Consider the following 57,671-nt stretch of genomic DNA (forward strand, 5'->3'; position numbering starts at 1 on the left):
ACAAGAAGTAAAAAGGAAAGTATTAGAAATTAAGAGTAAACTTAATAATATAAAGAAATAAAGTTATTTACCAAGATGCAGCGAATCGCTCCAATGAACTCAAGAAACGGATACATATGACCTGACTTTTAAGGGTCCGAAAGCATTTCATACCTTATGTTAATAATAGGAGGAGATTGCAATTAGAACAAACGAGTTATTAGCGATTTATGACCTACACGATAGTGTAGTAGAAAATATTGAATATTTGTCCAATGAGAAAAAGGTTCTTATTTATATTGGAATTATGTCAATGGAGGCAAGTTGATTATAATGAATCCGAATCCGAAATGCAGAAAGGCATATTATCTTTCACTGATGTAGAGTCATTTGTAATTGAGCCACTTTCGTTTTTGATAAATAGTAATGAAATTCTTAAAGCGAAAATTCACGACCAACCTAGGAGTATCGAAATCATACTGCTGGGTGAACATTATAGCACAGGCTGTATATCGGGAAAGAGGTTAACCTCATATAAATATTTTTATTATAAGCACATATTAAGGATTAATTTTCTATTACTACAACAGTCATATCAACGAGAAGACATTATATTTAAAGGAGTGAAATAGCATTTGATCCAACCCGTATTGAAAGACCTTATTATCACAGGGAATCCTAATATTCATGGAAAGCTGCAATTCACAGAAACCGAAGATATTGGGGATGATTTTTTATTATCTGGAACAGCATGTATAGGAGTAGAAGAATTTGATGGTGAGTACAATTTCGATTTCACTATCATCACACCCAAAGCATTAGCCAAACAATTGGAAGATAGAAACGAAATTATTTTAGGTGCCAAAAATTTTATTGTAAATAAGTTAGACTTTGAATTGATTACAGAAACGATTAATCAGATCTTATCAAAGCATCAAGGTGAAACGTGGGAAGAAGTTGCTATATCGCTCAATCCTTATTTCTCTTGGGAATATACGGATTCTGTACGATTGACGACTGTTGAGGAATTATTTGAAATGATCAAAAAAGAATCAGAGAAAGATAATGAATAATATGAATTAAAATTTAGAGATAATTGCATTGAATATAGAAGGGGAATACCTACAGTTACAAAGTGACAGTTGTAGAAGCACCACACCATATAAGGGTCTATGGGAGAGTAGATGAGAAGGGTGCTATGATATTTGATTACATGAACAGTGGGAAATAGCAAATGGAGAGTGGTGAGAAGAATGGATTTGAAGTCAATAGAACATACTTTTAATCTCATTTATGACTTCGAAAAGTTGAAGGATTTTACCCAAGAAACACTGGAAGGACTTGTACATAAATGCTCGACCAATTTTCTAAAAGATGAGGAGAGAAGTTTGCCAAAAGGCTTAAGTTATTCAGATTTAAGAATACAATATAGATATGTAAGTATATTTGTAAATAGCTTTGATAGAGAGTTTCCTTATTTTAGAATTTGTTTTGACTTGGTTCATCCAAAGACGGGGATTCAACTTTTCTACTATCATGTTGATTATAATATTGATGGTGAGTTCTCAGATGAATACTTTGGCACATATTAAAGCATAGTCTGTCTGATATTGGAACTTAATTTACAGCACAAGAAAGATATTTGCTGGTGAGCAGTTGACATAAGCAGGGAAGAAACTATGGCTATGAATAAGGTTTTCGCCAAGGATAAGGAAACGGGAGAAAAGGCATATAAGGAAGTTACCGCCCTTCATCATAACGAGAAAGATACTACCTATAAGTTGTCAGTAGGCAATCAATTAGTACAAAGTAACGGAAATCATCTAAAGATTTACAACATCAAAATTGTACATCACGATGAAAAGGTCTTTTATAATAAAAAACCAAAACCTATATCACTCAAGATGTTGAAAGTGGCGATAATATTGGTCCCATAATAGTGGAGTTTGGAAGATGGCAAAATGGTTAGAAAAACTTAGAAGTAGAAATATAAGGATGGGTACTTATGATGCTGATTTAAACCGAATAGGAGATTAATATGTATAAATATCGAATATCTAAATATAATCCTTTGTTCAGGGCTACTAATGGAAGGTATCTAAAGGAAGATTGGATTTCAATAAGTGATATTGGCAAAACGTTTGATGGTACACAACTCATCATTGAGAGTTATAAAGCCATAGAAGATGGATATGTGAATGCGCTCCATTTAATAATCGGATATATGAATATTCCATTTTTATCAATAAAAAACTTTAGTAAAAACTCTTCTATTGATGTGTTACAAGATTTAATAAAGAAGTATCCGGGATTATATACTGAAAAAATACTAGATACTTATCATGATTCAAAGGAATTGGATAATCTCGAAAAAGATGTATTAGATTCTTATTCTAGGCTTTTACTTAGGGAGAATATTTGGTCAGAAGTATTTTATCAAGAGAAAGTCAAGGTATTCATAAAATATGACTATTTAATGGGTATTCATTCAAACCAATCATTAGAAAAAATAATTCCTGATATTGAGAAATTAGGACTGTTTGTAGAGAAATTTTAGGTGACTGAATTGTTTTTAATGCATATTGACCTTTATTGGCTTAAAGCCTTTCAAGTCTTCCTTTTTACAACTACCCAGTAGCAATTAAATCGGATGGCTAGGTCTAAATCAACTTAACGTTTATAATCTACCTATGATCTATTCTAAAAACTCCTGTATGCTCAAAATCGGATTAAAGTGCTTGAATTTATACTCTTTTTTAAATAGTGTTTTGCTACGTCTAATCTTTAAAATTATTAGATAAGACCTTGTCTAATCCAATTTTCATTATATTCAAAGATTATGAAATAGGATCAGATAGTAGTAAAGGTAAAAGCTTATCACTTCATACTCAAGCTAATCGTCAAATGAGAGACTCAGGATGTTATATTAAATAAAATAGGTGAACAAAGCAGGTGTTATTATGACAATACATTTTACATGGAGGATTACCAAGTATAATCCAAAATATCGTGATGAAAAAGGGATTTATCTCAGAGATGAATGGACATCGGTATCAGAAATAGGTAGCATCACGAATCAGGATGTGATCTTAACAATTCACGACTATATTTCTACAGAAAATAGATATGTAGAAGCAATATTGGATATGATGAGCTGTTTGAATATACAAAAGCTTTCTATTTCTGGTCTTGAAAAGAGGGAAAACACTCTGGATATTACTAATTTTCCCTCTTTGTATAGTGAAAAAATGAGAAGTCTATACGATCAAGCCACTAATGGATTATGGTTAGAAAAAGATCAAATAAGTGATATAAGTAGACTTATTCTTCGAGAAAAAATGTGGTGCAAATTAAAGTGCGACTCAAAAATGTATATTCACTTTGGATATGATTTTTATATGTTTATTGGTAGTGAGATGATGTGTGAAGATACTATTAATAATATTGAAAAATCAGGATTATATGTTGAAGATTTTATTTCACCAATTAAGGAAGAAGATTAGTGTATTAAAGATAAAGAAATAAATATGAAATCAAAGCTTTGAGTAAAAATCGAAATTCACCTTTCTTAAAATATTCATTAGAAAACTACAGTATAGATACAGATTTGTCTATGCAAAAAAATTTAATAAAATCATAGATGTTGATGCAACGAGAATAATTTGTATAAAGTTAGAGTGATTGCAGATAAGGGCGAAGATCTTGTAACTGCATTTCTATAAGCCGGTTGAAAATAATGATTTTGATTTTAAAGCTATTCTCAGGAGGGGCTATGGGACTAGACATTGTATTATTTGATGAAGAAAAAGTTGGAATCGGGCTAATAGAAATACCCAATAGTTTGCATGATGCTATATTTGCGGACATATCCAATTGGAGTAGTTGTATGTATTTAAGGAAAGTTAAAGATTATTACAAGACTAACGTCCGATTTAACGAATATGAACTCTCATGCTTTGTAGAAGATTTGAAACAAATACGTATATTTATTGATTCCGTAAATCATCCGTCTTTAGAGATCTTGATTCAAGCTCTAAGTGATGGAAGTATCAAAGCTATACATATTGCAGGAGATTAATAAACATTACAATAGTATCATCACATTAAAGGAGTGAAATAGCATTTGATCCAACCCGTATTGAAAGACCTTACTATCACAGGTAATCCTAATATTTATGGAAAGCTACAATTTACAGAAACCGAAGATATTGGAGACGATTTTTGTTTATTCGGGACGGCAGGTATAGGAGAAGAAGATTCGATAGGTGAAGATAATTTCGATTTTGTTATCATCACACCCAAAGCATTAGCCAAACAATTGGAAGATGGAAAACAAATTATTTTAGGTGCCAAATATTTTATTGTAAATAAATTAGACTTTGAATTGATTACAGAAACGATTAATCAAATCTTATCAAAGCATCAAGGCGAAACGTGGGAAGAAGTTGCTATATCGCTTAATCCTTATTTCTCTTGGGAATATACGGATTCTGTACGATTGACGACTGTTGAGGAATTATTTGAAATGATCAACAAAGAATCAGAGAAAAATAATGAATAATAGGACTAGGACGATAAAGATGAACACATTACATATATCGCTTCCTTACGATTATGTTGTAAGTCATGTTAGTCTAACTTGGAGTGACATTTTATTTGCTCTACAACATGATCTGATGGCTAAGAATGCTGCTGTAAAATATGCCTATGATGTTATTGAAAAAGAAGAAAAACCAACGCAGACCGTTCTTGCCTTGGCTTGGGTTAATAATGAAGAAGAGATCGATTTTTATTTAAATGAGTTAACGAATAAAATTGTAGAACAAGAAGATAATACTTCACAAGAGAAATTCTTATATCTGCTATTAAATTGGATTTTTGAACATAAAGAACAATGTTCAGATCCGTTTCAGATGGTGGAGATTATTTATGCTGACTTCGATTATCCTGAGGAGATTTCTAATTTTGTTCGTTATATGCCCTCATCCGAACATAGATTGAACTCAGTAGAAGAAAGTATAAAGAGAATCTTCAACAATTGGGCAATCTATTTGAAAGCAGCAGAAATAAACCTTTTGAAATAATTTTTTATTTATATAGAAATGAGCAAAAGTTGAGGTTTGAAATAAAATCATTTTTAATTCTGATAATGTATTCACTATTATGATATATCTGTATTATGATAGAGCACAATACCTAAGGGGGCGATACATAATGATCATTACAGATGTTCCATTCAACACGATCGACTGGAGTCAGGTGGCTTCAACAGAACATACAGGGATTGAAGGAATGGCTTACTGGCGGACGTTAGAGATTGGGAATATTCGTGTACGGATGGTGGAGTATACCGCAGGGTATGTTGCCGATCACTGGTGTCATCGAGGACATGTACTGTTGGTGCTTGAAGGAGAGTTAGATACTTTATTAGAAGATGGACGAACATTTAAATTAACAGCAGGTATGAGCTACCAAGTAGCAGATGAAGCAGAACCGCATCGTTCTTCTACTGTAACCGGAGCCAAACTATTTATAGTCGATTAAACATCTCAATCATCTCACATTATTTTTGATCTTCCTCCAAAACGGGTATGATAATACATAGCACCTCAAAAATAAATGAACCACAAGGAGAGCAGATCCATGACGAATCTTGTAAATAATGCGATTTTGAAAGCAAAGCCAGGGCATGAAGGGCAGTTGAAAGCAGAGTTGGTCAAAATGTTGGAGCCTTCTCGTAATGAAAGTGGTTGTATTCAATATACATTGCACGAATCGGTTGAACCGGGTGTGTTTGTATTTTATGAAATTTGGGAAGATGAAGAGGCGCTTGAATTTCATATGAATACGCCTCATTTCAAATCGTATCGCGAAAATATTGCGTCTCTCGTTGATTCTCGTGAAGCGTTCCGTTTGCACAAAGTAGAACAATAAAAGCAAATTCAACTGTAAAGTGATTTCTGCTCGTAGAGATCACTTTTTCGTTTGTCGATTTCAGCCAAATAAGATGCTAAACATACGCTGTCTAAGCACCAAATTTGATTATTCCCCTTTAAATTTTTTATAATTAGCTCATGCACCAGACGAATAGGAGTGAAACACAATGGATAAAGACCAACAACTTGCAATGGTGAAAAAAGTAAGAGAAGCATCGATGAATAATGTCAGTGGCTCTACATTACAACCAAGCTATACACCGCAGGTGAAGCAAGAACAGCGTAGTATCCCTACAACGTATGGCGATGCGTCTGTGGTTATGCATATCCCTGATCGCGAGCTGGCTGATCCATTACCTGTTTTCGTTAATTTTCATGGTGGTGGATTTGTAATGGGTGATCCCAAAATGGATGATCCGTGGTGCAGTGTGATTGCGGATCGGGCAGAATGTATTGTTATTAACGTCGATTATGTATTAGCCCCTGAACATAAATTTCCGGCTCCTGTCTACCAATCGTATGAAGTGGTGAAATGGATTGCGGAAAATGCAGAAGAACTTCATATTGATGCAGCGCGTATAGCAGTCGGTGGGCATAGCGCAGGTGGTAATCTAGCGGCGGCGATCTGTTTATTGAACAAAGAGCGTGGAGACGAATTGAGTATTGTGTATCAGGTGTTAGATTATGCACCACTTGATCTAGCTACTGATCCTGAGCAAAAACCACAATTTCCTGAAGCGATTCCTAATGATATTTCTCGCATCTTTAACGCTTGTTATTTGGAACATCCAGAAGATGCACGTAATCCGTTAGCTTCGCCGGTATTTGCTCCATCTGTAACAGGACTTCCGTCTGCACTGGTTATTACAGCAGAACGTGATTCATTGGCAGCAGAAACAGTAGGTTATGCCAAACAATTGGAAGCGGCAGGTGTGAAGGTTACCGAGAAGCAATATGCAGGAGCAGCACATGGATTTACCCATAATGGGGAATTAGCAGTAGCGGAAGATGCGTGGCATCTAATGAGCGATAAATTAAAAGAAGCTTTTACTGCACATTAATACATGTATAGAGTATGAGATAAAAAAGACGATCCTGATATATCTAAGGATCGTCTTTTTTTGGCAACGTTATGATACATAAGGTAAGCACTACAGACATAAATCTATAGAGAGCAAGAATATACATATTACAAGTAAATTATAGCCATATTACAAATCCAGTATAGAACAGTGACACACCTGAACTAGCTATCTAAAGCAGATTGATTTATAATATTTAAATGAAACATAGTTTTATTAGATGAAACTATAGGAGCGTGATGATCATGAATAGCAAAGAACGATTTTCAGATCGAGTAGACTCGTATGTCAAATACCGTCCTAGTTATCCAGTAGCCGCTATTGATTATTTGTATGATGTGATTGGTATTGAGCGAGAAAGTACAATTGCCGATATTGGTGCAGGTACAGGTATTTTTGCAGAGTTATTAGTAGAACGTGGTAATACTGTAATTGGCGTAGAACCGAATACGGAGATGCGCGAGGTCGCTGTAGCTACTTTAGCAGAAGAACCTAACTTTAAAGTCAGTGCAGGATCGGCAGAAGAGACCGGATTACCAGATCATTCGGTAGATTATATTACGTGTGCACAGGCTTTTCACTGGTTCGATCAGCAAGCGACTCAAACCGAGTTTAAGCGTATTTTGCGACCTGAAGGTAAAGTGATTTTGATCTGGAATTCCAGATTGACGACAGGTACACCATTTTTAGAACAGTATGAGCAATTATTGCGCGATTATGGGACAGATTATACAAAGGTTAACCATAAAAATGTGTCAGCCGAAAAGTTACAACCTTTTTTCAAAAAAGATACGATGGAACTGGCGAAGTTTGGTAATCGGCAGGTATTCGATTGGGAAGGATTAGCAGGACGCTTACACTCTTCTTCTTATGTTCCTACTTCTGATCATCCAAAGTATAACGATATGATCGAGCAATTAAAGCTTATTTTTGAGCAAAATCAGCAAGAAGGTGTGGTCTTTTTCGATTATGAGACTGAAGTGTTCTGGGGAGAAGTTTAACTGAATCATCTATATTATCAACAAAAAGCCTCCATCTTCAAAGATAGAGGCTTTTTATGATTGTATTCTTATAAAAAATTGCTAATTACATAAAGTCCATCACATAACGTACCACATGGAAAAAGACAGGAGCAGTATACGTTAAGCTATCGATACGGCTAAGATAACTTTGCTTTTCGTTGTCGACTTTCTGATCTTCACCGATTAACAAATCTCGCTTGAGTACAGAAACAGTTAGACTTCCAAAAAATCCACTTAGACTAATCAGCATACCCGTTATCAGACCAAAGTTAGCCCCAAGTGGTGTAAGTACAGGAGCTACAAAATAAGACGTAACAGCCGTCACCACAAAAGCGCAAGCAAATCCTTCCCATGTTAAACTGGCATTGGATGTGGGTACAATTTTGCGTTTACCAATATACATCGATGCCACATAATGCACCACATCATTAAGCTGTGTCAGTAATACTAGAAATAAAACCAATCTTCCGCCATATTGAGCCGTCGCGAAAGGAAAATAAGCCAGATGACTGAGTCCGAATACCATTAGCATTAATCCCCATTGGGTGGAACTCACACTCCGTAAAAATCCGCCAGTTCCTTTATTAATTAAGCGCGGGAGTGGAAGTAGTAAAAAGACATAAATCGGAATAAACACGATAAACATGCCATACCACCCGATATAAATCCAATAAAATTGAATCGGAATAGCTAAGTATGCCCATAAAAATAAGCGCCGATCGGCTTTACGTGAACGGATCATCGAAAAGTACTCTTTGAGTGCAAAAAAGGTCAGAACCATCAGTGAAAGAAGCGATACAATCGGATTAAATAACGTAGCCAGACAGAAAATAAAGAACATTCCCCACCATGTTTTGATCCGTAATCCAATCACACTATAATCTTGATTTTTTTGAATTTTGCTTACGATGATGTAAATAAAATGGATAACCAGTAAAGCGATAAAAATAAGGATTAACGTTATTATCGAACTATTCATAAATCAGCACCAACTTACCTTGAATTAGGATTCCATAAAAGGGATCATATGCTATTATGAAGGAATAAAGGTAAATTGATAAGGGGAAATGTTGTGATGGCGGCAGAGCGATCGGTTTTTATTTTATTGACCAATACAGGAACATTATTTACTAAAATGATACAAACGTATACGAAAGCACCGTACAATCATGCTTCGATATCATTTGATCGGGAATTATCGGAGTTGTATAGCTTTGGAAGGAAGCATCCTAGTAATCCACTGAATGGTGGTTTTGTGAAAGAAGATATTAAAACAGGTACATACAGCAAATATCCGAATACGACTTGTGTAATCTATGAACTTCAAGTGACCGAGCGTGAAGTAGAGAAAATGCAACGTGTATTGCAATTATTTATCCGTAAGCATCAGAAGTATTTGTACAATATTCTGGGTGTAATTAGTATTACGCTCAAAGAACCTGTTGAATTCAGTAATTCATATTTTTGCTCTCAATTTGTCGCAGAGATCTTGCAACGATCCGGTATCAAAATTTGGAATAAGCTTCCTGCCTTAGTTACTCCAGACGATTTTCGCCAAAGTGAACGATTGCAGTTGATCTATGAAGGCAAGTTAAGTGAGTATGAAGCTTAAAACAAATCATTATATTGAACACAAAAATCACCGATGACCTTGTACAGTCGTCGGTGATTTGTTGTTGATATATGTTACAACATGTATTGGATCATTTGCAGGTGATGTAGCTTTTAAGATCCTTCAGGAACAACAACACGGATATGACCGGGGATAATCCGTAGATCGACAGGTAAAGCAGGGCCTTCTTCGCCATCTACATTGGTTTTAACAGGATCGGTTGAACTGACTCTCACATGTTTAGCCGTAAAATAAATAACGTCTTTATGGTCTTTGAGATTACCAAGCAATAGCGATAATCCTGCGGTTAGTGTATTGAACATATTAAGATTGGTCATAATAAAGCAATGCAATAACCCGTCATCGACTTCAGCATCAGGAACCATACTTTCAAATCCGCCAACCGAATTGGTAAGTGCCGCTAGAAAAAGAGGAGCTTCCCCTTCCCACACTTCACCGTCATATTCAATTTTTAAAGGCGAAGCAGAATTGCTCATCAATTCTTTCATACCATCTCTAAAATAAGCAAATGCGCCTAATTTGGATTTATCTTCAGAGGGAACAGACGACAATGCTTCTGCCAAAGAACCCGCAGCGATCACATTAGCAAATAATTGATCATTTAATTTACCCATATCTACATTTTTGACCTGAGAAGAGCGTAATGTCTCTATCGCTTGATCGGGATTCAGTGGAATCTGAAGAGCGCGTGCAAAGTCATTGACTGTTCCAAGTGGAATCACTGCCAGCTTCGGACGATGATCTTGATCCATCAGTCCGTTAATCGTCTCATGCAGAGTACCGTCTCCACCAATCGATACCACTAGATCATGGCATTCTTTACAAGCGTCTGTACAGAACTGAGTCGCATCTAACTCTTTAGCCGTCTCACTAACTGTAACCTGATATCCTTGCTCGCTGAGAATATCTTCTGCTTTTTTAACATATTCTGAGGCTTGTTCTTTACCTGAAGATGGATTAATAATGATCGTTGCCTTCATGAGATGAATTCCCCTCTACAATTTATATAAGTGCATGTAAGCAGTTTTGAAAAGTTAGAAATGTATTCGACATCAATTACCATTACCCAAAATAGCAGTGATGATACAAGAATATGACCTTTTCACCTAAATTATTGAAAATATAATAAGAAAAGATCGTCTAATATCATTTGTTTGCTTACTTTAGAAGTGGTATCGTATAGGAGATTTAAAAGTATTGCTATACAGTCTGAACATTTTGTAACGGGGGTGTATTTATGAAAGCGCTATTTATTGGAGGTACAGGGATTATTAGTTCAGCAATCACACAGCAATTATTAACAACAGATTGCGAATTGTATCTGCTGAATCGAGGAAATCGTAATCAAGATTTACCTGCTAATGCACATTTGTTGCAAGCAGATATTAATAACGAACAACAAGTCGCAGAACTGATCGCTGATCTGGAATTTGATGTGGTCGCTGATTTTATAGCTTTTGAACCTTCTCAGTTGGAACGAGATTATCGACTGTTTGCAGGAAAAACAAAGCAATTTATGTTTATCAGTTCAGCTTCTGCTTATCAGTCCCCACCTGCGGATTATCGCATTAATGAAGGCACTCCTTTATCCAATCCATACTGGGAATATTCACGTAACAAAATCGCTTGTGAAGATTATTTGATGAAAATATATCGCGAACACAACTTCCCGATCACCATTATACGTCCAAGTCATACGTATGACGAACGTTCGATTCCAATGGGTGTACATGGTAGCGAAGGAAGCTGGCAAGTCGCTAAGCGGATGCTAGAGAATAAACCGGTCATTATTCATGGAGACGGTACATCATTATGGACGATGACTCATAATACTGATTTTGCTAAAGGATTTATCGGGTTAATGGGTAATATTCAAGCGATTGGAGAAGCGGTACAAATTACCTCGGATGAATCGTTAACCTGGAATCAGATTTATGGAGCGGTCGCAGATGCACTAGGTGTGAAGCTTAATGCCGTCTATGTCTCTTCTACATTTCTGGATGCTTGCAGTACCGAAGATTATCGCGGAAGTCTACTCGGAGACAAAGCCAATTCAGTTGTGTTCGATAATAGTAAGCTCAAGCGGTTAGTCCCTGACTTTGTAGCAACGACTCGCTTCGATCAAGGGGTGAAGCAAGTGATCAACCATATCCTGAGTCATCCTGAATTGCAAAAAGAAGATCCTGAATTTGATATATGGTGTGATAAAGTGATTGCAGCTTTGGAGAATGCTGTGCAAGCGGTTCGTACTTAACATTTTACTTCATTAAAGGGAAAGCATATCCACTGCTTTCTCTTTTTTTGTTATATCGTTATCTGGCATATCCTATTATTTCCTTATGTTTATAGCGAAAATCCAGAGATAAGTTGTTACACTTACAAATGTAAGCGCTTATCTCATATTTTGGTAAACTTCGATATCGAAGCATAAGCAGTCCATCTATTGATCCAGAGGAGGAAATAAGATGTCAAAATCAAGCCTATGGAAAGTGATTGGAACAGTCGCATTAACAGTGGTATTATGTACATCTACTTTTGCAGAGTATAGTTATGCCAGTCTAACCAGTGGAAGTAAGTTTCTAGGTAATATTATTGCAGGAAATGTACCCGCAAGTTATGGTAACTACTGGAATCAAGTGACACCGGAAAATTCGACCAAATGGGGAGCTGTCGAAGGCAATCGAAATTCGATGAACTGGGGACAAGCCGATCTAGCGTACAATTATGCGCAAAGTAAAGGCTATCCATTCAAATTCCATACTTTGGTATGGGGCAGTCAGGAACCTGCATGGGTAAGTGGTCTATCTGCGGCAGATCAGAAAGCTGAAGTGACTCAGTGGATTCAGTTGGCTGGTCAGAAATATTCAAAATCGGCTTTTGTTGATGTAGTCAATGAGCCATTTCATGCTAAGCCCTCTTACAGTAATGCAATCGGTGGAAGTGGAGCGACAGGCTGGGATTGGATTGTATGGTCTTTCCAACAAGCGAGGCAACAATTTCCAAATTCCAAATTGTTAATTAACGAATATGGAGTCATTAGTGATCCTAATCTAGCCGATCAATATGTGAAAATTATTAATATTCTCAAAAGTCGCGGGTTGATCGATGGAATCGGTATCCAATGTCACCATTTTAATATGAATAACGTTTCGACCAGTACGATGACGACGGTACTGAACAAGCTAGGTTCTACAGGCTTACCGATCTATGTATCTGAACTGGATATGACAGGTGACGATGCTACTCAACTAGCACGTTATAAAGAAAAATTCCCTGTACTTTGGAATCACCCTTCTGTCAAAGGAGTAACATTATGGGGATACATCGAAGGACAGACATGGGAGCCAAATACGCATTTACTGAATGCGAATGGTACAGAACGTCCTGCATTGAAATGGTTAAAACAATTTTTCGGCAAAGGCATTACAGATGGCCAGTCCATTATGCTTGAAAAAGATAACCTAGAGACTGCGGATGTACCTGCTCAATAAAAAGGTGTCTATTTTTTAAAAGTCCATATTCATGTTGATGCAGATTGATTGTAGCTACAAAGCTATATTTTAATCTAATACGTATATTATCTAATAGTTACAGAGTATCAAACCCTTCTCTATGAGAGGTGTTTGATACTCTTTTTTTATTTTGTACCAACGACTTAAAAAAAACACAACTTAACGATACATTACACTAGAGTCATCCAAGTGTATATAAAGAAAAGCTTGATACTTATTAAACGAGCTGGAGTGTGATTAGTATGAAAAAAATGCTGCCTAACCTGTTTACACTGGGTAATTTGCTATCAGGTTTTGTTGCTATCCTTTTAATATCTAAACAACAATTTGAAATATCGGTACTGCTTATCACAGTAGGTTTAGTCTGTGATTTTCTTGATGGATATTGTGCAAGAATACTTGATGCAACATCCGCATTAGGCAAAGAGTTAGATTCGTTAGCAGATCTAATCACGTTTGGTGTTGCTCCTGCTACTCTTGCCTATTTTGTATCACTACATGAGATACACATATTCGGCGTGGCTTGCTGTTTATTTTATGTATGTTGCAGTGCTATACGACTAGCACGCTTTAATGTAGAGCAAAGTCATATGACTGTTTTTGTAGGAATGCCAACGCCGATATCTGCTGTACTTTGTATACTGCTCGCTATTTATGTGTATCCTCTTGTGGCTATGGTTGGGATGATATTGATTGGCATACTGATGGTTAGTCCATTTTGTTTCCCCAGTCTTAAGAAAGTAAAATCTGAAGCAGTGGAGGACTTTTAATGACTACCATGCTTCAATTTTTGTCAGATTACGGTTATCTGGCGATATACGGTCTGCTGACACTTGGAATCGTAGGGCTACCTGTGCCGGATGAATTGCTGATGACTACTGTAGGTTATTTGACTACCATTGGAACGATGAAGCTCCCTTATGCTCTTTTCTTTAGTTTTGCAGGAGCGATGAGCGGGATGATAATCAGTTATTGGATTGGACAAAAAGCAGGGCGTCCTTTTCTCGATCGCTATGGGAAATGGGTCGGCTTGAAGCCGCATCGAATAGCCAAAGCAGAGCAATGGATGAACAAATACGGACCTTTGTCTATTATGCTCGGTTATTTTATTCCAGGTTTTAGACATGTGACTTGCTATTTGTGTGGGATTACCAGAATGCCATTTCGTAAATACAGTCTATTTGCTTCTCTGGGTGCTTTATTTTGGTGCTTGATTTTTATTCTAATAGGTAGAGTATTAGGATATGCAAATAATGGATAACGCGTGCTATACACTTTGAATAACTGGATCACAGATACCTATGAATCTCTTTTGAAGAAAGGAAGTACATTACATTGACCAAAAAGGTTTTAATCGTAGAGGATGAACATCGTATACGTGAATTAATATCGGATTATTTCAGCAATCAACAGTGGATCGTGTTGCAAGCAGAAAATGGAATAGAAGGATGGTATGTATTTGAAGAAGGAATGCCTGATTTAGTCATTCTTGATCTTATGATGCCGGAAATGAACGGTTGGGAATTATGTCGGAAAATTCGGCAGTGCTCCAATGTACCGATTATTATTCTAACCGCAGTATCTGGCGATGAAAGGCAAATTGAAGGTTACGAATTGGGAGCTGATGATTATGTCACCAAGCCATTTAGCCCTAAAGTGTTAGTCTCCAAAGCAGAAGTGCTGATGCGAAGAGTCGATGGACAACTTGTTTCCGCGCATACTCAAATCGGTTTTGACGTGGTGCTAAATACGTTAACCCATAGACTGGAACGCAAAGATGGAATCGTTGATTTAACACCTAAAGAATACGGAATTTTACAGCTATTACTGCGGAATAAAGGGATTGTGCTTCCCCGGGATACCATATTGAGATCAATTTGGGGAATGGAATACGAGGGAGACGAACGTGTCGTAGATACACATATCAAAAAGCTACGTAGTAAAATGGGCTCTGCTTCTGATTGTATACGTACCGTATTTGGAGTGGGCTATACATTTGAGGAATTAACATGAAAAGAACAGGGATTACCACCAAGCTATTTTTAGCTACAGCGTCGATCTTCGTTCTGTTTTACGTGATTGTGCTTGTTAGTCAAATTGTGGTGTTCCCAGAGTTTTATGAACATCAGAAAATGATTCAGTTAGAAAAGGATGCGGCTGAGCTCACTTCTATATATCAAAAAGATCCAACAGCACTTCGTCAGACAGGGTCTTCATCTCTGCTTCAATCGCATAAAAGAGAAATGAACTTTGCACTGACCGATTTTGATGGAAATATGACAGTCAATGATCCTTATCGTATGCGCTTGATTAAAAAAGACGGCACAGAACTGGATGTGTCCTTGTATTATATCGTCAGTGCATACGGGACAGAATTTAAAAAACTGAATCTTACGGTTGGAAAAGATCTCAAAATGTATGGCGACTTTGGAGAAAGTTCGAATAGTCGAACATTTTATCCTTACTATATTCAAAATAGTGATGGCAAAGATGTAGGTGTAAATGAGCAGAAAAGCTCAGAAGATATGGTACAGGGCAAGATTATTTCTATCAGCTTGCCCAGTGTAGTTAAAATAGAACAGCAATTAGGGCTTTTGTATGTCACTGTTGATGAATTTTTCCCACTGGAACAGACGTATATAGATCGATTGAAAAGAATGGAACAGGTAGAGGTCAAGTGGAAAAGTCCATTTAGTGGCAGCCGAAGTGGTATTTTAATTCAGCCATTGCGTGAAAAAAATGGCAACATCGAATTACTTTTTCTCGTGACTTCACTTCAGGAGATCAAAGAAACCAATAGTGCACTTCGATTATTTTATGCTTATTTGGGAGCGGGAGGTTTTATTCTAATTCTGCTACTTTCTGTACTGTATTCCCGTATGGTGACACGTCCTCTGCTTATGCTCAACAAACAGGCACACAAAATGAAAGATCTTGATTTTACAGGTGAGAAACCTTTACCACGTAAAGACGAATTAGGGAGTTTATCTGGAACTTTATTTGAATTATCAGGCAAATTAAATATTACGTTAGATGAACTCAACAAAGCCAATATTCAATTGAAAAAAGAAATTGTACAGAACAAACAGATGGAGCAATTACAGAAAGACTTTTTTGCTAATGCTTCACATGAATTGAAAACGCCGATCAGTATTGTACGCGGTTTTGCAGAAGGAATGCGAGATGGAATTAGTGCGGGTCGTCAGGATCATTATGTAGAAGTGATTCTAGAGGAAAGTGCCAAAATGGAACAGCTTGTTCAAGATATGCTTGACCTTTTGCGCTTAGAATCATCAGCAGTTAAGTTGTATAAGTTGCCCGTATTACTCAGTGAAATCACGCAAGACATGTTGGAGAAGCTAACTTATCAAATGGACGAAAAAGAACTTTCTGCACATCTCGTGTATCAACATGAAACAGAAATCAATGTCGATCCAGGCAAGATAGAGCAAGTGTTGTTGAACTTGATGACAAATGCGATCCGCCATGCCGAAAAAGGTAGCACAATAGAAATTAACATTTCGGGAACAGAACATACTTGTCTGTATTCTATTTATAACAAAGGGGATCAAATTCCAGATGATTATCTGGAGCGAATCTGGGAACGCTTTTTTCGTGTAGAAGCTTCCCGAGATCGAAAAAGTGGCGGTACAGGTCTGGGACTAGCGATCGTTAAACGAATTTTGGAATTACACGAGTGTAAGTATAATGTGAAAAACGCAAAAGACGGCGTTATTTTTGAGTTAACTTTTAAAAAAGGGCTCACGAAGTAGACCGTTTGCAGGAGGATATAGAACAATGGAAGCTCAGTTTGAAAAAGAATTGCCAGCAGGACCAATTAATAAGTCGATGCTTCGCTATTTGTACCAATTGTTAAGTACGACAGGTATGCCCAAAAAAGTACTGAGTATTGCTGCGTTACTCAGTATTGCATCTTCTATAATCGGTCTTATTTGGCCAGTGATGATAGGAAGATTTATTGACCAATTTAGTACAGGAGGAATTAGTGGAATATTAATTGCTCTGTTGGTTGTTGTATTCCTTATGGAAGCATTAACCACAGGCATATCCTATTATATGTTAGCTTATGCAGGCAATCGAACAGTAACGATGTTGCGTAAGCGATTATGGAGCAAAACGTTATCTTTGCCAGTCCACTTTTTTGACAATCACCGCTCAGCAGATGTAATGAGTCGAATCAGCCGAGATACAGATGAGATTCGTACTTTGATTACAGAACATCTGATTTCTTTTTTCTCGAATGTACTGACAGTTATTGGCGCACTGGTTATTCTGTTCTGGCTAGATTGGCGGTTGACGCTAGTTGTTCTGCTAGCCGCTCCACTTGGTGCAGCAGTTATTATGCCCATCGGGGGCAAAATGTACAAAATTTCGATGAATATGTACGAGCAGTTGGGCCAGTTTGCTTCTGTATTGACTCAGGTGATTGGAGAAATTCGATTAGTGAAGTATTCCAATGCCGAAAAGCGTGAAGAAAAAAATGGATTCGATAAAGTAGACAATTTATTTGAAGTGAGTATGAAAGAAGCAAAAGTATACGCTGTTCTTTCTCCGCTTATGTCGATGATTATGATTGTGCTACTAACGACTGTTGTTGCTTATGGTGGTATGCGTGTATCTTCGGGCGCTTTAAGTACAGGAGTGCTTGTATCTTTTGTGTTGCTTCTATTTCAAATTATGCTTCCGATTAATACATTCGCTACTTTTTATTCCAACTTGCAGAAAGTATCAGGAGCAGTAGAACGCTTAAAACCGATTCTAGAATCGGATGCTGAAGATAAACACAATGGAAAAGGTGCTATTATGCCTAATCATACACAAGATATCGTTTTTCACGATGTAGAGTTCGCTTACTCGTCTGAAGAACCTATTTTGAAAGGGATTAATGTATGTATGCATGCTGGACAAGTGACTGCATTAGTGGGCCCTAGTGGTAGTGGGAAAACGACTATATTTTCATTGATCGAACAATTTTATATGCCTGCCAAAGGGTTGATCACGTATGGTGACCGATCGATTGCTGATTTTGATATTGCTTCTTTTCGGAGTAAAATCGGTTATGTTTCTCAAGAAAGCCCATTAGTGGATGGAACGATTCGAGATAATATGATATATGGACGCATCGATACAGTAACAGAAGCGGAAATGATAGAAGCGAGCAAACAGGCATACGCCCACGACTTTATTAGCTCATTGTCTAAAGGGTATGATACTGAAGTTGGTGAAAGAGGAATCCGATTGTCAGGCGGTCAGAAGCAACGGATTGCGATTGCTCGTGCTTTACTGCGTAAGCCAGATATTTTACTACTAGATGAAGCAACAGCTAGTCTGGATAGTGATTCAGAACATGAAGTTCAACAAGCTTTAGAACATTTGATGAGCAGTTGTACAACGATCGTTATCGCTCATAGGTTGTCGACGATTACGAATGCAGATCAGATTGTCGTTGTAGAGTTTGGAAAGATTACAGGTACAGGAAAACATCAAGAATTACTAGCCACTCATTCTTCATACGCAGAATGGACAAATAAACAGTTTCGTTCAACTCGAAATGATGAGCCTCAACGTGTAATCGATTAATAAAAAAAGCGATCACTTTTGTAGTGATCGCTTTTGAGTGTAGATAATGTATAAGATGATTGTGGTGCAAATCTAGGTTGTTGATTAGACTGCACTGAATTGTAAATGAAAAGTGGTCGATTCCCCTATAGTACTGGTAGCGTATAACTTTCCTTCGTGCTGATCGATAATCGAACGAGCAATCGCAAGCCCTAATCCGTAACCGCCTTGCTTACGAGCACGCGACGTATCTGTGCGGTAAAAGCGGTCAAAAATACGAGTGAGATGTTCTGGCGCAATCCCTTCGCCTGTATTGGTAACATTCAATAAGACTTCCTGTTGTTGATGTGTAAGTGAGATCGTGATCGTGCCTTGAGGATTAGCGTATTTGATCGCATTATCCAGTACAATCATGATCACCTGATGAATTTGCTCCTGACTACCTTTGACACTAAGATTAGGCTCAATCTCATAATCTAGCGTTAATTCTTTTTCAAAAATAACAGCTTCCATCGTGAGTATAATCCGCTCGACCGTTTCACTCAGATCAAAAGGTGTATAGACCATCTGTGTACGAGAATCGTCCATTTCAGTAAGGTAAAGAAGATCGTTGGTTAAGCGAGCCATTCGCTCTGTTTCTAACTTGATATACTCTAGCCATCGTGCCTGACTTTCGATCGTTTCTTGGCGATTAGACAACAGCACATCGGCATTGGTATTAATGATCGCAAGCGGTGTTTTGAGTTCATGAGAAGCATCTGCAATAAATTGTTTTTGTTTATTAAATGCTTCTTTGACCGGATAAATGGAACGATTGGCAAAAAATCGGCTGGTAAAATACAAAGCGACTAACATAATTAATCCTACTGCGGCAAATGTATAAATCAAATTTTTCAAAATATCTTGTTGCGCTGTAACATCTAGAAAAATCAACTTATATCCTGTACCTACAGGTTGCTTGATAAACGCCCAATCACTATTATCGAGCTTAAATTGTCCATTGTCTTTGTTGATCGATTTCGCTTCTGTCAAAGCAGATTGGTACAATGTAGTATCCATATCAAAAGGAGAATGGGTTGCTGTCATTTTCCAGTTGCTATCGATCTCTATGGAAAAAGATAATGAACGCTCTGTAAATGTATCGTCTACAGGTTGACCGTTCCCATTCATGCCGCCAGGATTGTTCATTCCACCTCCACCCGGAGAATTCTGTCCATTATCGAAGTTCCGCGGAGCAATATTAGCAATACGGGATAGCTCATTACGGATATCATTTTGAGCATTGCGGTACGTAATCGTGTAGATCGAAGCAAATGCAATCAACATTAACACCGAAATTGTCACCAGATTAACAATCAGAAATCGATTACGAAGCTTGTTAAACATTAAGAAGTCACCTCTTCTAATACATAGCCGACTCCGCGAATCGTATTGATCTTGACTTGGGAATGTAGAAAGTTTAATTTTTTACGTAAAAAAGAAATATAGACTTCTACATTGTTGTACTCTACATCAGAGTCGAATCCCCATAACTTTTCAATAATTTGTTCTTTGGAAGTGACTCCTTGCTTGCGGGTAATAAGCAATTCTAGTAATTCATTTTCTTTCAAATTCAGCTTCATTTCTTTACCATTTACCGACAGCTTGAGATTGGCGGTATTTAATTGAATATCTCCGAATTTGAGCCCATCTTCTGGTAAGACTTCTCCTTTACGACGAAGAGCAGCTCGAATCCGGGCTAACAATTCTTCCGATGAAAAAGGCTTGGCGATATAATCGTCTGCGCCATAATCCAGTCCAATCACTTTATCGGTAATTTCACCTTTGGCAGTCAGCAAAATAACAGGTGTTGCGATCCCTTGCTGGCGTAATGTTTTGAGCACACTGATTCCATCCATTTCTGGCATCATAATATCCAGTAGTAGCAGATCATAGATACCAGTCTGAGCATAATCCAGTCCTGTGCGCCCATCGTGTACGGCATCGACAGAATAATGATTTTTTTTCAAAATTTGCGTTAACGCTTCTGCTAAATGCAGTTCATCTTCTACTATTAATATTCGCATAATTGCTATCACCCTTTATATATTGTTCTATGATACATTCATTATACTGGTCAAAGCTTTAGCCAATCTTAAACCTTATTATTGTATCGACCAGAGCGACATCAACTTTGAATACATAACAGAAAGTGGGCTTATATGAGTAAACCAACAATGCGTACTATCACCATAACGATGCTGATAGAATATGAGATTAGAGCGATGCCATTCATGTACGAGACGATGCAATTATTTGCGATTAAGAAATACGTAGATATGTCTCCAGACGATTTTGATTTTGATCTACATGCGGAAGATTTGTTTCTATATAAAGGAATTCTAAGTTGTGACTCCAAGTCAGGCGAAGTAAGTACATATTATTTTCCGCAATCTAAAGTAGCCACATTAAGTAGTAGTGCAAATACACATACCTTATTTTATTTAGCATATAGCGATGATTATCGTATGCTGTACTGTTATAAACGTGATCTTCAAGCAGAAGTCGATCAACTTGTATTTACCAAAGATATCAGGGGCACATATGAACCTTCGATCAACCACATCTGGTCTGTTCATCATTTCTATTCATTAAATGAGCGGTATGCTCTGATCTCTTATCTGTTGCCAGATCAACAACGAGGTTTTAACTATGCGCTGATTGATGCAGTAGAGCAGATGAGCGTTCCTTTTGTACCGGGTGATATGATTCGCAATATAGAAACGATAATGGGATTCAACTGTAACGGTATAGAATATCTGCTAATCAAAACAGGTGAACATATGGTACATGAACGAAAAATAGATTGGGAATATAACCGTCCAGAAGTCGAACAATTAATCGTGATTGCAGTCGATACATTTATTGCCAAAGTACAAGCTAACGATACAGATTTAAGTGACCATATTATATTTTCTTCTCAAAGTCATGAAGCATTTGCCGATCTGCTTATCATGGATCAGCAAGTGATTGTTTTGGTCGAGCGATTTGATACCGCAGATTCTCTAGTAATGATATACACTGTGGATAACCAAAATAAAGAATATATAAGTTATCCACATGTGTATAACAGATTATATGAGTTCAACCATATCTTTTATGCTACTCGCATATCTGATACATCGACTCGATTGTATAAGTTACACACAGGTGAACAGATTGCTGAGATTATGCAACCTCAAGGAGTCGTTACTATCATAGAAGAAGGAATTGTTACTATCGATCGACGTCTGGGGAGTGAAGATCGGCAATTGTATATCTATAATGATCAGGGATCTACATTATGGATAAAAGATTGTATGTGGATTGATTACAAACAGCGTTTTATATTGAATATCCTTCAATCTTAATTCACGATAGGTCAAATTATCATTCTATACATTATTGATTATTGCCATGTGCGCGCTATGCGTCATGGCTTTTTTGTGTTTTGTAAAAAATGTTTTCGCAATGTAAAACATTTAAGATTCACTAAAGGTTAGGGCTGTAAGATTCAAATATAAGCAAGTGAGACACACAAACAGACAACAACATGTACATCCCATACACAGACAACATACATGGTAACCACCAATCAGGCAACACCCAATACATGCTTACACGAAAGGAAATGATCGATATGGCAATCGAAGTATTCAACCGCTACGAAAGTAAATATTTAATGGACACTCAATCGTATTTCAAATTGTATAACGAGTTGCTGGAGTATATGGAAGTGGATGAATATTGCAAGCAACATGATTTCTACTCAATTAGCAATCTGTACTTTGATACACCGCATGATTCGTTAATTCGGATGAGTCTTTCCAAACCCAAGTACAAAGAAAAGCTTCGCTTACGAGCTTACGGTGTACCTGGAGAAAATGCCAAAGTCTATTTGGAAATCAAAAAGAAAGTGATGGGCTTGGTCAACAAACGTCGTACAGCATTGAAGCTAGACGAAGCTTATGAATTTGTTCGTACGGGTCTTGCGCCAGAGTATCAAGATTATATGAACCAGCAGGTACTGAACGAACTGACTTACTTTTTACAAATCTACGACCTAGAGCCCAAATTGTATCTCTCTTATGATCGCAAAGCATTGTTCAGCAAGCATAATCGTGATCTACGGATCACATTCGATAGCAATATCCGCACCAGACGTTATGATCTCAAATTAGAGCAAGGTGATTACGGCGACCAATTGATGGAAAAAGGGCAATGGCTGATGGAAGTCAAAGCTGAAAAAACAATTCCGTTATGGTTATCGCAAAAGTTATCCGAGCATGGCATGTACCGTACGAGCTTTTCCAAATACGGCAACGAATACAAACAACTATTGAAATCCAAAGTAAATCAACCTGTAGAAACCATTCCAACTGAAAAGGAGAGCATTCTTTATGCTTGATTCATTACTTACTGTGGCTACGACCACGACAGACCTAACTTTAACTACTTCGTTACTCACGATACTTGTCGCTATTGTTTTAGGCGGACTGATTAGCTTCACATATATGAAAACCAACCCGAGCGGGTACTCACAAAACTTTACATTAACAATGGTACTGCTTCCGGTGATCGTCGCTATCATTATTCTATTGATCGGTAGCAATATCGCACGAGCATTCAGTCTTGCCGGTGCGTTCTCAATTATTCGTTTTAGAAGTGCTCCGGGCGACCCGAAAGATATTGCTTATGTATTGTTCACAATGGCAGCAGGACTTGCTTGTGGTACAGGATACTTTGGTTACGCCGTACTGTTCACAATTATCTTATGTGTGATGATGTTTGTACTCAACCGCTTCAAATTTGGCGTTAGCAAAAAATTGCAAAAAACACTTAAAGTCACCATTCCTGAAAATCTAGCTTATGACGAAGCATTTGCAGAAGTATTCAAACAATTTAACGTCCAGTATGATTTGAAAAAAATCAGAACGACCGAGCTTGGCAGTCTGTATGAACTGGTCTATCTGGTAACGATGAATCAAGTGACGAACCAGAAAGAATTTCTGGATGCGATCCGGTGCAGAAATGGTAACCTCGACCTTTCCTTAACGATGAGCCCGACAGCGGCAGAAGCATATTAATCTTTACACCTAAACCAACAATTGAAGGGAACGATATCAAATGAAAAAATGGATAACGAAAACGAACCTGAGCATAGTTCTTCTTAGTACACTTGCCTTATCAGCATGCAGTTCAACAACATCGACAGCAACCGAGGCATTAGCAGCGGCAACGAGCTCGACGGCGACAATCTCTACAACAGCGGCAACTGTTTCCTCTTCTACAGCGCTCAAAGTCTCTGATCTGGTTACATTTGATAGTGGCGATGATGCTATCGATTGGAAATCATCCGATTATACAGGAATCCAATTAACAGGTTCCAGTGCAACGATTACAGGTAATGGTGCAACGGTAGCAGACGGAGTTATCACGATTACCGCAGGCGGTACGTATGTGCTAAGTGGTCAATTGACAGATGGACAGATTGTAGTCGATTCACAGGATGAAGAAGATGTGATACTGGTACTTAATGGAGTAACGATCACAGATAGTGATAGCGCACCGATTTATATCAAAGAAGCGAAAAATGCGTTTATTACTTTAGCAGATGGCACAGAAAATGTAATCACCGATGGAGCAGAATATACTTTCGCAGATGATGCTACAGATGAGCCTAGCGCAGCGATTTTCAGCAAAGCCGATTTAACGATTAATGGTGAAGGTTCATTATCTGTAAATGCCAATTACAAAGATGGTATCACCAGCAAAGACGATCTCAAAATCATATCCGGTACACTAAATATCACCGCGGCTGATGATGGTATTGTCGGTAAAGATATGGTGGCGATCGAAGATGGAACATTTACAATCGTAGCAGGTGGAGATGGTATCAAGTCTACCAACGACACAGATGCAGATAAAGGATTTGTAGCGATTGCAGGTGGTACTTTTGATATCCAATCAACGAACGATGGTATTCAATCTGAAAAGCAATTAGTGATTGATGACGGTACATTCAATATCCTATCCGGTGGAGGTCATACCAAAGCTGAAGCCAAAGTTGAAGAACAACCCGGTCAAGGTGGATTTGGTGGCCCACAAGGTCAAGATACTCAAGCTACAGCAACATCGACAACAGAAGCAACTACCGATACAGCAACAGACACGACTGCATCCACAGATACCGATGCAACAGCTACCGAATCGACCAGTACCAAAGGGCTTAAAGCAACAGGCGATATGACGATCAATGGCGGTACATTCACTATTGATTCAGCCGATGATGCTGTTCACAGTAATGCAACTGTGCATGTTACAGGCGGTACACTTGAAATCGCAACAGGCGATGATGCTATGCATGCAGATGTTGATCTGAATATCTCCGGTGGCAAAATTAATGTCACTACAAGTTATGAAGGCTTGGAAGCGACCAATATCAATGTCTCTGGCGGAGATACAAATGTGATTGCTTCAGACGATGGTGTGAATGCTTCCGGTGATGCGAATACAACAACGACAGAAGCCACAACAGAATCGACTACAGCGACCACCACAGAAGCAAGCACAGCAACAACGACAGAAGCTAATACATCCACCGCAACAGATCCAGCAGGCAACAGTGCTCCTCCAGGAGGTTTTGGTGGTGGGCAAGGTAGCTCCCAAAATGCATTATTGAATATTACAGGCGGTACACTTACTGTAGATGCACAAGGTGATGGACTAGATTCTAATGGATCGATCACTATGTCAGGCGGAACTGTTATTGTAAATGGTCCAACGGCTAATGGAAATGGCCCGCTGGATTATGATGGAACATTTGAAATGACAGGTGGATATGTAGTAGCTGTCGGCAGTTCAGGTATGGCTCAAGCGCCTTCTGATGATTCTACCCAAGCCGCAATTAGTATGAGTTATTCTGCGACACAATCAGCAGGTACACTGGTTCATATTCAAGATAGTACCGGCAAAAATATTCTAACTTTTGCACCGACTAAAGATTATCAATCAGTTGTTGTCAGTTCTCCTGATCTAGTCAAAGGCAGTTCGTACTCTATCTACACAGGTGGAACGTCTACAGGTACAGCAACAGATGGACTGTATACAGATGGTGAATATACAGGTGGTACTAAAGTAGTCGATTTTGAATTAGCAAGTCAGATCACATGGGTCAATGAGTCAGGTGTGACGACTGCCAACACAGGATTTGGTGGTGGCGGAGGTGGAGGTCAAAGACCGACTAGAAATATGAATAATAACACCACAGGTACAACAACAGATAACACATCAGACACAGCGCAATAATCATTGTGTAATTATAAACAATCTAACATGAATAATAAGGATATCAGTGATAATAAGCTGATATCCTTATTTTGTGTTATATAAAATGACGTATAATTTGCATAAATATACAAATCTATTGAGTTATTTAGCGATTTATCATTATAATCAGTATATAAATGATTTATATGTAATATTAATTTACATATGTTTAGTTGGTTGTTTAGTGCGATCTATTTATTAAGGGGGAATGGGTATGAAATTATCAATGCAATGGAAGCAAAAATGGTGTATCTCAATGTTGACGGCGGTCTTGTTAATGCCTGTTATGAGTTATTCGGTATCAGCGGCAACAGAAACGACTACAACGTCTCCAACAGCAGTAGCGCAGACTGCTTTGCCTAATATCAAAATTCTTGCTACAGGCGGGACTATTGCAGGTTCTTCAGAATCCAATACCGATGTAACCGGATATAAAGCAGGAGCGTTGGGTATTGATGTATTAATCAATGCTGTACCTGAAATGAAAAAAGTAGCCGATATCAGTGGTGAGCAAATTGCGAATGTTGGTAGCCCTGATATAGATAATGCGGTTTTGCTCAAATTAGCCAATCGGATTAATGAGTTACTTTCTTCGGATGATGTCGATGGAATTGTAGTCACTCATGGTACAGATACTTTGGAAGAAACAGCATACTTTCTAGATTTGGTTGTCAAAAGCGATAAGCCTGTAGTTGTGGTAGGAGCAATGCGCCCAGCAACAGCGATCAGTGCAGACGGTTCATTTAACTTATACAATGCTGTCAAAATTGCGAGTAACCCTGAATCTACTGGCAAAGGCGTAATGATTGCACTCAATGATCGGATTGGCGCAGCACGCTATATTACCAAAACCAATACCACAGGAACAGATACATTCAAATCAGTAGAACAAGGTTATCTCGGTGTCGTATCCGGTGATAAAGTATATTTTTATAATCAATCAACACGCAAGCATACAGCAAATACTGTGTTTGATGTCAAAGGATTAACTGAATTGCCACAGGTTGATATTTTATACGAATATCAAAATAACGGCAGTTATCTATATGATGCGGCAGTCGCTTCAGGAGCGAAAGGTATCGTAGTAGCAGGAAGCGGTAATGGATCGTTATCTAGCCGTTCCAGCGAAGGGGCGGCTAGAGCAGTTGATCAAGGAGTAACAGTAGTGCGTTCTACACGTACAGGTAGTGGTGTAGTCACTCCGTTAGATTCTGATGCTGAAATTGGAACATTGTATGCTGATTCACTCAATCCGCAAAAAGCTCGCATTTTATTGATGTTAGCTCTGACTCAGACGAAAGATCCTGCAACTATTCAAAGCTACTTTGAAGCGTATTAAGCGTAGAGATGTAGTTAGAATCGTACAGCTTGTCCAAAGTCATCTGTATGGATAACAACAGTAACGATCTCACTACTATACAAATACAAAAAGAATCGATACCGATCATCAAGCTAGACGGTATCGATTCTTTTTTGTGTGTGAGTTAAAGATAGTTATACTTATTGAATCTTATATATCGTTATACATTTAGATAAAAATACCTAACCATATCGCGGTAATCATCGCAATTAATAATAATTTTTTCTCACAGGCAGTCACTTGTTCGGCATCTTGTATATCTGTTTTGACAATCAAAAAGATCGATAATATCGCAATCACTGCTACACCTATCGCAGCCCATAATCGATCTGTCCCTAACCAAAATGCACATAATCCGATCAAAATGAGATATACGATCGCAGGAAGTGAGCTATACTTGGGACCAAACATAGCAACCGACCAGACTACACTTGTCCGCTTTACAGGAGAAGCTTGCTGATCAGCTTGTAGATCAGGAATATGATGGATCATCACCCAGGCGATACAGTAGAGAGCATTAATGACTGCATTTTGCACTGCCCATTCTGGAAAATCGCCTAACATGATCCATACGCCTGCTAATCCTAAGAAAAAGGCTGATGGAAATGTACTTAACCATTCGCCTGCCAGTGGAATATAACTGAATCGTAACGGTGGCATCGAATAAGAAGCCGCTCCCCACACACCAATCACCAGCAGTAACGCTAACGGATAATATCCGAACACAGCGAGCACGCCGGCAACCACCAATAATCCGATCGCAAGTCCATATCCGATCCATTTGAGTGTCTGTGGAGCGATACGACCTTCTTGAATTACCCGGCTTCCTCCAGATAAATAAGCAGGGCTATGTTGATCGGTACCTGACAAATAATCGGTATAGTCATTCAGTGCATGAGTTAAAGCGCCATGAATAATAAAACATCCGACTAGCAATAATAACGAGACCGCACTCAATATCCCTTTCGGCAAATCGTAATAAGCGAAGAGTGGAAATACACCTGAGAAGATAATGACCACACTGGAAGTAATCACAGCAATCGGTCGCAATAACCGGAGAGTATTTTTCAAAAGCAACATAGCCGAAGGATTCAAGCAGTTAGCCCCTTTCATAGATAAAAGATGATATGTATTCAGTAATATGCTTTGCTTCTTGGTCTATTACCCGTATTGAAACGAATTGGACGCATAAATATTCAATTTGAAATGATCATATGTATAGGTCATCTGCACGTTATTTCAAATGGTACATAAACTGTTGCAGGAGTGCGGTGATTTTATCTGTATTCTATTCATAATAGGGATAGCTATACACAAGAAGTGTCTATTATTGTGCAGATTATTCGACAATAAAGGGACTCAAAAACAGTATAGATTTGTCGGTTATTGTTGTATCGTTATCACAAGGGAGGCAACACAAAGATGATTTTAGATGAACGAAGTGCTGGCATCTTACAATTACTTCAACAGTCATCTGCATTAACGATGGTCGAGTTGGAAACTCATATGGAGCTTACCCGAAGACAATTGCAATACAGTATTAACAAAATAAATGATTGGTTAGTACATCATAATTACTCGGCGATCTCGTATGATCGGCAAGTGGGTTACTACTTAACCGATGTGATACGAGCAGAAGATGTACCTGTAAAATTAACCAAACGTTCTTATCTCTTTTCAGAAGGAGATCGGGAAAAAGTATTCGGACTGCTGTTGCTATTAAGTAGCGAATCGTTGTCTGTGTATCATTTTCAGTCGATCGCCAGTGTTTCTCGTAATACAGTGCTCAAAGATTTGCAACGACTCAAGTTGAAATTACAACCGTACAAGCTGTCGATCGAATATTCGAAAAAAGATGGATATGTGATCAAAGGAAGCAACCATCGCAAACGCCATTTGATCGAAGAATGGTTACCTGAAGTGCTCCATAGCCCTAGCCATTTGTTAATTATTCAATGTATCTGGGAAGAGCATACAGAACAGTTGGAACAGATTCGTCAACAATTGGAAAAGATTGAGCATCAACTGGCAATTAGCTTTGCCGATGAGCGTCTGCAAGAACTGACGTATTTGATGTTATGTACCGATCAATTGATCGGCAAAGGTGATACTTTGCCTGTACAGCAAAGTTGGGAAGAGTTAACAGGCACACAAGAATACCAACTGGTGAAGGACATGGTTCAATCGTCTGCTTTTGAACAGCAGTGGAGTCAAAATGAATGTCTGTATGCGACACTGCATTTGCTCAGTATGAACCGCACGCGGGATATCTCACCACTACAGGAAGATAAAGTGATTCAGCAATTAATTCGTGAGATTGTATCTGAATTTGAACGCTGGGCATGTGTTAGTCTGCAAGATCAAGAACTGTTATATCAGCAATTATATGTTCATTTACGTCCTGCTTATTACCGCATGTTGTATGGAATCTCTTTAATCAATCAGATGACCGAGCGGATTCAGAAAGTCTATCCTGAACTGCATCATTTAACACACAAAGCATTGATTCCACTGGAAAAAAGTATCGGGGTCAAAGTGCCTGAAGATGAAGCCGCTTACTTTACGATTCATTTTGGCGGATGGTTGCGTAGACAGGGAACAATACTGGATGATCGCAAGCGAGCGATTGTAGTCTGTGCGAACGGGATAGGAATCAGTCATATTCTGATGTATACGCTTCGTGAAATGTTTCCAGACATTCTGTTTTTGGATGCTTTATCTGTACGAGATATGGCGAATTATACGCTAAGATACGATCTGGTTTTTTCAACCGTTCATCTTAGAACATCTGCGCCATTGTTTGTAGTTCCGCCTATTATGGAGATTCCAGATAAACAAAAGCTACGACAACAAGTGATGCAAGAATTATACGGATATACGATAGAAAAAGTAGATACCGCTTCACTGCTCAAAGTGATTGGTCAGCACGCTACGATTTTGCAACCGGAAGAGTTAGAAAAAGCATTACAAGCACACATTTATACCTATACGCATAGAACAAATAAGCATTCCCTAGAGGGGGCAGAGAAACCTGTGCTGGAACAATTGATTACCGAAAAAACGATAACTTTCCAGTCCCATGTCAGCGATTGGAAAGAAGCGATTGCTGTAGCCTCTCAGCCACTATTAGAGATGGGTACGATCGAAGAAGAGTATATTGAAGCAATGATACAATCAATCGAACAAAATGGGCCGTATGTGGTGATTACACCGGGAGTGGCGATTCCTCATGCTCGTCCAGATCAAGGGGTACGCTCGTTATCGATGAGCTTTTTGCGATTAGAAGAAGCTGTTTATTTTGCACCGGATAAGCCGGTACGTCTGATTATTATTTTGGCGGCGGCAGATCGTTCGTCTCATTTGCGAGCACTGGTGCAATTAACGCATTTACTAGGTGAGCCATCTAATATCGAAGATATTTTGAACAGCTCTGATAAAAAGGTACTCATGCAATATATTCATCACTATTCTAAGGAGGAAACAGAATGAAAATTATGGTCGTATGTGGAAATGGATTGGGAAGCAGTTTTATTATGGAGATCAATATCAAGAAAGCTTTAACAGAAATGGGCAAAGTAGCAGATGTGGATCATACCGATCTATCGTCAGCTAAGTCCGAGCAAGCCGATATCTTTATTGGTGCAGCAGATATTATGGCACAACTTAGCGATGGGGGTCGTACAGTCGTATCACTAGAGAATATGATGAGTATCCCTGAAATTAAATCCAAATTAGAACCGCTTCTAGCTTGATCTGAGGGAAGAAGGTAGAGCCGATATGATGAATTTAATAATGAATGATATTCTAGGCACACCGTCGATACTGGTTGGATTGTTTGCGCTTATCGGACTGCTTTTACAGCGCAAGCCGATTGCTACCGTCGTCTCCGGTACACTCAAAACGATTATGGGTTTTGTTATTATTGGAGCAGGTGCAACCGTATTAACAGGTGCGTTAGATATCTTTGGCAAAATGTTTACGCATGCTTTTCAAGTGCCCGGTATTATTCCGACCAATGAAGCGATCGTTGCGGCGGCGCAAAGTCAATTTGGTGCTTCTACTGCTCTGATTATGGTATTCGGGATGATCGTCAATATTATACTGGCACGTCTAACACCGCTTAAATACATTTTCTTAACCGGGCATCATACGCTATTTATGGCTTGTCTGATTGCTGTATCATTAACAGTTGGCGGTATGAGCGGTGCACCACTGGTCATTGTAGGGTCGATCATTTTGGGATTATGTATGGTTGTTTTCCCGGCGATTTTACAGCCGTATGTACGCCAGATTACAGGTAGTGATGATTTTGCTGTCGGGCATTTTGGTTCAATCGGTTACTTTGTCTCTGCGACGATTGGGAAATGGTTTGGAAATAAAGAAAAAACGACCGAGCAGATTAAAGTTCCGCAATCGTTAGGATTTTTGCGAGATACTTCTGTAGCAGTCTCGCTTACAATGTCGATTTTCTTTATCATCGTAGCGTTGTTTGCAGGGCAAGAGTATATCCAGACTGAATTATCTAACGGTTCTAACTTTATTGTGTTTTCTCTGATTCAAGCGATTACATTTGCCGCAGGGGTATATATTATTCTTGCCGGTGTACGGATGTTGATTGCAGAGATTGTCCCTGCATTTAAAGGGATTGCGGAGAAATGGGCTCCGAACACGAAGCCTGCACTGGATTGTCCGACAGTGTTCCCTTTTGCACCCAATGCAGTGATTATCGGCTTTCTATTTAGCTTTCTCGCAGGATTATTATCGATGTTTATTTTACCAGCAGTCGGCTTGAAAGTGATCATTCCGGGATTGGTTCCTCACTTTTTTACCGGAGCGGCGGCAGGGGTATTCGGTAATGCCACAGGTGGACGGCGTGGAGCGATGATCGGTGCTTTTGCGAATGGATTATTGATTAGTTTCTTACCGGCAATATTGCTAATCTTCCTAACACAGTTCGGATTCGGTGGTTCGACCTTTGGCGATACCGACTTTGGCGCTGTAGGAATTCTGATTATGGGTCTGATGAAGATTTTCGGAGCGGCATAACGCAGACTTTGGATACAGTTATATAGAAAAAGAGAAAAGGTAAAGAATGCTTAAAAGCGTTCTTTACCTTTTTTAGTATAACGTGTATTCATACATAAGCTGTACAAGCAAAATGCTACTTGTTATTGATTCCAAATCAGCAAAGCTGATTCTGCATTTAATTCGAAGGTGGAGCTAACCAGACTGTTCCTGTACCACGATACACGTTCACTAATCCTTCGCCAGATGCCATCGAACCCATTTTGGTTTTGCCTGATTTCTCGACAGTAAAGTTCAGTGTATTCGACCACATCATCGCAAAGTTACCGTCGACTTTCAGCACATCATTTTGCAATTCTATAACAACAGCTTCTTCAGCAGGAACAGGTGCTTCCAGAGCAATAACGCCTTTACCACTAGCACTCATATTAAATAATCCTTCACCACCAAGTACAGCAGAAGAGAAGTTACTACGTGCGACAACGCCGATTTTGAGTGTCGTCTCACAAGCCAAAAACAATCCATCATCCATCACAATTTCATCGTTATCAACATCAATTAACCAGATATATTTGTAAGTCGGTTCTAATAGAATCGTACCTGTTCCATTATAAAGTGGTTTGATCGAGCCAGTACCTGTAGCGGCGCCACTTAGAAAACCACGAACAGCTCCACCTGCACCTTTGACACCTGTGGTCATTTCCATATTACCAACGGTATACTGCATCGCTCCTGCACGCATCATAATTTCGCTGTTGTTAATCTCGATCATTAACTGTTTGCGGTGCATATTGCTTTTGGACATATAATATTGGGCTGTCGCTTCACCCACCGAGGTACAACTAAGGTCTTTGATATATTCCAATACAGTAAAACTACCCACTTTGTCTTTGATCACTGTATTGCTGTTGTCGGTAAGATTGTTAATCGTAAACGCCATATGTAACGCCTCCTAATCATGTAGTAAAGGGATAGCTTTATTTTAACGAAATATAGAGCAATAAGGAAATGATAGTTAGTCCCGAATAAAAATTTGTAGAACTTCCAAGTCTATGGCAAAATATAAGCATAAACAGGTTGTCAAATGAACCGAACGAATGGAGAAATGAAAAGATGTCAAGCTTGCCCAATTGCCCTAAATGTCATTCTGAATATACATATGAAGATGGTGATATGTTAATCTGCCCGGAATGTGCGTATGAATGGAATCCAAATGCTGAAGCTGAACAAGCTAATGAGGAAAAAGTCGTTAAAGACGCTAACGGCAATATTTTACAAGATGGCGATTCGATCACCATTATCAAAGATTTGAAAGTCAAAGGGAGTTCTTCTACACTCAAAATCGGTACCAAAGTCAAAAATATCCGTCTGGTCGATGGCGATCATGATATTGACTGCAAAATTGACGGTTTTGGTGCGATGAAATTGAAGTCTGAATTTGTGAAAAAGATTTAATGATCTGTTCTTTGAATAAGTCTATACAATAGCGATATAACTGGGATCAAGCTAAGCATTGTGCTTAGCTTTTTTCGTATTATTTTTATGAGTGATATTGAAAATAGTCAGTTCACACATTTGAAGGAGGAATATCATATGACATCATTCACATTCCCTACCGATTATTATCAAGAGTGTACCTATCTTCAAGACTCTCAACAGCTAGAAAAGACTTTGCAAGAAGTACTAGCCATCGAAATAAATTCAATCTCTGAACTAGAAGCATGGTTACAGACAGAACAATATATCTACGATGAAATTACCGAAGCGATGACAGGTCATCAAATTGACTTTTTATGTGATATGACCAATCTATCCAAGCAACAGCAATATGAATATGATCAGCAAGTCGTTCAACCTCTCCTTACTACATATTATGCTTTATTTGATCAAAAAATATGTGACCATCCGTTAACCTCACAATTAAATGATTCTAAATATGGGCTTATGCGACGCGTACGTCAGACTCAATTACAATTATTTTGTACTGAAAATATTCCATTAGTCATACAAGAACAAGAGCACATTACTGCTTACCGACAATTAATAGGTCATCTAACAGTAGAATGGGAAGGAGAAATGAAGCCTTATGCATTTGCTCAAGCCCAAGTTGATCATGGTGATCGGACGATACGTGAACAAGCATGGCGTGCGATTCAACAAGCATTCCAGCAGATCGAACCACAGATCCATATCATAATGGATCAACTGATTCAATTACGTCATCAAATTGCTATTAATGCAGGTTTTGCTAACTATCGAGATTATATATTTGTATACAAAAATCGTGAATACCGTATTCAGGATTGTCTGGATTATCAGCAATCTGTTGCGACCTACCTTGTACCTGCATGGGATCGTTTGGCTAAAGTATTGCAACAACAGTTGGCTATCGAGTCCTATCGACCATGGGATATTGGATTGTGCGCTATGCAGGGAGCCCCTTTTGAAGATCAAGATCAATGGTTAGATCGTGTAGAGCAAATGCTAAGTGAGACGGACACCTATTTTGGAGAACGATTTCAACATATGCGAGCCAAAGGATTGTTGGATGTCGATAACAGACAAGGGAAAAGCGCAGGAGCATTTTGTGATCCATTACCACGTAGTCAAGAATCTTTTATTTTCTCAAATTTTAGTCCTTCTTTTGTAGCGTTGATCGCTTTAATTCATGAGGTAGGTCATGCTATTCATAATTATCTGAAACTTGAAAGTGAAGAGAGCATGCAACTTTATCACCATCGTGAAGAAATTGCTGAGTTGTATTCACATAGTATGGAGTTATTATTATTGGACAAGTTAAGTATTGCTTATGCCGATGAGCAAGAATGTAGACATGCACAACGTGAATTATTGCATCGAGCAATGATGATGTTAATCAAGCCTTTATCGAGCGACCAATTCCAACACTGGATGTACACTCATCCTAATCATACGCATGCTGAACGACAAGCCGAATATTTGCGTATTTGTCAGAGCTACATCTATCATCCTGTAGATATACAAGGTCTAGAATCAGAAATTAGTATAGGTTGGATGAGTAGTGCACATTATATTGCATATCCTTTTTACAATATCGAGTATGCGATGGCTCAACTAGGAGCACTACAGCTACTAGATAAGTACCAACAAAATCCATCACAAGCTATAAGTGAATATAAACAAGGAGCTCGGAGCAACCCTAATCAATCGATCTCACAAATATATAAACAAACAGGTGTACAATTTGATTTCTCTAGTACTAGCTTGCAACAAACAGCAGAAATGATTGAGCGCCTTTTAAAATAAAAAAATCAATGCCTGAATTTCGGCGATGAACATACAGTCGGGGAATTATAATAAACGTATCCACTTCTCGTAAAGGAGCATCTCTATGATCTCGCCTGAATACCAGCAAGAGTATTACCAAGCATTACTTGAGAAAAAGACAGAATACGAAGGTTTATTTTATGTCGGTGTCAAAACGACAGGTGTATTTTGTCGTCCTACCTGCCCGGCACGTAAGCCTAAATTTGAAAATTGTGAGTTTTATGCGACCGCGCAACAAGCTTTGCTTGCTTCCTATCGCCCATGCCAGCGTTGTCGCCCCTTGTCCCATCCGAATCATGTATCTGATGTGGTGCGTTTACTGGTGGAAGCAGTCGAAAAAGAACCGGAAAAGCGCTGGCGCGAAGAAGATTTCCGTCAGTTATCAGTAGATGAATCAACCGCTCGGCGACAATTTAAAAAGCGCTTTGGTATGACGTTTGTCGAATATGCGCGTGCTCGTCGTATGGGATTAGCACTCAAGCATATTCGTTCCGGGCAGACAGTGATTGATACACAGTTGTCCACCGGATATGAATCAAGTAGTGGATTTCGAGATGCTTTTGCAAAAATTATGGGCGCAGCACCAACGTTATTGACAGAAGATCGAGTACTTAAAGCATCCTGGATCGATACGGCACTCGGGCCAATGATTGCGATCTCCAGCGAAGAAGCATTGTATTTATTAGAATTTGTAGATCGCAGAGGATTGGAACGTGAAGTCGAACGATTACGGTTCAAAACAAAATCGGCGATTATCCCAGGCGTGACTGAACCGATTCGCTTGATCGAGCAAGAGTTGAATGAGTATTTTGCAGGAAAGCGAACTACATTTACAACACCTGTAGCATTATTAGGTTCTCCTTTTCAGCAACAGGTATGGGAACAATTAAAACAGATTCCAGCAGGACAAACTCGTTCTTATGCTCAGATAGCGATAGCGCTCGGCAAACCGTCTGCTTTTCGCGCGGTTGCTCAAGCCAATGGAGCGAATCAATTAGCCATTATGATCCCCTGTCACCGCGTGATTAATTCCAATGGAGAATTGGGTGGCTATGGCGGTGGACTTACTCGCAAAACATGGTTATTACAACACGAACAAGCTCCACTACTATAAGCTCAATTCGAAAAACAATAAACCAACCTATAAGGAGAATCTATGATATGACGACTCAAATACAGCAAGCACAAGTGTTACACGATCTACATGTGAAAGGAAATCCATTGGTATTAGTGAATATCTGGGATGCAGGTAGTGCAGCAGTTATCGAACATACAGGCGCTAAAGTGATTGCAACAGGTAGTTGGTCAGTCGCTACAGCGCATGGTTATGAAGATGGACAAGCTTTTCCGTTTACAGACGTGATCGAAAATCTCAAACAGATCAAGCAAAAAGTACAGTTGCCGATCACGATTGATATCGAAGGCGGGTATGGTCATACTCCTGAACAAGTCTTTCAATCGGTACAAATGATTATCGAAGCAGGGGCTGTAGGCATCAATATTGAAGATCAGATTATCGGAGAACAACGATTATATTCGGTAGAAGAGCAATGTGCACGTATCGCCGCAGCTCGTCAAGCGGCTGATCAGTTAGGGATTCCTTTGTTTATCAATGCACGTACCGATATTTTTTTGCAAGCTGATCCGTTATCTTCTGCTTCTGTTCAGAAGGAGCATGCAGATCATGCTTTAACACGCGCTAAAGCGTATGCTCGTGCAGGCGCTAATGGATTTTTTGTACCTGGATTGAGCGATCCAACTTGTATTCAAATGTTATGTACTCATTCTCCGCTACCGATCAATATTATGCTGACTACAGACACCCCTTCAGTATCAGAATTATCTGCATGGGGAGTATCCCGGATTAGTTATGGCCCTTCCCCTTATCAGCAAGTGATGAATACGTTACAACAAATAGGTCAGGACGCATTAATGAGTTGATGATAGCTTTTTTATTCTGCTTTTTATCTATATTTGTTATAAAAGACTTGATATTCCTCTAAAAAAGGTTCAATATAAAGATATTACTTGTAAAGTTAGTAAATAACAAATTTATAGCGATATAGATAAAAATAAATAGAATAAGAAAGCAGGGAATTTTTCGATGGAAATAGGCATAAGCACCTTTGTAGAAACTTCGCCAGATGTACAGACCGGTGAAGTGATGAGTCATGCACAACGTATTCGTGAAGTCGTTGAAGAGATTGTACTCGCTGATCAAGTGGGATTGGATGTATATGGAGTAGGAGAACATCATCGGGAAGATTATGCGGCATCTTCACCAGCAGTGATTTTAGCAGCAGCGGCTTCGCAAACCGAGCGTATTCGTTTATCCAGTGCGGTTACAGTGCTATCTTCGGCTGATCCTGTACGTGTTTTTCAAGATTTTGCAACATTAGATGGTATCTCTAATGGACGGGCTGAGATTATGGCAGGACGTGGTTCTTTTATCGAATCCTTCCCGTTATTCGGTTATGATCTGGATGATTACAATGAATTATTTGATGAGAAATTAGATTTGCTGTTGAAAATTAGAGCTTCTGAAAAAGTAAGCTGGCAAGGGCAACACCGCGCAGCTATTCATAATCTAGGCGTCTATCCGCGCCCTGTACAAGAATTATTACCCGTATGGATCGGTAGCGGAGGCAATACAGAATCTGTGATTCGTGCAGGTATGTTAGGCTTACCGTTGGTGTTAGCGATTATTGGTGGACAACCAGCGCAATTTGCTCCACTGGTTGAGCTGTATTACAAAGCGGCGGCTCATGCAGGACATGATGCTTCAACTCTGTCTGTAGCTTGTCATTCTCATGGCTTTATAGCAGATACGACTGAACTTGCAGTAGAGCAATTTTTCCCTTCTACTCAACAAAGTATGAATAAGCTAGGTAGAGAACGTGGTTGGGGTCCTTATACACGCAATAGTTTTGATGCTGCTCGTAGTGAGCAAGGAGCATTGTATGTAGGCGATCCAGAGACAGTTGCTCGCAAAATTATTAATTTGCGCAAGCAAGTCGGAATTACACGATTCTTTTTACATGCTCCTGTTGGTACAATGCCACATGATCAAGTCATGCATGGGATTGAATTGTTAGGAAAAGAAGTAGCACCACTGGTTCGGGCAGAAGTAGCCGAGTGGGAAGCTAATCAATAATAGATCCAAACCAAACCTTCAAAGTCATAAGCATGCTTTCGTTTGCTTATGATCTTGAAGGTTTTTTGCTATAGATCATGCAAGTAGATAGGTATAATTGATAAAGAATTGAGAAAAAAATCACAAGCTGTTTCTGGGTATCTTCAGCGGTTAATGTTATAATAAGTAGAAGTATGTTATATAAAGAAGTCATAGTGAGTATCTATATTCTATTTCACTTGTAGAAGTATGGTACTTTCTGTTGAGATAGCTTACAATAACAAGATGTTTGCAATCGAACGAAAGTTATCTATTGCCAAAACACAATATAGGAGTGGTCATTTGAAAAAGCAAAAACCAATGTCAATGGAAGATTTGTTAAAAGATTTGCAAGGGCAAAAAGAAGCACAAGGTGAAGGCTATGTATCTTTAGATATGTTGTTTAATCGCGGATTTATGAGCAAATATTCTAGTCTGGATAGCTTTGCTGAATTTTTGAAAAAAGGTAATTTCCAAGCAGATACGCTAGAGGAAATTCAAAATGTCGAAGGCGAGTTATTTGATCGCCATGTCAATCGCGAAACAAATTTCAGCGATTGGAAATCGATGTTAGACAAAGCTAACGAAGAATATACGCATAAGAAATAAGCCTAAAGAGCAACGATATCGATATCGCTGCTCTTTTTTTATTTGCCTGTATATTGAGCCATTTTATCATTATGATCTTGGAGAGAAAGCTCAAAGTTATCGAGATTACCGATATCTGTTGTAGCTCCGCCACCATGCTTGGCATACAACACCAACCAATACATAATCGGATACTGGCGAAGTGGACGACGCTTCGGTCCAATCATTACATCTGCAATCTGTTCATAATCGCTCCAACGATCTGCAATATTAGGTGTAATCTTGCGGTGAGGCTTACCACCTGGAATATATTCGCATATCTTTTCAGGGCGAAGTCGTTCTTTCCATGTTCCATAAAATGTATGCGAACTTCCATGAGTACGACAAATAAAAGGACGTACCGGATAGACGCGACAAGTTCCTTTTTCAGCATCCAGTAATGGACAAGCAAAACTATTGCGTGTAGCGTAATGACGGATCGCATTTAATTCGTCATCGGTGCTGGTAGGATGTGCTAAAGAAGCATACATCGGCGGATTTTCTACGCGAAAAGTCTCCCAGTCTTTGGCGGCTTTGGCAAAAGCATCTTTGATATCAGAAGTGCTCCAATTGCGCTCCATATAGACCAATAACAATTCAAATTCCACCTGCGAAATAGGTACATAATCCGAACAACAAGCACTGCAACCTGCTGAACAAGGAGGTTGTAGCACACTTGTTGCGCGGTAATCGTCAATCGTATGATCGATATCTTGATACAAATAGTAAAGATGAGCAGCCCGGCTATCTGGCTCGGCTGTTTTATGACAATGTTTAAGCTTTTGCCCGCTTCCACAAAAGCATAGCTGATTTCGAGAGAATGAGTAAGACATTATATCGGACACAGACCAAGTCACGTCCTTTCCTGTTGCTAACGTGCTATATACCTATAGACTATTATATCGCTAATTGCTCGGGAAGTTCTATGTTGCTGGCGAATAACAATAAACATGAATTGATATCCCATTATTGCTATGCTATCGTAAAGCATATATTGAGGTGAAACAGATGGCATATGATGCACCATTAACAAAAGAGCAAATTTTAGATGCGGCAGAGCAAGCGTTACGTCGGTACGGACCTGACAAAACATCGGTCGTCGATGTCGCCCGCGCGTTAAAAGTCAGTCATGGCACGATTTATCGTCATTTTGCGAGCAAAGCAGCGCTACGAGAATCCGTCACAGAGCGTTGGTTACAACAAATTTCGCTCCCTTTACAGCATATCGTTCAAGATCATCATCATTCTGCAACAGAGCGTTTACGCCAATGGTTAGAGACGCTTGCACAGACTAAGCGAAAATATGCTGTTGAAGATCCAGAAATGTTCCAAATGTATACGGTGGTTACAATGGAAGCTTTGCCTTCTATAGTGAATCATGTTGATTTGCTAGTGGATCAAGTATCTCTTATTATTCAGCAAGGGATAGAAGATAACGAATTTAAGCAGGGTCAACCTGAGCAAATAGCCAGAACATTAATAATAGCGACTTCTTATTTTCATCATCCTGCTCATGCTTATCAATGGAACGATCCGGCAGTTGACCAGCAATTTGAACAAGTCTGGCATATGGTCTTAGCCAGTATTCAAGCTCATTCCTTATAGACGTATTATTCCTAAAACACATTTTTTGCTTAGCAGAGAGTGTGTTTTTTGTTATGTATATAAATCAATAAATGAAGATGAATGACAAATATCAAAAAATGTCACTTGATTATTTAGAAGGAGTTATTTATAATCAACACATCAAATCTATAGATCGTACAATACGCTAAGGAGGTTTATTCGATGGAAACAATGTTAGCAGGTAAAGTGGCTTTAGTTACAGGAGCATCCCGAGGAATCGGTCGTGAGATTGCGCAGCAGTTAGCGGCTCATGGCGCTAAAGTGATTGTGAACTATACAAGTAGCCCTGACAAAGCAACAGAAGTGGTGGAAGCGATCAAGCAAGCAGGCGGTGAAGCTACAGCCGTTCAAGCTGATATCAGTCGTATCACAGAACTTGAACAATTATTTCAGACGACTTTATCGACATACGGCAAATTAGATATTCTGGTCAATAATGCAGGTGTAATGAAAACCCAATCGATCACAGAAGTAACCGAAGAGGACTTTGAGCAACAGTTTGGGATCAATGTCAAAGGAACATTTTTTGCATGTCAGCAAGCGGCTCTGCATATGGAGCCTAACGGTCGTATTATTAACTTTTCAACATCAGTTGTAGGTCAGATGTTCCCTGGTTATAGCGTCTATGCAGGAACCAAAGGTGCAGTAGAGCAATTCACCCGTCAACTCGCCAAAGAGTTTGGTAAAAAAGGAATTACGATCAATGCAGTTGCTCCAGGGCCTGTTAATACCGAATTGTTCACAGTAGGCAAAACCGAGCAACAGATCGAAGGGCTTCGCAATATGAATTCATTTGGACGCTTGGGTGAACCGGATGATATTGCAGGAGTTGTATTATTTCTAGCAAGTGAATCTTCCAAATGGGTCACAGGTCAGACGTTACGTGCCAATGGTGGATTTATCTAATCTTTATAAAAAGCGATAAAAATAACTACACTCCTTCAGAAGATGGTACGATAGATAAAATAATATTTTTGCGCGTTACGCTATCGATGGAGGGTTTTTTTATGGAATCATCACAACAGAACAAAAATGCCTGGAACAACGGCACATATCAATCATGGGTAAATCGCTTTGGTACCCCGGAAGAAGCGGCGGAGAAAATCAAACAAGATCCGCAAAAACGGATCGGTACAGCATTTAAACATATGGAAGACCATATACAAGGCAAGAAAATTATAAATTTACTCGGTTCTAATGGTAACAAAGCAGTCGCTTTAGCATTGCTCGGAGCTGAACTGACTATCGTAGACTTCTCTGCTGAAAATGAGCAATACGCTCAAGATTTAGCGCATGCAGCAGGGGTTCCTTTGCAATATATCGTGTCAGATGTGCTTCAGCTGCCTTTACATGAGCTGGCTCATCAATACGATATTGTATTTATGGAATTTGGCATTTTGCATTATTTTACCGATCTACAGCCTTTATTCCATGTAGTGTCTAGCTTACTTAGAGCAGGTGGTCAATTGGTATTACAAGATTTCCACCCGATCTCGACCAAGCTGATTACTTCAAAAGGCACAACAGCTAATATTCGCAAGCATAAAGTAACAGGAGATTACTTTGATACTTCATTAACAGAAAAAGCAGTCTCTTATTCCAAATATGCTGAATCCGATCAACAGATAAAAGACGAGCAAAAAGTATATCTACGCCAGTGGACGATAGGTGAGATTGTTACGGCTGTAGCTACATCCGGTCTAATGATTAAAGTACTGGAAGAATTGCCGAATCAATCGTCAGAAGTATTTGATAAAGGGATTCCCAAAACATTTACAATCGTGGCACAGCAGTTACATGTGTAATCCAGATGTAGATTAAATACAATAAATAAAGCCACTCCTATGCGGGAGTGGCTGTTTAGTATTTTACTGATATCTCACTTATAGGTATAAGATTAGAAGTGCGATATATGATGATCAATGATTGGAATCGGACAATACTTTGGTTTGTTTCCATACCTCATGAGCTTGCTGTACACGATGCCAGAGCTCGTCTTTTTCCAACGTGTTATATCGGATCAATTCTTCACCAAATATATCATGTAACAGATTCAACCAGTCTTGTTTATTGACGATCTCGGTATATTGAACACCGGTAGCATCGATTGTTTTGAGCATACAGCCACGCAATTCATGACTGACTGATTCGTCACGCTGACGCAAAATAAACACATCCCACCATGGTGATTGCGGGGAGCGGCTATAAAATTCATGATTGTTTTTAAATGGTTCGAGATCAGAAACTGCCTGATGATGAATATCAACACCGACAATAGAAGCACGAGCATCATGTTCTAATCGCCATCCTTGAGGATCAATACTTGAAGCAGTCACTTTATACTGAAAAGGCGATTGAGAATAAGTATCTTTGATGAGAGGCAGTGGAGTATAGGGCATATCTCCAAGACCAACATCAATAATCCATGGTTGTGTTATGCCTTCATTATTATCCAGATGAACAGTCAAGCCTAGATGAAAAGAATTGATACATGGTTCTGTACCCAAAGGTTGTACACCTGCCCGATGCAAAAACACTTGATAACCGAGAGAACGTAACAATGTACTAAACGCTCCATTGAGATGAAAGCAATAACCGCTACGCCCACTTATCAGTAGTGCAATAGATTGCTCTATGTCTATACTGGTCGGATGCCCTGCAAAAATATCGACTGTTTGCCACGAAAAGCGGCGAACATGGGCTTGATGCAATTGAAATAAATACTCTAATGTAGGCGGCTGAATCTCTTTCACGCCTAGTTGCTTCAGATAGCTTTGTATTTCTATTGTAGATAATGTATACATGCATACGCACCTCGATTATATTAAATGTATTGTGATAATCATGATAAGATTAGGACAAGTATTATAATATGTAGTATACGAGAATCATCTGTACGTGGTACCTGCCAAATTAGCCAACTGTAGCGGTACAGATCAAAACGTTGGCATCATACATAATCTAAAGGAGTACAACCATGAGCGATTTATTTACTTTTGAGCAATTTCCGCAGTTAGAGACATCGCGCTTTGTATTAAGACAAGCGCAACATGCAGATGCAGACGATCTATATCAATTGTATGCAGATCAAGCAGTAGTACAGTATATGTCTTTTATCCCGTTCACGTCGGTAGACGAAGCGCTGGATGAGATGAAATGGTATAAACGTATTTTTGCAGAACAATCTGGATTACGCTGGATGATTGAAGATCGCGAGACCAGCAAAGTGATAGGAACCTGTGGATTTCTAGCTTATGAACAAGAGCATCATCGCACAGAATTAGGATATGATCTATCTTCTGCATACTGGGGCAAAGGCATTATGAAAGAAGTGGCTTCTTGTATTATTCAGTTTGGATTTGAACAGATGAAGTTGAATAAGATTGAAGCTAAAATTGAGCCGGATAATCAAGCTTCGATTCGTCTGGTAGAGAAGTTAGGATTTGTCCAAGAAGGTCTGCTACGACAACATGAGTATGAACATGGGGCATATGTAGATCTTGCGATTTTTGCTTTATTACAAAGTGAGTATACAGCAGAGATCCTAAAATAAGGAGACATTATGAAAATAGATCGATTACTTGCGATCACTGTATTGTTATTGAATCGCCAACGAATCAGTGCCAAAGAATTGGCGACACGTTTTGAAGTATCTACCAAAACGATTTATCGAGATATTGATACGCTTAGCCAAGCAGGTATTCCGATTGTGGCTCATCAGGGCACAACGGGTGGATTTGAGATTATGGAACAGTATACGATAGCTCGTCAGTTTTTGACACTGAGTGAGATCGATGCGATGATCTCTGCGGTAAAAGGAATGACGACTGTTTTTGATGATCAGATGTTTGCTACATTACTCGATAAAGTGCAAGCATTACTGCGTCCAAACGATCGATTGCAGACTACAATACAAAGTGGAGGGATTGTATTTGATTTTAATCCCTGGGGACAGAATCCGGCGACACGCGATAAAGTAAATCTACTACGTGAAGCAATCACTAATACGTATCAGGTGAATTTGCATTATCTCAATACCAACGGAATTGAAAGTGAACGAGCTGTCGAGCCGTCTGCTTTGATATTAAAAGGCTATGTATGGTATTTGCATGCGTACTGCACATTGCGAGAAGATTTTCGGTTGTTCCGATTGTCTCGTATTCTGAAATTGGATTGTACTTCGCATACATTTAAGCGGCGTGATATTCCAGATTGGGATCAATATCAATGGAATACGGGAACGAATGAAGAACAGCGACAAGACGTACGATTACGATTCAGCCCTCAAGTACGCCATCGTTTAAGTGATATATTTGACCCTGCTTGGATAACGGTTCAACCGGATGGAGATATAGATGTTCAAGGCGCTTTTATTATAGATGATTGGTTTTACAGTATGTTACTCGGCTTTGGAGATCAGGTACAGATACAATCTCCGGCTACACTTATTCCAGAATTAATAGAGCGTGCGCAAAAAATAATCGACTGCTATTCTAACTAGACAGACAGTTGTCTATATTCCTTCTGTATACTTTGAAGAAAAGAACAGAAAGAGGGATGATTGATGAATACAGTAGTGACACCAACGATTGTGCAGTTACCTGCTTTTGTGATAAAAGGGATCGGTACAAGAACAACCAACGCAGATGAATTAGGAGTCAGTAATGCTCGTTTGCCGCAATTGTGGGCATCTTATCTGCATCAAAAAGATCAACATCCTGATCGATCTTCTAGTGATGCTCCGACATATGCACTGTATACTGATTACGAAAGTGATGCGAACGGAGCGTATACTGTTGTGATTGGACAGCAAGCAGAAGATCAAGCGCATGCTCCAAGATCGGGACAACAATTAGAGATCACTGTGCCTGCTAGTCGGTATATGGTATTTACTACATCCAAAGGGCCTGTATTTGAGACGGTTGCTCAGGCATGGGGCATGATCTGGAATTATTTCGAACATGCTTCTGAAATGCGAACGTATACAGGAGATTTTGAAGTATATGAATCTACAGCCAATCCCGAACAAGCTGAAGTGAAGATTTATATTGCAATTCAATAAGGTGATTTATATAAAAAAACCGTCTATACCACAATCAGGTGATATAGACGGTTTTTATATTTTCAATTTACGTTGACGTTTACTGCGATACATTGCTTTGTCTGCATAATTGAGTAGCGTATCTACATCGCTACCATCTTGTGGATAGATACTAACACCGCAACTCATCGGAATCGATAGTGTATCATTACCATATCTCAATTCAGTATGAGCAAATAAGGCGTTCAATTGATTAACAATTTTCTGGACTTGAATCTCATGATCAACAGGATGGATAAATAATACAAATTCATCGCCTCCAAGACGTGCCGCCATACCTGTAGAGCCTACTAATTGTTGAATTAGCTTGGCGGTATGTTGAAGCATCTCATCACCTGCTTGATGCCCGTATCGATCATTGGTTTCTTTGAAATAATCCAGATCAATCAGAATAATTGCAAGTTGTTCTTGCTGTTGCTCGGCTTGTACAATCGACTTTTCTAATTCTTGATAAAAGTAACGGCGATTCGGCAATTCAGTCAGTGGATCATGATAAGCGAGAAAAGCAATCTGACGTTGCTGTTCTTTTTTGATCGTAATATCACGCATAATCAGAATAACATGATCTTCATGCTCTACGAATACATAGTCACCCTTGACCAGAATATCAATCCATTGTTCACCATTCCATACTTTGGTTTCCATATCAATAATGCCTTGTTTTGCCTGTAATTTAGAAGCTAAATCTTCACTTGCTAGCGTATTCAAATTAGCATCGTCCAAATCAACAAAAGAAAATAATTGTCTGGCACTGGGATTTGCTTCTTTAATAGTTCCTGATATATTAGCCAACAGGATCGCCGCTGGATTCATATCAAATAATTTTTTGTAACGATGATGATCAAAGTTTAGAAATTCATACTTTTTCATAGCAACTTGTAATGTAAAGCACCAAATCAATCCACCATACAGGTATGGATAAGGTGGTAAGTATTCACCAAACTGGAAATAACCAAAAAAAGCGATCCAGCTTAACGAAATACTCATACCCCATCGTAATATACGATAGATAGCTTGATGTTCCGATGAGCGATTTAAAGCTTGATAACGGGAAAGAAAAATTAGTGAAGCGACACTGATTAGAATACTTGCAGTAAGAGCGGCATAATAAGAAGTATTGTATACAGGCAATTTCCAGATGCCTGCCATAACGAATTCTTGTGAAGAAATATACTTCGAATTGTTCAGGATACTTACCGGAATAATCAGGAGAGGAAGATAAAAAATATACGGATACAACCATTTGGGCATTTTGCGATAAGCCCCGGATAGCTTGATAATAAAATGAAAACTCAGACTCGGTAATACAATACCTACATTAGCGAACCACAAAGCAGCCAGAGCAGAACTGTATTCAAGCGGTAATTGGTAGCGAACATACTCTTCTAAAAAAAGTAAAAAATAACAACCAATCGCGATACTTACCAGACGATGTTCTACTTTTTTGGGATTGCGTAATAATACATTAATACCCATATAGAAAAAGAATAGCATAGGTAAAACATAAAGAGCTATCGGGATCAGTGACTCCAGCACATTCAAGCGTATATTTCTCCTTTCCAATAGAATACATACTCAGCCTTTAGTGCATGCCCCTATATATATCTATTATTACGTTACGATAGAATAACAGATACTACGTATAATATCGTCATTATGCAATAAAAAATAAACAGAAAAAAAGCTGACGATCTTAACTCAGGATCGCCAGCTTTCATCTTTATCATATAACAGAGAATATTATAGATTACGGCTTGCTGCTCTTGGTGTATGGTTATCGCGAGACATTTGGTTAAGGAATAATAATAACTCTGAATTGAACTTCTCTTGCTCGTCAAACATCATCGCATGACCGCTATGTTCAAATTCAACCAGACGTGAACCGGCAATACTTTGTTGTGTTAATTCAGCTAATTGAGGATCACAGATTTTATCTTTTTGACCCTGGAAAATCACTGTCGGTACGTTGATATGTTGCAAATCTCCACGCAAGTCTTCATCACGTAGTGATTCTGCTGCTTTGATAGTACCATGATTGGATGCTTGGAAGCATAATGATTCTAACCATACCATCATTGGTGCTTTGGATTTGGTATGCGTGAATTTCAGTCCGAATTGAGAAAGCATTTTAGGACGATCTTCATACGTAGGAATAATTAATTGTTCATTAAGGTCTTCCTTCGTGATGTTATATTCAAAATCAGGACGTTGCGTAAAGACTGGAGTTGCAGAACCCATCAATGCTAGATGAGAGATGCCTTTACCTTGATGACGTGCCATATAACGAGAAGCCACTGCTCCACCCATTGAGAAGCCGATCAAAGCTGCATTTTCGATATGAAGCTCATCGATAACCGCTTTCAGATCATCTGCCATACGGTCAAATGAATAGCTTTCCCAAGGTGCATCTGATTTACCGAATCCGCGGAAGTCGATCCCGATACAACGGTATCCTTCTTTAGGTAGGATAGAGTATTGGTATTCAAACATTAGATGATTTGCTGGCCATCCATGTAAGAAAATAACCGGAATCCCTTCACCAATATCTTCTACATAAATCTTTACATTGTCTTCTACTTGTACATAACGTCCCATTCTTGTCGCCTCCTGATGTTTGTTATTTTAGTGTATCGTTATGCTATTTTGATAAATGATACAACCCTGTATATTCGTATCATGATTATCGATGTGGTTGATTGATACTATATTAAACATATTTACTAAAGAAAAAACCTTAGATTAAAAAATTAACTTAATTACATGAAATAGGGTTTCGGTATACTATCATCAGTATTGAATTATGTAGATGAGCAAAAAAACGAAATAAATAGCTCAAGCTCCACCGTAAATGGGATGTTACAATTCTTTTGGGGTATATCACTATTACATACGTAAAAGAAATCGGTTTGGATCAGTCATTAGGGGGCAGAAAGATGAAGTTACAGGGTAGAAGAACAAGTTCCAACGTAGAAGATCGCAGAGGTAAAGGTGGCAAAACGATTATTGGTGGTGGGATTGGCGGTATTATCATTATTTTGATTGTGACGTTATTAGGAGGAAATCCAAGTGAATTATTGAATGGTACAACGTCTACTACGACACAATCGTCTGCACCTTATCAAGCCACCGCAGAAGAACAAGAATTAGCTAATATGGTATCTGTCGTCTTAGCCAGTACCGAAGATGTATGGACAGCACAATTTAAAAAGCAAGGATTAACGTACAAAAATCCTACACTGGTGCTCTACAATGATAGTGTAAGCTCAGCTTGTGGTACAGCTAGTTCTGCGGTAGGCCCTTTTTATTGTCCAGGTGATCAGAAGTTATATATTGATCTTAGTTTTTATGATGAGCTTCAACAGAAGTTCAAAGCGCCGGGCGATTTTGCGATGGCTTATGTGATTGCACATGAAGTGGGTCATCATGTACAAACATTGCTTGGAACGATGGATAAGATTCAATCTGCCCGTCAAAATATGAGCGAAACACAGTATAACAAAATGCAGGTCAAATTAGAATTGCAAGCTGATTATTTAGCAGGCGTCTGGGCACATGATGCACAAGGAACCAATCTGTTAGAAGAAGGCGATCTACAAGAAGCCTTAACAGCAGCAAGTGCTGTTGGTGATGATACATTGCAAAAGCAAGGACAAGGTTATGTAGTGCCGGATAGCTTTACACATGGTACATCAGAACAGCGTCAACGTTGGTTTTATAAAGGATTTGAATCTGGAACGATTGCCGGCGGAGATACATTTAACGCTAGCAGTCTGTAGAATATAACAAAGCCCGATACCGTTTCTCTTTTTAGTATAAGAGAAGATGTCGTATCGGGCTTATTTTGATTTATCTAGCATGTCGTTTGCTTTGTAATCCTCTAGCATAATTGTATAGTTGATTAAAAGGAATACGATACTCTTTCACACGTCCTTGAGGTGTTAATAAAGTGGAAGTGTGCTCTGCAAGTTTGGAGCATAATCTTGTTAATTGGGAGTCGGCGGCTATCCAGAAACGTACTTCTTTGACCCCTTTTCTAGATTGATCGATATGCTGAACCAGATGTTGTAACCCTTGAGCAAATAGTCTAGTTTTGCGATATGCAGGGCTCAAAATAACAGATTGAATCTGAATCACTTCGGTATTGTAATAAGCATATTCTTCTGTGCCATACACATAACTCCAAGCCCCAATCACTTCGTTATGTTGATCCAGACTAATAAAACATTCTTCTTCTAAAAGGATAGGCGCAGAAGTAAAGCCAAGTGTTAATAAAAAAGTATTAGGTGTATGAAGTGGAACATAATTTTCCAAAACAAATGTCATATGTTGTTCCTGATCCACCGCATTTGAGCAGGCTTGAATACGATAATTCATCATTAACAACTCCTTTTTGTCGAACGGTACAAAGATATCAACTCTCTTTTTGGTATTTGTTATCCACGAGAAAAAAGACCTCGATAACGTCTGCCGAATCGAGGTCTACACAAGTATAATGGGAGGAAACCGTTCGGATAAGTAAGATCACAGAAAAACTCGAATGATAACAGAAGATTTTATATTTGATGTCATTTTTTCTCCCATGATCTGGGTTGTTTTTATTGTAGCAAACCCGTCGGTATGCATCTATTAACTAAAGTTAACTTGAATACATTTTTATAACAAATCCAATTATTTTTTTGATAAAATACATCTATTTGGCAACGTAGTTATAGACCGGAAAGCAATTCTAATTCCTGTGATTTAAGTAACGCTTGAACACGAGAAGTAACGCCAAGTTTATTATAGATGCGATTGATATAGACTTTGATTGTTCCTATGGTAAGCCCTAATTGATCGGCAATTTGTTGATTAGAATGACCTTGATGAATCAATTTGAGCACATCTAATTCTTTCGGTGTTAACGCTTCGATCAGATGATTGTCTGCGAAAGAAAGAGGCGTTTTGCCTTCGACTTCCAGTATAGTTAGTAGGCTAGTCATATATTTGAGCATTGCAGGCTGGTTAATAATATGCTTTTTACGGCTTAATTTTTGTAGCAAAATATAGATAACTGCTCCTTCGTCTACAAATGTTCGTACATAATCAAATGACATTACCAATTCTATCGCCTGTTGAAGCAATAAAACAGCCGTATCGATTTGTCCTTTGCGATACGTGCAAATCGATTGAAGAACAATAACAGAACATTCAATATTAGTCGAATGTTCATTTTCAGCCAAAAAACGAATCGAAGATAAAATTTCTAACGCTGTGTTGTATTCTTTATTAGCGATCAATACACGAGCTAAGATAATGAATGACAAAGACTGATCTAAAGAAACACGTTGCTTGCTCGTGATAGAGATCGAATCGAGTACATGGATAGATTGTTCGATATTGCCTTCTAGAAGATCGATCCATGCTATAAAAGCGTAGAGATGTTTGCGCCAGTTATGATACTGAGGATCTTCGAGCAGTTGCAATGTATTTTCAAGAATAGTACGTGCTGTAATATACTGTTTTTCTTTCAATTTTAATTTGACGGTCATTAAGCGAAAAGGAACAAGCAGTCCGGGAACGATACGATAATTATCGTTTTTAGATATTTTTTGAATCCAATAGCTACAGGTATTCAGATCATTACGTTCATAAGATCCTTCAACAACAGCTTGCATAATGTATTGTACTAATAAGGAATTTTCTCCATGCTGTTGATGCAAAATACGGATCATTTCTGCACTAACATGAGCTGTCTTCTGACTCAAAAGTCCTTTCAAGCCAAAAGCGGTATTTCTGACAAACGGTTCATTTTTATTATAATTAAAGTGAAAAAAGACAGAGTTTTGAGGAATTTGTTGCTGAATAGAGTGCATAAAAGCAAACCATTCATCAAAGTCTCTAGATGCGAACAAAATATTTGTTTTGACCAAAAATAAAATGCCTAAATAATTAGAATATTTTTCAGATGAAGATAATGCTTGAATACGTTGCTCGCATCGTTTTAATAAGGCAATCGATTCTTCAAAACGATCGACGATCCCGAGAACAAAAGCATGGATAAGACAAAGTGCTATTGTAAATTCATAATCATCAGGGAATAGCTGGAACCAGTGCAGTAGGGTATCAAGCTCCCCTTTACTTAGCCATTCTTCTACATGGTTATCGATTAACTGCGCGGCTTGTTCGTAATTGCAAGCGATCAAAGAATGATCTATCGCTTCTTCGATCCATTGCCGCTCGATATAGATTTGGCTTGCTTTCTGATGTCCGCTGATCCATCGGGTATATGAAGATTGACGCAATACATTTTGGACAAATTCTGCAAATAAATGATGATATCGATACCATTCGCCTTCTTCATCCAGTGGAATCAGAAACAGCGTTAGCTGTTGTAGACGATGCAATTTACACTGGCTATCTTGCAGACCGGTTAGCTGATTACATAACTCTGCATTCATACGCTTCAAAATAGACGTTTGCACTAAAAAGGATTGCAATTCTTCATCAAAACCGCTCCATACTTCATAAAATAAATAATCTGCTATATTGCGATGCTTACCATTAAAATCTAAAGAAAAGCGGTATTGTCCTTCATCTTGCTGAAAAGATATCAAAGCCAGTTGAATCCCTGCAATCCAGCCTTCTGTTTGTTGAACCAGCTTATGAATAATCTCAACAGGCAACGAATACCCTATCGTGTGCTGACATAATATAGCTACTTCTTCTTCCGAAAAAGCCATTTCACCGGCTGCAATAATATTTAGTTGTTGTCGAACTAACCATTTTCCGATATGTACAAATGGAAGTGTATGGCGCGACGAAATATAGAGATGAATATGCGGTGGTAAATAATCGATAAGATAACATATTCCTTTATGAATATCGGAACTTGTAATAAAGTGATAATCATCCAGTATCATAGCCAGTGGTGTCTGCACTTGGTATAATTCGTGAATAAACATATCGATAAAAGACGTAATACTATTCATAGAAGAGTTAGACAATAAAGGCAACAATCGTTCTTCTAGATCAGGAATCATATAGCAAGATAAAGAATAGATCATATAGCGCCAGAATCGGCGAGGATCATTGTCCCGTTCGTCTAGCGAAAGCCAAGCATACGGTTGCTTTTTTTCATAAAGCCATTGCCCCAGCAAAGTTGACTTGCCACTTCCTGCGGGTGCATAGATCATATTTATTCTGAAATTCATACCTTGTTCTACACGATGAATCCACTCTGGACGGTCAATCGTGTAGTTACGAATCATCGGTTTAGAAACTTTGGTTTTGAGAAGTATCGAACTTTCCATAGATTCCGTCCTGTCTCCTCGGCTATTTACAAACGTATTTTACAAATACGGCAATAAATACGCATCAAGGTTTATTTCATATATTGTAATATATAGATACATAGAAAACGATAGAATAGATAGAGTAAAAAAAGGAGAGAGTACTGTGAATTATATGCGACTAAAAGGAAGCTTAGATCGATCAAGTCTAGATAATCGACTAGCGTATAATCCTGAGATTATAGAATTTTATTTGAGTGCTGCCGATATGCAACAACCTGAATTGATTGTGGATCGCATACGTGAGTTGAAAGATAGAGGAGTTACAGTATATTTACACCATCCATCCCGATATCAAAATACATTTTTAGATATTATGAGTACAAATGTAGAGTTGCGCCGATTTTATCACGAATCAACCCGTCAATTGGTTCAAATTTGTAAAGCAGAAGGTGCAAAGTGTGTGTTGCATGCACATTATGTACGTAGTGAAAATACAGAAGTTTCACGTGAACGTACGATAGCATTGCGAGAAGAGATAGCGGCTATTTTAGAATACGGGCGTGAACAGATTGTCTGGGAAGATTCAACAGAAGGGCTATTTTGTTATTCTAATCCATACTTGATTGATGATCTTATTATTCCGTTAGCATTGCCTTTAAATGTTGATGTAAGTCATACGTTTATCGCTTTTCGAGGATATAACAATAAGTTACGCGATGTACTTGAACGTACAGCTCCATACGCGGTCTATTATCATCTGGTCGATAGTATGGGGCAAGTTCATGACTCTTTACCACTGGGTGAGGGCTTGATCGATTGGCAGATGGTGAAGCCTTTTGTAGAAGGCAAAGATTATATTTTTGAAATTAATTTAGTAGGCGATCACAGCGATTGTACACCGATGGTCGAAAGTGCAAAATATTTTGCATCTTTGTAAGTATAGTTGTTAAAATAAGTTGTTAATAGAATACAGAACAGCTATATAAAAAAAAGACCTTATCACTGGATAAGGTCTTTTTGCTGATTTTACGATTAAATAACTCTGCCTTTCAAAATACCGGTTGCTGCTCGTCTGCCTGAAATAGCCGCACCTTCCATTGTAGCGAGTAACGGTTGATCCGTATAATCGCCTGCAAGAAATAGTCCGTTGATTGGAGTAATCTGCTTCGGACGTTTGTGTTCATTGCCTTTTGCCAGACGATAAAAGTTTTCTTTACCCCGTATAATTCGATATTGTGTCATCGTATCTACATTAGGAAGATCAACATCATGAAGTGACTTTTTGGTGATTTCCCATACTTCTTCATCAGGTAGATCAATTAAGGTATCAGGATCGACTAGAATAATCGAAGCCCGTCCAGTGGAACGTTCAAATGTTGTTCGAGATTGTTCGCTAAAAGATCCCAATTGTGTACCCGGCCCAAACATCGTATGATCAGCATCGGCTAATTTCTCTGTTGCTTCAAATTGAGCCGTAATATAAGGCATCGATTCTAACGATAAGAAGTCCTGGAACCATTCATGATTATGGAAATGTTCAGATAATAACATTTGAGCACGACGGATATTTGTAGCAACAACTACCTGTTTGCCGTAGATTTGTGAGCTATCTTCTAACTGCACACCCACTACTTTTTCATTATCATACAATAAATGAGCTACTGTTTTACCTGTCAGCACTTGTCCGCCACGTTCTTCGATTGCTTTGGCAAGAGGGCCTGTCATCACATCAGTCATTCCGCCTTTAAAAGCACCGATACGTACTTTGGCTAGACGTGGCAAAGCTGGAGCAAATAAACCGAAAAACGCATATGCAGAATATTCTTCAATCGGTAAAAAGAAGATTCCTGATGATAATGGTTGAATCAATCGTTCTATCGCATCAGTAGATACTCCATGCTGTTCAGCGTATTCTTTGATCGAAGATTGATCGAGTTTATCTGGATTGCTAACATAATCTTTGAATCCGGCTGCAAAAAAAGGAATCAACGAAGCTTTGTCTATTGGAGAAATAAGATCGTTATTCCCAAGCGCACCTGCTATCGTTTTGAGAGGAGCTTTGAAAGGGTCTAAACCGAATGTACCCTGTGCTTCGGTATGACGAATATTGGTTGTTTCTTCCCAGTGCACCATATCGCTGATCGAAATGCCTGCATTTTTCAAAATTTCAGGCAGAACAGTGTAATAGCCTAGAAATTTATGAAATCCAGATTCGACTTCCATGCCGTCTTCGACCCAGTTCGCTGTTCGTCCACCGATATAAGGAGCCGCTTCAAGAACGATAACAGACTTGCCTTGCTCGGCTAATTCAAAAGCACAACAAAGACCAGCAAGACCTGATCCAATAATAATCGTAGGTTCTGCTGACGATTCATTTTGGGTATGTACCATAATTTAGTTCACCAACCTTTTCATCTTTTACTAAGGTATTAACCATTAATAGGTAGTATCAACTTTATTTGTATACATTCATGTTCAGTATGTAGATTATTTGGTATGATGTGAGATAAAAAAAGGAGCTGTACATACATGCAGGTTGTTCATCGTATTCCAGCGATTGAAGAGTACTTAACGTTGCGTAAAGTATCCGGGCTAAGCGAAATGAGTGTCGAAGGCGCAAGTAAAGGATTGCCGAATACCCTATTTGCTGTTGTATTGGAAGAAGAAGGACAAGCGATTGGCATGGGCCGAGTCGTAGGCGATGGCGGATTATTTTTTCATATTACGGATATCTGTGTACGTCCTGAATATCAAGGTAAAGGTTACGGTAAAGCAATTATGCGCGAGATCAAAACATACTTGGAAGAGAATATGTCTTCTCAATCCCATGCGGTATTATTTGCAGACCCACCGGCAGACCAATTGTATGCGCAATATGGATTTACCTATACAGCTCCTCATTCCTTAGGCATGTGGTGGAAAAAAGAATAGACGTTGCAAACATTGTTTGATGCAATAGACTCATATAGCATGGATGCTAGCAAAATCATATAGAGATAGCTATCTACATCATGGTAAAATGAGAGTATTCGTAGTTTTTGAGTGCGAATTATGATAGGATAAACACCTATATACAATGAGGAAGTGACCATATTGATTACTATAACAATCCCGACAGCGGATGTTACGATTACCAAACAAATTAACCCTGAGCTTAGCCATATTTACGGATTTACCGATTTTCATCTGATTTCGCGTGAAACAGGCGGTATCTTTATGTTCTATAACGAACAAGATGAATTACTATTTGTCGGTAAAGCACGTAAGCTTAGACCTCGTATCAAAAAGCATTTCGAAGATACTGTATCACCGATCAAAGATCATCGTGATGAAGTGACGAAGATTGAAGTCTGCTTGATCGACAACGCTATGGATCGTGAGATTTACGAGACGTACATTATCAATACACTACATGCGAAATACAATGTAGAAAAAGTATTTTACAAGTAATCGCCGAAATCAGATAAACAAAAAAGCATGAATAAGACCATAAAAGTCTAAATTACATGCTTTTTTATTTTATTTAAAGTTTCAAATAAAAAAAGAGCATAATTTACGTTTGCTTTTTTTGCTAAAAGAAATCAGAGATTTCTTTATTTAGCAAGCAACGTAATATTAGCTCTAAAACTCAAATTTAATGTTTCTACTTTAAGTATACTAGAAATCAGTATGTTAGTCAAACATTTTTTCTATTTCACCTAAAAAAGAAAATCTATTAGGTGGCATAGTTGTAGTTCCTTTAAAATTCATTAATTTTAAAAGTTCTAAATGACTCCCATTATTATTTGTATTAGAAATTATAAATTTCAAGCTATTTTTGTAACTGTTATAATCTACTCTTTTATAATCATTAATTTCTGTTAAAGTTTTTTGTTTTCCTATATCGTGTATCCAACTATAAGAGATTGCATTTATAATTGTTTCCACATAATATTTTAAACGAACATAAGTATTGTCTAAAATCTTAGAATCATTTATTCCACTATGTGTAAGCATATTTCTTAATCTATACATTTGTTTAATATCATTATTAAGGACAACTTCAAGTTGTGCTAATGATTTTTGAGAATCGCTTACTGAATTGAAATTTTG

General features: G+C 38.5%; 60 protein-coding genes (2 of these 60 running past the window's edge). 46 read left to right on the top strand and 14 right to left on the bottom strand.

Features of this window, described 5'->3' with window-relative positions; all coding sequences use genetic code 11:
- From ACFSGI_RS19225 to ACFSGI_RS19290, 14 genes are all read left to right on the top strand, one after another.
- Positions 1-61, top strand: partial view of a colicin immunity domain-containing protein gene (locus ACFSGI_RS19225; protein WP_204825828.1) — the 3' end only. Its footprint begins 224 nt before the window's first position; the window shows 61 of its 285 coding nt (coding positions 225-285); the start codon falls outside the window, past its left edge; the stop codon is at positions 59-61.
- Between the two features lie 553 nt (positions 62-614).
- Complete coding sequence (locus ACFSGI_RS19230) at positions 615-1,052, top strand: Imm8 family immunity protein (protein ID WP_204825829.1); 438 nt, start codon at positions 615-617, stop codon at positions 1,050-1,052.
- Between the two features lie 180 nt (positions 1,053-1,232).
- Positions 1,233-1,571 (top strand): hypothetical protein, encoded by a 339-nt coding sequence (locus ACFSGI_RS19235; RefSeq protein WP_204825830.1) that lies wholly within the window; start codon positions 1,233-1,235, stop codon positions 1,569-1,571.
- A gap of 87 nt (positions 1,572-1,658) precedes the next feature.
- Positions 1,659-1,916 (top strand): hypothetical protein, encoded by a 258-nt coding sequence (locus ACFSGI_RS19240; protein ID WP_204825831.1) that lies wholly within the window; start codon positions 1,659-1,661, stop codon positions 1,914-1,916.
- 16 nt (positions 1,917-1,932) lie between these two features.
- Positions 1,933-2,016, top strand: coding sequence for a toxin C-terminal domain-containing protein (locus tag ACFSGI_RS19245; protein WP_204826298.1), 84 nt, complete (start codon positions 1,933-1,935; stop codon positions 2,014-2,016).
- A gap of 1 nt (position 2,017) precedes the next feature.
- Positions 2,018-2,536, top strand: a complete 519-nt coding sequence (locus ACFSGI_RS19250) for a hypothetical protein (protein ID WP_204825832.1) — start codon at positions 2,018-2,020, stop codon at positions 2,534-2,536.
- Between the two features lie 382 nt (positions 2,537-2,918).
- Complete coding sequence (locus tag ACFSGI_RS19255) at positions 2,919-3,482, top strand: hypothetical protein (protein WP_379284108.1); 564 nt, start codon at positions 2,919-2,921, stop codon at positions 3,480-3,482.
- A gap of 269 nt (positions 3,483-3,751) precedes the next feature.
- On the top strand, positions 3,752-4,057 hold the full coding sequence (locus tag ACFSGI_RS19260; protein ID WP_204825834.1) for a hypothetical protein: 306 nt from the start codon (positions 3,752-3,754) through the stop codon (positions 4,055-4,057).
- A gap of 45 nt (positions 4,058-4,102) precedes the next feature.
- Positions 4,103-4,540 (top strand): Imm8 family immunity protein, encoded by a 438-nt coding sequence (locus ACFSGI_RS19265; protein ID WP_204825835.1) that lies wholly within the window; start codon positions 4,103-4,105, stop codon positions 4,538-4,540.
- 19 nt (positions 4,541-4,559) lie between these two features.
- The gene (locus tag ACFSGI_RS19270) at positions 4,560-5,063 is read left to right on the top strand and encodes a DUF2247 family protein (RefSeq protein WP_204825836.1); all 504 of its coding nucleotides are present in this window, start codon (positions 4,560-4,562) and stop codon (positions 5,061-5,063) included.
- Between the two features lie 130 nt (positions 5,064-5,193).
- On the top strand, positions 5,194-5,523 hold the full coding sequence (locus ACFSGI_RS19275) for a DHCW motif cupin fold protein (RefSeq protein WP_204825837.1): 330 nt from the start codon (positions 5,194-5,196) through the stop codon (positions 5,521-5,523).
- A 99-nt stretch (positions 5,524-5,622) separates the two neighbouring features.
- Positions 5,623-5,913 (top strand): putative quinol monooxygenase, encoded by a 291-nt coding sequence (locus tag ACFSGI_RS19280; protein ID WP_204825838.1) that lies wholly within the window; start codon positions 5,623-5,625, stop codon positions 5,911-5,913.
- Positions 5,914-6,082: 169 nt separating this feature from the next.
- Positions 6,083-6,976, top strand: coding sequence for an alpha/beta hydrolase (locus tag ACFSGI_RS19285; protein ID WP_204825839.1), 894 nt, complete (start codon positions 6,083-6,085; stop codon positions 6,974-6,976).
- A 266-nt stretch (positions 6,977-7,242) separates the two neighbouring features.
- Positions 7,243-7,998: a class I SAM-dependent methyltransferase gene (locus tag ACFSGI_RS19290; protein WP_204825840.1), complete on the top strand. Its 756-nt coding sequence runs from the start codon at positions 7,243-7,245 to the stop codon at positions 7,996-7,998.
- Positions 7,999-8,083: 85 nt separating this feature from the next.
- Here the strand turns inward: ACFSGI_RS19290 and ACFSGI_RS19295 are convergent, their stop codons facing one another.
- Positions 8,084-8,998, bottom strand: coding sequence for a phosphatidate cytidylyltransferase (locus tag ACFSGI_RS19295; protein WP_204825841.1), 915 nt, complete (start codon positions 8,996-8,998; stop codon positions 8,084-8,086).
- Between the two features lie 96 nt (positions 8,999-9,094).
- On the opposite strand from ACFSGI_RS19295, the gene ACFSGI_RS19300 reads away from it, so the two are divergent.
- Entirely contained in the window at positions 9,095-9,631 is a 537-nt protein-coding gene (locus tag ACFSGI_RS19300; protein ID WP_204825842.1) for a hypothetical protein, read from the top strand.
- A 113-nt stretch (positions 9,632-9,744) separates the two neighbouring features.
- Here ACFSGI_RS19300 and ACFSGI_RS19305 read toward each other — a convergent pair whose 3' ends face one another.
- Positions 9,745-10,632, bottom strand: coding sequence for a diacylglycerol/lipid kinase family protein (locus ACFSGI_RS19305; protein WP_204825843.1), 888 nt, complete (start codon positions 10,630-10,632; stop codon positions 9,745-9,747).
- Positions 10,633-10,889: 257 nt separating this feature from the next.
- On the opposite strand from ACFSGI_RS19305, the gene ACFSGI_RS19310 reads away from it, so the two are divergent.
- The 7 genes from ACFSGI_RS19310 (at position 10,890) to ACFSGI_RS19340 (ending at position 18,765) form a co-directional block, all read left to right on the top strand.
- Complete coding sequence (locus ACFSGI_RS19310) at positions 10,890-11,906, top strand: NAD-dependent epimerase/dehydratase family protein (protein ID WP_204825844.1); 1,017 nt, start codon at positions 10,890-10,892, stop codon at positions 11,904-11,906.
- Positions 11,907-12,117: 211 nt separating this feature from the next.
- The gene (locus ACFSGI_RS19315) at positions 12,118-13,143 is read left to right on the top strand and encodes an endo-1,4-beta-xylanase (protein ID WP_204825845.1); all 1,026 of its coding nucleotides are present in this window, start codon (positions 12,118-12,120) and stop codon (positions 13,141-13,143) included.
- 263 nt (positions 13,144-13,406) lie between these two features.
- Positions 13,407-13,934 carry a CDP-diacylglycerol--serine O-phosphatidyltransferase gene (gene pssA, locus ACFSGI_RS19320; RefSeq protein WP_204825846.1) on the top strand — a complete coding sequence of 176 codons (528 nt, stop codon included), beginning with the start codon at positions 13,407-13,409 and terminating at the stop codon, positions 13,932-13,934.
- A complete protein-coding gene (locus ACFSGI_RS19325) occupies positions 13,934-14,425 on the top strand; it encodes a DedA family protein (RefSeq protein WP_204825847.1) in 492 nt (163 codons plus the stop codon). Before pssA ends, ACFSGI_RS19325 begins: the two co-directional genes overlap by 1 nt.
- Positions 14,426-14,499: 74 nt before the next feature.
- On the top strand, positions 14,500-15,177 hold the full coding sequence (locus ACFSGI_RS19330) for a response regulator transcription factor (RefSeq protein ID WP_204825848.1): 678 nt from the start codon (positions 14,500-14,502) through the stop codon (positions 15,175-15,177).
- Positions 15,174-16,937 carry a sensor histidine kinase gene (locus ACFSGI_RS19335; protein WP_204825849.1) on the top strand — a complete coding sequence of 588 codons (1,764 nt, stop codon included), beginning with the start codon at positions 15,174-15,176 and terminating at the stop codon, positions 16,935-16,937. The genes ACFSGI_RS19330 and ACFSGI_RS19335 overlap by 4 nt, the downstream gene beginning before the upstream one ends.
- Before the next feature lie 25 nt (positions 16,938-16,962).
- Positions 16,963-18,765 carry an ABC transporter ATP-binding protein gene (locus tag ACFSGI_RS19340; RefSeq protein WP_204825850.1) on the top strand — a complete coding sequence of 601 codons (1,803 nt, stop codon included), beginning with the start codon at positions 16,963-16,965 and terminating at the stop codon, positions 18,763-18,765.
- 84 nt (positions 18,766-18,849) lie between these two features.
- Here ACFSGI_RS19340 and ACFSGI_RS19345 read toward each other — a convergent pair whose 3' ends face one another.
- Together ACFSGI_RS19345 and ACFSGI_RS19350 are read right to left on the bottom strand one after the other, a co-directional pair.
- Positions 18,850-20,130, bottom strand: a complete 1,281-nt coding sequence (locus tag ACFSGI_RS19345; RefSeq protein WP_204825851.1) for a sensor histidine kinase — start codon at positions 20,128-20,130, stop codon at positions 18,850-18,852.
- Entirely contained in the window at positions 20,130-20,810 is a 681-nt protein-coding gene (locus ACFSGI_RS19350) for a response regulator transcription factor (RefSeq protein ID WP_204825852.1), read from the bottom strand. Before ACFSGI_RS19350 ends, ACFSGI_RS19345 begins: the two co-directional genes overlap by 1 nt.
- 135 nt (positions 20,811-20,945) lie before the next feature.
- Between ACFSGI_RS19350 and ACFSGI_RS19355 the strand changes: the two genes are divergently transcribed.
- From ACFSGI_RS19355 to ACFSGI_RS19375, 5 genes are all read left to right on the top strand, one after another.
- Entirely contained in the window at positions 20,946-22,133 is a 1,188-nt protein-coding gene (locus ACFSGI_RS19355; protein WP_204825853.1) for a hypothetical protein, read from the top strand.
- 269 nt (positions 22,134-22,402) lie between these two features.
- Positions 22,403-23,170 (top strand): polyphosphate polymerase domain-containing protein, encoded by a 768-nt coding sequence (locus tag ACFSGI_RS19360; RefSeq protein ID WP_204825854.1) that lies wholly within the window; start codon positions 22,403-22,405, stop codon positions 23,168-23,170.
- Complete coding sequence (locus tag ACFSGI_RS19365) at positions 23,163-23,849, top strand: DUF4956 domain-containing protein (protein ID WP_204825855.1); 687 nt, start codon at positions 23,163-23,165, stop codon at positions 23,847-23,849. Before ACFSGI_RS19360 ends, ACFSGI_RS19365 begins: the two co-directional genes overlap by 8 nt.
- Before the next feature lie 40 nt (positions 23,850-23,889).
- Entirely contained in the window at positions 23,890-26,070 is a 2,181-nt protein-coding gene (locus ACFSGI_RS19370) for a carbohydrate-binding domain-containing protein (protein WP_204825856.1), read from the top strand.
- A gap of 277 nt (positions 26,071-26,347) precedes the next feature.
- Complete coding sequence (locus ACFSGI_RS19375) at positions 26,348-27,430, top strand: type II asparaginase (protein WP_379284425.1); 1,083 nt, start codon at positions 26,348-26,350, stop codon at positions 27,428-27,430.
- Positions 27,431-27,619: 189 nt separating this feature from the next.
- Here the strand turns inward: ACFSGI_RS19375 and ACFSGI_RS19380 are convergent, their stop codons facing one another.
- Positions 27,620-28,564 (bottom strand): prenyltransferase, encoded by a 945-nt coding sequence (locus ACFSGI_RS19380; RefSeq protein WP_379284120.1) that lies wholly within the window; start codon positions 28,562-28,564, stop codon positions 27,620-27,622.
- A gap of 309 nt (positions 28,565-28,873) precedes the next feature.
- Here ACFSGI_RS19380 and ACFSGI_RS19385 point away from each other — a divergent pair, with 309 nt between their 5' ends.
- Genes ACFSGI_RS19385 through ACFSGI_RS19395 form a run of 3 tightly spaced genes read left to right on the top strand, consistent with a single transcriptional unit; the run spans position 28,874 to position 32,497 of the window.
- On the top strand, positions 28,874-30,940 hold the full coding sequence (locus ACFSGI_RS19385) for a BglG family transcription antiterminator (protein WP_204825857.1): 2,067 nt from the start codon (positions 28,874-28,876) through the stop codon (positions 30,938-30,940).
- Complete coding sequence (locus ACFSGI_RS19390) at positions 30,937-31,203, top strand: PTS sugar transporter subunit IIB (RefSeq protein WP_069326492.1); 267 nt, start codon at positions 30,937-30,939, stop codon at positions 31,201-31,203. Before ACFSGI_RS19385 ends, ACFSGI_RS19390 begins: the two co-directional genes overlap by 4 nt.
- A 25-nt stretch (positions 31,204-31,228) precedes the next feature.
- Positions 31,229-32,497: a PTS ascorbate transporter subunit IIC gene (locus ACFSGI_RS19395; RefSeq protein ID WP_204825858.1), complete on the top strand. Its 1,269-nt coding sequence runs from the start codon at positions 31,229-31,231 to the stop codon at positions 32,495-32,497.
- Between the two features lie 157 nt (positions 32,498-32,654).
- Here the strand turns inward: ACFSGI_RS19395 and ACFSGI_RS19400 are convergent, their stop codons facing one another.
- Positions 32,655-33,416 (bottom strand): AIM24 family protein, encoded by a 762-nt coding sequence (locus ACFSGI_RS19400; RefSeq protein WP_069326494.1) that lies wholly within the window; start codon positions 33,414-33,416, stop codon positions 32,655-32,657.
- 173 nt (positions 33,417-33,589) lie between these two features.
- On the opposite strand from ACFSGI_RS19400, the gene ACFSGI_RS19405 reads away from it, so the two are divergent.
- The 6 genes from ACFSGI_RS19405 to ACFSGI_RS19430 all read left to right on the top strand — a co-directional run bounded on the left by ACFSGI_RS19405 (position 33,590) and on the right by ACFSGI_RS19430 (position 39,563).
- Positions 33,590-33,931 (top strand): zinc ribbon domain-containing protein YjdM, encoded by a 342-nt coding sequence (locus ACFSGI_RS19405; protein WP_204825859.1) that lies wholly within the window; start codon positions 33,590-33,592, stop codon positions 33,929-33,931.
- A 138-nt stretch (positions 33,932-34,069) separates the two neighbouring features.
- Positions 34,070-35,761, top strand: a complete 1,692-nt coding sequence (locus ACFSGI_RS19410) for a M3 family oligoendopeptidase (RefSeq protein ID WP_204825860.1) — start codon at positions 34,070-34,072, stop codon at positions 35,759-35,761.
- Between the two features lie 85 nt (positions 35,762-35,846).
- Entirely contained in the window at positions 35,847-36,896 is a 1,050-nt protein-coding gene (locus ACFSGI_RS19415) for a bifunctional transcriptional activator/DNA repair enzyme AdaA (RefSeq protein ID WP_204825861.1), read from the top strand.
- A 47-nt stretch (positions 36,897-36,943) separates the two neighbouring features.
- Positions 36,944-37,723, top strand: a complete 780-nt coding sequence (locus tag ACFSGI_RS19420; protein ID WP_204825862.1) for an isocitrate lyase/PEP mutase family protein — start codon at positions 36,944-36,946, stop codon at positions 37,721-37,723.
- Positions 37,724-37,886: 163 nt separating this feature from the next.
- The gene (locus ACFSGI_RS19425) at positions 37,887-38,936 is read left to right on the top strand and encodes an LLM class flavin-dependent oxidoreductase (protein WP_204825863.1); all 1,050 of its coding nucleotides are present in this window, start codon (positions 37,887-37,889) and stop codon (positions 38,934-38,936) included.
- 339 nt (positions 38,937-39,275) lie between these two features.
- Positions 39,276-39,563 (top strand): hypothetical protein, encoded by a 288-nt coding sequence (locus ACFSGI_RS19430; RefSeq protein WP_204826301.1) that lies wholly within the window; start codon positions 39,276-39,278, stop codon positions 39,561-39,563.
- Positions 39,564-39,601: 38 nt separating this feature from the next.
- Here ACFSGI_RS19430 and ACFSGI_RS19435 read toward each other — a convergent pair whose 3' ends face one another.
- Entirely contained in the window at positions 39,602-40,414 is an 813-nt protein-coding gene (locus tag ACFSGI_RS19435; RefSeq protein WP_204826302.1) for a YkgJ family cysteine cluster protein, read from the bottom strand.
- 175 nt (positions 40,415-40,589) lie between these two features.
- On the opposite strand from ACFSGI_RS19435, the gene ACFSGI_RS19440 reads away from it, so the two are divergent.
- The 3 genes from ACFSGI_RS19440 to ACFSGI_RS19450 all read left to right on the top strand — a co-directional run bounded on the left by ACFSGI_RS19440 (position 40,590) and on the right by ACFSGI_RS19450 (position 43,012).
- Positions 40,590-41,186, top strand: a complete 597-nt coding sequence (locus tag ACFSGI_RS19440; protein WP_204825864.1) for a TetR/AcrR family transcriptional regulator — start codon at positions 40,590-40,592, stop codon at positions 41,184-41,186.
- Between the two features lie 183 nt (positions 41,187-41,369).
- Positions 41,370-42,113 (top strand): SDR family oxidoreductase, encoded by a 744-nt coding sequence (locus ACFSGI_RS19445; protein WP_204825865.1) that lies wholly within the window; start codon positions 41,370-41,372, stop codon positions 42,111-42,113.
- 101 nt (positions 42,114-42,214) lie between these two features.
- Positions 42,215-43,012 (top strand): class I SAM-dependent methyltransferase, encoded by a 798-nt coding sequence (locus tag ACFSGI_RS19450; protein WP_204825866.1) that lies wholly within the window; start codon positions 42,215-42,217, stop codon positions 43,010-43,012.
- 114 nt (positions 43,013-43,126) lie between these two features.
- Here the strand turns inward: ACFSGI_RS19450 and ACFSGI_RS19455 are convergent, their stop codons facing one another.
- The gene (locus tag ACFSGI_RS19455; protein WP_204825867.1) at positions 43,127-44,011 is read right to left on the bottom strand and encodes an arylamine N-acetyltransferase family protein; all 885 of its coding nucleotides are present in this window, start codon (positions 44,009-44,011) and stop codon (positions 43,127-43,129) included.
- Positions 44,012-44,184: 173 nt separating this feature from the next.
- Between ACFSGI_RS19455 and ACFSGI_RS19460 the strand changes: the two genes are divergently transcribed.
- The 3 genes from ACFSGI_RS19460 to ACFSGI_RS19470 all read left to right on the top strand — a co-directional run bounded on the left by ACFSGI_RS19460 (position 44,185) and on the right by ACFSGI_RS19470 (position 46,269).
- The gene (locus tag ACFSGI_RS19460; RefSeq protein WP_204825868.1) at positions 44,185-44,760 is read left to right on the top strand and encodes a GNAT family N-acetyltransferase; all 576 of its coding nucleotides are present in this window, start codon (positions 44,185-44,187) and stop codon (positions 44,758-44,760) included.
- 9 nt (positions 44,761-44,769) lie between these two features.
- Complete coding sequence (locus tag ACFSGI_RS19465) at positions 44,770-45,708, top strand: helix-turn-helix transcriptional regulator (RefSeq protein ID WP_204825869.1); 939 nt, start codon at positions 44,770-44,772, stop codon at positions 45,706-45,708.
- Positions 45,709-45,771: 63 nt separating this feature from the next.
- Positions 45,772-46,269, top strand: coding sequence for a GyrI-like domain-containing protein (locus ACFSGI_RS19470; RefSeq protein WP_204825870.1), 498 nt, complete (start codon positions 45,772-45,774; stop codon positions 46,267-46,269).
- A gap of 54 nt (positions 46,270-46,323) precedes the next feature.
- Here the strand turns inward: ACFSGI_RS19470 and ACFSGI_RS19475 are convergent, their stop codons facing one another.
- The gene (locus tag ACFSGI_RS19475; protein ID WP_379284427.1) at positions 46,324-47,844 is read right to left on the bottom strand and encodes a diguanylate cyclase domain-containing protein; all 1,521 of its coding nucleotides are present in this window, start codon (positions 47,842-47,844) and stop codon (positions 46,324-46,326) included.
- 204 nt (positions 47,845-48,048) lie between these two features.
- Positions 48,049-48,903, bottom strand: a complete 855-nt coding sequence (locus ACFSGI_RS19480) for an alpha/beta fold hydrolase (protein WP_204825872.1) — start codon at positions 48,901-48,903, stop codon at positions 48,049-48,051.
- Positions 48,904-49,241: 338 nt separating this feature from the next.
- On the opposite strand from ACFSGI_RS19480, the gene ypfJ reads away from it, so the two are divergent.
- Positions 49,242-50,084 carry a KPN_02809 family neutral zinc metallopeptidase gene (gene ypfJ / locus ACFSGI_RS19485; protein WP_204825873.1) on the top strand — a complete coding sequence of 281 codons (843 nt, stop codon included), beginning with the start codon at positions 49,242-49,244 and terminating at the stop codon, positions 50,082-50,084.
- A gap of 70 nt (positions 50,085-50,154) precedes the next feature.
- Here the strand turns inward: ypfJ and ACFSGI_RS19490 are convergent, their stop codons facing one another.
- Entirely contained in the window at positions 50,155-50,682 is a 528-nt protein-coding gene (locus ACFSGI_RS19490; RefSeq protein ID WP_204825874.1) for a hypothetical protein, read from the bottom strand.
- Between the two features lie 332 nt (positions 50,683-51,014).
- The gene (locus ACFSGI_RS19495) at positions 51,015-53,597 is read right to left on the bottom strand and encodes a winged helix-turn-helix domain-containing protein (RefSeq protein WP_204825875.1); all 2,583 of its coding nucleotides are present in this window, start codon (positions 53,595-53,597) and stop codon (positions 51,015-51,017) included.
- A 154-nt stretch (positions 53,598-53,751) separates the two neighbouring features.
- Here ACFSGI_RS19495 and ACFSGI_RS19500 point away from each other — a divergent pair, with 154 nt between their 5' ends.
- Positions 53,752-54,516, top strand: a complete 765-nt coding sequence (locus ACFSGI_RS19500) for a sugar phosphate isomerase/epimerase family protein (RefSeq protein ID WP_379284429.1) — start codon at positions 53,752-53,754, stop codon at positions 54,514-54,516.
- A gap of 95 nt (positions 54,517-54,611) precedes the next feature.
- Here the strand turns inward: ACFSGI_RS19500 and ACFSGI_RS19505 are convergent, their stop codons facing one another.
- Entirely contained in the window at positions 54,612-55,970 is a 1,359-nt protein-coding gene (locus tag ACFSGI_RS19505) for a hydroxysqualene dehydroxylase (protein WP_204825877.1), read from the bottom strand.
- Between the two features lie 138 nt (positions 55,971-56,108).
- Here ACFSGI_RS19505 and ACFSGI_RS19510 point away from each other — a divergent pair, with 138 nt between their 5' ends.
- Together ACFSGI_RS19510 and ACFSGI_RS19515 are read left to right on the top strand one after the other, a co-directional pair.
- Positions 56,109-56,510 carry a GNAT family N-acetyltransferase gene (locus tag ACFSGI_RS19510; protein WP_204825878.1) on the top strand — a complete coding sequence of 134 codons (402 nt, stop codon included), beginning with the start codon at positions 56,109-56,111 and terminating at the stop codon, positions 56,508-56,510.
- Positions 56,511-56,672: 162 nt separating this feature from the next.
- Entirely contained in the window at positions 56,673-57,029 is a 357-nt protein-coding gene (locus ACFSGI_RS19515; RefSeq protein WP_204825879.1) for a nucleotide excision repair endonuclease, read from the top strand.
- Positions 57,030-57,251: 222 nt separating this feature from the next.
- Here the strand turns inward: ACFSGI_RS19515 and ACFSGI_RS19520 are convergent, their stop codons facing one another.
- Positions 57,252-57,671 carry the 3' end of a hypothetical protein gene (locus tag ACFSGI_RS19520; RefSeq protein WP_204825880.1) on the bottom strand. 1,404 nt of this gene lie beyond the right edge of the window, so only the last 420 of its 1,824 coding nucleotides appear in the window; the start codon falls outside the window, past its right edge — the gene reads right to left on this strand; the stop codon is at positions 57,252-57,254.

This window comes from Paenibacillus nicotianae (assembly GCF_042681745.1).
GTDB classification, from domain to species: Bacteria; Bacillota; Bacilli; order Paenibacillales; family Paenibacillaceae; genus Saccharibacillus; species Saccharibacillus nicotianae.

Excerpts from the sequence above, each read along its gene's own strand:
- ACFSGI_RS19450 (WP_204825866.1), top strand. The coding sequence starts at position 42,215 with ATGGAATCATCACAACAGAACAAAAATGCCTGGAACAACGGCACATAT.
- ACFSGI_RS19355 (WP_204825853.1), top strand. The coding sequence starts at position 20,946 with ATGAGTAAACCAACAATGCGTACTATCACCATAACGATGCTGATAGAA.
- ACFSGI_RS19285 (WP_204825839.1), top strand. The coding sequence starts at position 6,083 with ATGGATAAAGACCAACAACTTGCAATGGTGAAAAAAGTAAGAGAAGCA.
- ACFSGI_RS19275 (WP_204825837.1), top strand. The coding sequence starts at position 5,194 with ATGATCATTACAGATGTTCCATTCAACACGATCGACTGGAGTCAGGTG.
- ACFSGI_RS19510 (WP_204825878.1), top strand. The coding sequence starts at position 56,109 with ATGCAGGTTGTTCATCGTATTCCAGCGATTGAAGAGTACTTAACGTTG.
- ACFSGI_RS19370 (WP_204825856.1), top strand. The coding sequence starts at position 23,890 with ATGAAAAAATGGATAACGAAAACGAACCTGAGCATAGTTCTTCTTAGT.
- ACFSGI_RS19310 (WP_204825844.1), top strand. The coding sequence starts at position 10,890 with ATGAAAGCGCTATTTATTGGAGGTACAGGGATTATTAGTTCAGCAATC.
- ACFSGI_RS19495 (WP_204825875.1), bottom strand. The coding sequence starts at position 53,597 with ATGGAAAGTTCGATACTTCTCAAAACCAAAGTTTCTAAACCGATGATT.
- pssA (WP_204825846.1), top strand. The coding sequence starts at position 13,407 with ATGAAAAAAATGCTGCCTAACCTGTTTACACTGGGTAATTTGCTATCA.
- ACFSGI_RS19280 (WP_204825838.1), top strand. The coding sequence starts at position 5,623 with ATGACGAATCTTGTAAATAATGCGATTTTGAAAGCAAAGCCAGGGCAT.
- ACFSGI_RS19420 (WP_204825862.1), top strand. The coding sequence starts at position 36,944 with ATGACGACTCAAATACAGCAAGCACAAGTGTTACACGATCTACATGTG.
- ACFSGI_RS19410 (WP_204825860.1), top strand. The coding sequence starts at position 34,070 with ATGACATCATTCACATTCCCTACCGATTATTATCAAGAGTGTACCTAT.
- ACFSGI_RS19425 (WP_204825863.1), top strand. The coding sequence starts at position 37,887 with ATGGAAATAGGCATAAGCACCTTTGTAGAAACTTCGCCAGATGTACAG.
- ACFSGI_RS19340 (WP_204825850.1), top strand. The coding sequence starts at position 16,963 with ATGGAAGCTCAGTTTGAAAAAGAATTGCCAGCAGGACCAATTAATAAG.
- ACFSGI_RS19245 (WP_204826298.1), top strand. The coding sequence starts at position 1,933 with ATGGCAAAATGGTTAGAAAAACTTAGAAGTAGAAATATAAGGATGGGT.
- ACFSGI_RS19235 (WP_204825830.1), top strand. The coding sequence starts at position 1,233 with ATGGATTTGAAGTCAATAGAACATACTTTTAATCTCATTTATGACTTC.
- ACFSGI_RS19435 (WP_204826302.1), bottom strand. The coding sequence starts at position 40,414 with ATGTCTTACTCATTCTCTCGAAATCAGCTATGCTTTTGTGGAAGCGGG.
- ACFSGI_RS19240 (WP_204825831.1), top strand. The coding sequence starts at position 1,659 with ATGGCTATGAATAAGGTTTTCGCCAAGGATAAGGAAACGGGAGAAAAG.
- ACFSGI_RS19505 (WP_204825877.1), bottom strand. The coding sequence starts at position 55,970 with ATGGTACATACCCAAAATGAATCGTCAGCAGAACCTACGATTATTATT.
- ACFSGI_RS19335 (WP_204825849.1), top strand. The coding sequence starts at position 15,174 with ATGAAAAGAACAGGGATTACCACCAAGCTATTTTTAGCTACAGCGTCG.
- ACFSGI_RS19430 (WP_204826301.1), top strand. The coding sequence starts at position 39,276 with ATGTCAATGGAAGATTTGTTAAAAGATTTGCAAGGGCAAAAAGAAGCA.
- ACFSGI_RS19380 (WP_379284120.1), bottom strand. The coding sequence starts at position 28,564 with ATGAAAGGGGCTAACTGCTTGAATCCTTCGGCTATGTTGCTTTTGAAA.
- ACFSGI_RS19300 (WP_204825842.1), top strand. The coding sequence starts at position 9,095 with ATGGCGGCAGAGCGATCGGTTTTTATTTTATTGACCAATACAGGAACA.
- ACFSGI_RS19270 (WP_204825836.1), top strand. The coding sequence starts at position 4,560 with ATGAACACATTACATATATCGCTTCCTTACGATTATGTTGTAAGTCAT.
- ACFSGI_RS19445 (WP_204825865.1), top strand. The coding sequence starts at position 41,370 with ATGGAAACAATGTTAGCAGGTAAAGTGGCTTTAGTTACAGGAGCATCC.
- ACFSGI_RS19415 (WP_204825861.1), top strand. The coding sequence starts at position 35,847 with ATGATCTCGCCTGAATACCAGCAAGAGTATTACCAAGCATTACTTGAG.
- ACFSGI_RS19500 (WP_379284429.1), top strand. The coding sequence starts at position 53,752 with ATGCGACTAAAAGGAAGCTTAGATCGATCAAGTCTAGATAATCGACTA.
- ACFSGI_RS19395 (WP_204825858.1), top strand. The coding sequence starts at position 31,229 with ATGATGAATTTAATAATGAATGATATTCTAGGCACACCGTCGATACTG.
- ACFSGI_RS19385 (WP_204825857.1), top strand. The coding sequence starts at position 28,874 with ATGATTTTAGATGAACGAAGTGCTGGCATCTTACAATTACTTCAACAG.
- ACFSGI_RS19460 (WP_204825868.1), top strand. The coding sequence starts at position 44,185 with ATGAGCGATTTATTTACTTTTGAGCAATTTCCGCAGTTAGAGACATCG.
- ACFSGI_RS19315 (WP_204825845.1), top strand. The coding sequence starts at position 12,118 with ATGTCAAAATCAAGCCTATGGAAAGTGATTGGAACAGTCGCATTAACA.
- ACFSGI_RS19375 (WP_379284425.1), top strand. The coding sequence starts at position 26,348 with ATGTTGACGGCGGTCTTGTTAATGCCTGTTATGAGTTATTCGGTATCA.
- ACFSGI_RS19465 (WP_204825869.1), top strand. The coding sequence starts at position 44,770 with ATGAAAATAGATCGATTACTTGCGATCACTGTATTGTTATTGAATCGC.
- ACFSGI_RS19470 (WP_204825870.1), top strand. The coding sequence starts at position 45,772 with ATGAATACAGTAGTGACACCAACGATTGTGCAGTTACCTGCTTTTGTG.
- ACFSGI_RS19360 (WP_204825854.1), top strand. The coding sequence starts at position 22,403 with ATGGCAATCGAAGTATTCAACCGCTACGAAAGTAAATATTTAATGGAC.
- ACFSGI_RS19345 (WP_204825851.1), bottom strand. The coding sequence starts at position 20,130 with ATGTTTAACAAGCTTCGTAATCGATTTCTGATTGTTAATCTGGTGACA.
- ACFSGI_RS19440 (WP_204825864.1), top strand. The coding sequence starts at position 40,590 with ATGGCATATGATGCACCATTAACAAAAGAGCAAATTTTAGATGCGGCA.
- ACFSGI_RS19390 (WP_069326492.1), top strand. The coding sequence starts at position 30,937 with ATGAAAATTATGGTCGTATGTGGAAATGGATTGGGAAGCAGTTTTATT.
- ACFSGI_RS19490 (WP_204825874.1), bottom strand. The coding sequence starts at position 50,682 with ATGAATTATCGTATTCAAGCCTGCTCAAATGCGGTGGATCAGGAACAA.
- ACFSGI_RS19455 (WP_204825867.1), bottom strand. The coding sequence starts at position 44,011 with ATGTATACATTATCTACAATAGAAATACAAAGCTATCTGAAGCAACTA.
- ACFSGI_RS19480 (WP_204825872.1), bottom strand. The coding sequence starts at position 48,903 with ATGGGACGTTATGTACAAGTAGAAGACAATGTAAAGATTTATGTAGAA.
- ACFSGI_RS19260 (WP_204825834.1), top strand. The coding sequence starts at position 3,752 with ATGGGACTAGACATTGTATTATTTGATGAAGAAAAAGTTGGAATCGGG.
- ACFSGI_RS19400 (WP_069326494.1), bottom strand. The coding sequence starts at position 33,416 with ATGGCGTTTACGATTAACAATCTTACCGACAACAGCAATACAGTGATC.
- ACFSGI_RS19350 (WP_204825852.1), bottom strand. The coding sequence starts at position 20,810 with ATGCGAATATTAATAGTAGAAGATGAACTGCATTTAGCAGAAGCGTTA.
- ypfJ (WP_204825873.1), top strand. The coding sequence starts at position 49,242 with ATGAAGTTACAGGGTAGAAGAACAAGTTCCAACGTAGAAGATCGCAGA.
- ACFSGI_RS19250 (WP_204825832.1), top strand. The coding sequence starts at position 2,018 with ATGTATAAATATCGAATATCTAAATATAATCCTTTGTTCAGGGCTACT.
- ACFSGI_RS19325 (WP_204825847.1), top strand. The coding sequence starts at position 13,934 with ATGACTACCATGCTTCAATTTTTGTCAGATTACGGTTATCTGGCGATA.
- ACFSGI_RS19295 (WP_204825841.1), bottom strand. The coding sequence starts at position 8,998 with ATGAATAGTTCGATAATAACGTTAATCCTTATTTTTATCGCTTTACTG.
- ACFSGI_RS19405 (WP_204825859.1), top strand. The coding sequence starts at position 33,590 with ATGTCAAGCTTGCCCAATTGCCCTAAATGTCATTCTGAATATACATAT.
- ACFSGI_RS19305 (WP_204825843.1), bottom strand. The coding sequence starts at position 10,632 with ATGAAGGCAACGATCATTATTAATCCATCTTCAGGTAAAGAACAAGCC.
- ACFSGI_RS19290 (WP_204825840.1), top strand. The coding sequence starts at position 7,243 with ATGAATAGCAAAGAACGATTTTCAGATCGAGTAGACTCGTATGTCAAA.
- ACFSGI_RS19365 (WP_204825855.1), top strand. The coding sequence starts at position 23,163 with ATGCTTGATTCATTACTTACTGTGGCTACGACCACGACAGACCTAACT.